This is a genomic window from Gemella sp. 27098_8_155 (assembly GCF_041433725.1).
GTDB classification, from domain to species: Bacteria; Bacillota; Bacilli; order Staphylococcales; family Gemellaceae; genus Gemella; species Gemella haemolysans_D.
Genome location: NZ_JAPWCA010000015.1, coordinates 1 through 47,333 on the forward strand (window position 1 = coordinate 1; position 47,333 = coordinate 47,333).

45 protein-coding genes and 1 tRNA gene are annotated in these 47,333 nt (G+C 30.4%); 17 read left to right on the plus strand and 29 right to left on the minus strand.

Annotation, left to right across the window (positions count from 1 at the left end; all coding sequences use genetic code 11):
* The first annotated feature begins 85 nt into the window (after positions 1-85).
* Positions 86-760, plus strand: a complete 675-nt coding sequence (locus tag O5Y44_RS06750) for a CHAP domain-containing protein (protein WP_271987407.1) — start codon at positions 86-88, stop codon at positions 758-760.
* Positions 761-919: 159 nt separating this feature from the next.
* Here O5Y44_RS06750 and O5Y44_RS06755 read toward each other — a convergent pair whose 3' ends face one another.
* On the minus strand, positions 920-2,095 hold the full coding sequence (locus tag O5Y44_RS06755; RefSeq protein ID WP_271987406.1) for a LysM peptidoglycan-binding domain-containing protein: 1,176 nt from the start codon (positions 2,093-2,095) through the stop codon (positions 920-922).
* Between the two features lie 339 nt (positions 2,096-2,434).
* On the opposite strand from O5Y44_RS06755, the gene O5Y44_RS06760 reads away from it, so the two are divergent.
* Together O5Y44_RS06760 and O5Y44_RS06765 are read left to right on the plus strand one after the other, a co-directional pair.
* A complete protein-coding gene (locus tag O5Y44_RS06760) occupies positions 2,435-3,163 on the plus strand; it encodes a cytochrome c biogenesis CcdA family protein (RefSeq protein ID WP_271987405.1) in 729 nt (242 codons plus the stop codon).
* A 29-nt stretch (positions 3,164-3,192) separates the two neighbouring features.
* A complete protein-coding gene (locus tag O5Y44_RS06765; RefSeq protein ID WP_271965466.1) occupies positions 3,193-3,771 on the plus strand; it encodes a TlpA family protein disulfide reductase in 579 nt (192 codons plus the stop codon).
* A gap of 113 nt (positions 3,772-3,884) precedes the next feature.
* On the opposite strand, the gene O5Y44_RS06770 is transcribed toward O5Y44_RS06765, so the two are convergent.
* The 4 genes from O5Y44_RS06770 to manA form a co-directional block, all read right to left on the minus strand.
* Complete coding sequence (locus O5Y44_RS06770; protein ID WP_271987404.1) at positions 3,885-4,697, minus strand: acetylxylan esterase; 813 nt, start codon at positions 4,695-4,697, stop codon at positions 3,885-3,887.
* A gap of 181 nt (positions 4,698-4,878) precedes the next feature.
* A complete protein-coding gene (locus tag O5Y44_RS06775; RefSeq protein WP_271987403.1) occupies positions 4,879-6,432 on the minus strand; it encodes a sodium:solute symporter family protein in 1,554 nt (517 codons plus the stop codon).
* 125 nt (positions 6,433-6,557) lie between these two features.
* The gene (locus O5Y44_RS06780) at positions 6,558-7,436 is read right to left on the minus strand and encodes an N-acetylneuraminate lyase (RefSeq protein ID WP_003147455.1); all 879 of its coding nucleotides are present in this window, start codon (positions 7,434-7,436) and stop codon (positions 6,558-6,560) included.
* A gap of 464 nt (positions 7,437-7,900) precedes the next feature.
* Positions 7,901-8,848 (minus strand): mannose-6-phosphate isomerase, class I, encoded by a 948-nt coding sequence (gene manA, locus O5Y44_RS06785; RefSeq protein ID WP_271987401.1) that lies wholly within the window; start codon positions 8,846-8,848, stop codon positions 7,901-7,903.
* A gap of 197 nt (positions 8,849-9,045) precedes the next feature.
* Between manA and O5Y44_RS06790 the strand changes: the two genes are divergently transcribed.
* From O5Y44_RS06790 to O5Y44_RS06800, 3 genes are all read left to right on the plus strand, one after another.
* Positions 9,046-9,909, plus strand: a complete 864-nt coding sequence (locus O5Y44_RS06790) for an ROK family protein (protein ID WP_271965461.1) — start codon at positions 9,046-9,048, stop codon at positions 9,907-9,909.
* A 229-nt stretch (positions 9,910-10,138) separates the two neighbouring features.
* Positions 10,139-10,843 carry a GntR family transcriptional regulator gene (locus O5Y44_RS06795; RefSeq protein ID WP_271965460.1) on the plus strand — a complete coding sequence of 235 codons (705 nt, stop codon included), beginning with the start codon at positions 10,139-10,141 and terminating at the stop codon, positions 10,841-10,843.
* A gap of 19 nt (positions 10,844-10,862) precedes the next feature.
* On the plus strand, positions 10,863-11,561 hold the full coding sequence (locus O5Y44_RS06800; protein WP_371465793.1) for an N-acetylmannosamine-6-phosphate 2-epimerase: 699 nt from the start codon (positions 10,863-10,865) through the stop codon (positions 11,559-11,561).
* A gap of 47 nt (positions 11,562-11,608) precedes the next feature.
* Here the strand turns inward: O5Y44_RS06800 and O5Y44_RS06805 are convergent, their stop codons facing one another.
* Positions 11,609-11,899 carry a PspC domain-containing protein gene (locus O5Y44_RS06805; protein WP_271965458.1) on the minus strand — a complete coding sequence of 97 codons (291 nt, stop codon included), beginning with the start codon at positions 11,897-11,899 and terminating at the stop codon, positions 11,609-11,611.
* A gap of 444 nt (positions 11,900-12,343) precedes the next feature.
* Here O5Y44_RS06805 and O5Y44_RS06810 point away from each other — a divergent pair, with 444 nt between their 5' ends.
* The 3 genes from O5Y44_RS06810 to O5Y44_RS06820 are packed head-to-tail and all read left to right on the plus strand — an operon-like array spanning position 12,344 to position 14,803.
* Positions 12,344-13,060: an ABC transporter ATP-binding protein gene (locus tag O5Y44_RS06810; protein WP_371465797.1), complete on the plus strand. Its 717-nt coding sequence runs from the start codon at positions 12,344-12,346 to the stop codon at positions 13,058-13,060.
* A 1-nt stretch (position 13,061) separates the two neighbouring features.
* On the plus strand, positions 13,062-14,144 hold the full coding sequence (locus tag O5Y44_RS06815) for an ABC transporter permease (protein ID WP_371465799.1): 1,083 nt from the start codon (positions 13,062-13,064) through the stop codon (positions 14,142-14,144).
* Positions 14,145-14,164: 20 nt separating this feature from the next.
* Entirely contained in the window at positions 14,165-14,803 is a 639-nt protein-coding gene (locus tag O5Y44_RS06820; protein ID WP_371465801.1) for a TetR/AcrR family transcriptional regulator, read from the plus strand.
* 39 nt (positions 14,804-14,842) lie between these two features.
* Here the strand turns inward: O5Y44_RS06820 and O5Y44_RS06825 are convergent, their stop codons facing one another.
* The 5 genes from O5Y44_RS06825 to O5Y44_RS06845 all read right to left on the minus strand — a co-directional run bounded on the left by O5Y44_RS06825 (position 14,843) and on the right by O5Y44_RS06845 (position 21,032).
* Complete coding sequence (locus O5Y44_RS06825) at positions 14,843-16,453, minus strand: ABC transporter ATP-binding protein (protein ID WP_371465803.1); 1,611 nt, start codon at positions 16,451-16,453, stop codon at positions 14,843-14,845.
* Positions 16,453-18,174 carry an ABC transporter ATP-binding protein/permease gene (locus O5Y44_RS06830; protein ID WP_371465805.1) on the minus strand — a complete coding sequence of 574 codons (1,722 nt, stop codon included), beginning with the start codon at positions 18,172-18,174 and terminating at the stop codon, positions 16,453-16,455. Before O5Y44_RS06830 ends, O5Y44_RS06825 begins: the two co-directional genes overlap by 1 nt.
* 433 nt (positions 18,175-18,607) lie before the next feature.
* Positions 18,608-19,024 carry a type II toxin-antitoxin system HicB family antitoxin gene (locus tag O5Y44_RS06835; RefSeq protein WP_271965450.1) on the minus strand — a complete coding sequence of 139 codons (417 nt, stop codon included), beginning with the start codon at positions 19,022-19,024 and terminating at the stop codon, positions 18,608-18,610.
* A gap of 36 nt (positions 19,025-19,060) precedes the next feature.
* Positions 19,061-19,252: a type II toxin-antitoxin system HicA family toxin gene (locus tag O5Y44_RS06840; protein ID WP_304096555.1), complete on the minus strand. Its 192-nt coding sequence runs from the start codon at positions 19,250-19,252 to the stop codon at positions 19,061-19,063.
* A gap of 208 nt (positions 19,253-19,460) precedes the next feature.
* On the minus strand, positions 19,461-21,032 hold the full coding sequence (locus O5Y44_RS06845; protein ID WP_271965448.1) for an ATP-binding cassette domain-containing protein: 1,572 nt from the start codon (positions 21,030-21,032) through the stop codon (positions 19,461-19,463).
* A 231-nt stretch (positions 21,033-21,263) separates the two neighbouring features.
* On the opposite strand from O5Y44_RS06845, the gene O5Y44_RS06850 reads away from it, so the two are divergent.
* Complete coding sequence (locus O5Y44_RS06850) at positions 21,264-22,139, plus strand: helix-turn-helix domain-containing protein (protein WP_271965447.1); 876 nt, start codon at positions 21,264-21,266, stop codon at positions 22,137-22,139.
* Positions 22,140-22,206: 67 nt separating this feature from the next.
* On the opposite strand, the gene O5Y44_RS06855 is transcribed toward O5Y44_RS06850, so the two are convergent.
* The 7 genes from O5Y44_RS06855 to O5Y44_RS06885 all read right to left on the minus strand — a co-directional run bounded on the left by O5Y44_RS06855 (position 22,207) and on the right by O5Y44_RS06885 (position 31,445).
* Positions 22,207-24,219 carry an ABC transporter permease gene (locus tag O5Y44_RS06855; RefSeq protein ID WP_271965446.1) on the minus strand — a complete coding sequence of 671 codons (2,013 nt, stop codon included), beginning with the start codon at positions 24,217-24,219 and terminating at the stop codon, positions 22,207-22,209.
* 1 nt (position 24,220) lies between these two features.
* On the minus strand, positions 24,221-24,973 hold the full coding sequence (locus O5Y44_RS06860; RefSeq protein WP_003147441.1) for an ABC transporter ATP-binding protein: 753 nt from the start codon (positions 24,971-24,973) through the stop codon (positions 24,221-24,223).
* A 216-nt stretch (positions 24,974-25,189) separates the two neighbouring features.
* Positions 25,190-26,797 (minus strand): ATP-binding cassette domain-containing protein, encoded by a 1,608-nt coding sequence (locus tag O5Y44_RS06865; RefSeq protein WP_271965445.1) that lies wholly within the window; start codon positions 26,795-26,797, stop codon positions 25,190-25,192.
* 360 nt (positions 26,798-27,157) lie between these two features.
* Complete coding sequence (locus tag O5Y44_RS06870) at positions 27,158-28,144, minus strand: sensor histidine kinase (RefSeq protein ID WP_271965443.1); 987 nt, start codon at positions 28,142-28,144, stop codon at positions 27,158-27,160.
* Positions 28,144-28,812 carry a response regulator transcription factor gene (locus O5Y44_RS06875; RefSeq protein ID WP_204641284.1) on the minus strand — a complete coding sequence of 223 codons (669 nt, stop codon included), beginning with the start codon at positions 28,810-28,812 and terminating at the stop codon, positions 28,144-28,146. Before O5Y44_RS06875 ends, O5Y44_RS06870 begins: the two co-directional genes overlap by 1 nt.
* 342 nt (positions 28,813-29,154) lie before the next feature.
* A complete protein-coding gene (locus tag O5Y44_RS06880) occupies positions 29,155-30,432 on the minus strand; it encodes an O-acetylhomoserine aminocarboxypropyltransferase/cysteine synthase family protein (RefSeq protein ID WP_271965442.1) in 1,278 nt (425 codons plus the stop codon).
* A gap of 746 nt (positions 30,433-31,178) precedes the next feature.
* The gene (locus O5Y44_RS06885; RefSeq protein WP_271965441.1) at positions 31,179-31,445 is read right to left on the minus strand and encodes a PbsX family transcriptional regulator; all 267 of its coding nucleotides are present in this window, start codon (positions 31,443-31,445) and stop codon (positions 31,179-31,181) included.
* A gap of 206 nt (positions 31,446-31,651) precedes the next feature.
* Between O5Y44_RS06885 and O5Y44_RS06890 the strand changes: the two genes are divergently transcribed.
* Complete coding sequence (locus O5Y44_RS06890) at positions 31,652-31,933, plus strand: GNAT family N-acetyltransferase (protein ID WP_271965439.1); 282 nt, start codon at positions 31,652-31,654, stop codon at positions 31,931-31,933.
* Between the two features lie 140 nt (positions 31,934-32,073).
* Here the strand turns inward: O5Y44_RS06890 and O5Y44_RS06895 are convergent, their stop codons facing one another.
* From O5Y44_RS06895 to rpmH, 11 genes are all read right to left on the minus strand, one after another.
* Positions 32,074-32,706 (minus strand): DUF421 domain-containing protein, encoded by a 633-nt coding sequence (locus tag O5Y44_RS06895; RefSeq protein ID WP_271965438.1) that lies wholly within the window; start codon positions 32,704-32,706, stop codon positions 32,074-32,076.
* Positions 32,706-33,167 carry a DUF3290 family protein gene (locus O5Y44_RS06900; RefSeq protein WP_271965437.1) on the minus strand — a complete coding sequence of 154 codons (462 nt, stop codon included), beginning with the start codon at positions 33,165-33,167 and terminating at the stop codon, positions 32,706-32,708. Before O5Y44_RS06900 ends, O5Y44_RS06895 begins: the two co-directional genes overlap by 1 nt.
* A 28-nt stretch (positions 33,168-33,195) precedes the next feature.
* Positions 33,196-33,399 (minus strand): hypothetical protein, encoded by a 204-nt coding sequence (locus tag O5Y44_RS06905; protein ID WP_316447384.1) that lies wholly within the window; start codon positions 33,397-33,399, stop codon positions 33,196-33,198.
* A gap of 12 nt (positions 33,400-33,411) precedes the next feature.
* On the minus strand, positions 33,412-33,708 hold the full coding sequence (locus O5Y44_RS06910; protein WP_271965436.1) for a hypothetical protein: 297 nt from the start codon (positions 33,706-33,708) through the stop codon (positions 33,412-33,414).
* 8 nt (positions 33,709-33,716) lie between these two features.
* On the minus strand, positions 33,717-34,199 hold the full coding sequence (locus tag O5Y44_RS06915) for a hypothetical protein (RefSeq protein WP_271965435.1): 483 nt from the start codon (positions 34,197-34,199) through the stop codon (positions 33,717-33,719).
* A 347-nt stretch (positions 34,200-34,546) separates the two neighbouring features.
* On the minus strand, positions 34,547-35,311 hold the full coding sequence (locus O5Y44_RS06920) for an exodeoxyribonuclease III (protein WP_271965434.1): 765 nt from the start codon (positions 35,309-35,311) through the stop codon (positions 34,547-34,549).
* 39 nt (positions 35,312-35,350) lie between these two features.
* Positions 35,351-36,733: a tRNA uridine-5-carboxymethylaminomethyl(34) synthesis GTPase MnmE gene (gene mnmE / locus O5Y44_RS06925; protein WP_271965433.1), complete on the minus strand. Its 1,383-nt coding sequence runs from the start codon at positions 36,731-36,733 to the stop codon at positions 35,351-35,353.
* A 323-nt stretch (positions 36,734-37,056) separates the two neighbouring features.
* On the minus strand, positions 37,057-37,425 hold the full coding sequence (locus O5Y44_RS06930) for a response regulator (RefSeq protein WP_271965432.1): 369 nt from the start codon (positions 37,423-37,425) through the stop codon (positions 37,057-37,059).
* A gap of 8 nt (positions 37,426-37,433) precedes the next feature.
* A complete protein-coding gene (gene jag, locus O5Y44_RS06935; protein WP_271965430.1) occupies positions 37,434-38,303 on the minus strand; it encodes an RNA-binding cell elongation regulator Jag/EloR in 870 nt (289 codons plus the stop codon).
* 2 nt (positions 38,304-38,305) lie between these two features.
* Positions 38,306-38,650, minus strand: a complete 345-nt coding sequence (gene rnpA / locus O5Y44_RS06940) for a ribonuclease P protein component (protein WP_271965429.1) — start codon at positions 38,648-38,650, stop codon at positions 38,306-38,308.
* Positions 38,651-38,775: 125 nt separating this feature from the next.
* Positions 38,776-38,910: a 50S ribosomal protein L34 gene (gene rpmH, locus O5Y44_RS06945; RefSeq protein ID WP_003144116.1), complete on the minus strand. Its 135-nt coding sequence runs from the start codon at positions 38,908-38,910 to the stop codon at positions 38,776-38,778.
* Positions 38,911-39,575: 665 nt separating this feature from the next.
* Between rpmH and dnaA the strand changes: the two genes are divergently transcribed.
* The 6 genes from dnaA to O5Y44_RS06975 all read left to right on the plus strand — a co-directional run bounded on the left by dnaA (position 39,576) and on the right by O5Y44_RS06975 (position 47,200).
* On the plus strand, positions 39,576-41,060 hold the full coding sequence (dnaA, locus tag O5Y44_RS06950; RefSeq protein WP_271965428.1) for a chromosomal replication initiator protein DnaA: 1,485 nt from the start codon (positions 39,576-39,578) through the stop codon (positions 41,058-41,060).
* Positions 41,061-41,217: 157 nt separating this feature from the next.
* Entirely contained in the window at positions 41,218-42,357 is a 1,140-nt protein-coding gene (dnaN, locus tag O5Y44_RS06955) for a DNA polymerase III subunit beta (protein ID WP_271965427.1), read from the plus strand.
* A gap of 408 nt (positions 42,358-42,765) precedes the next feature.
* Positions 42,766-43,956, plus strand: coding sequence for a CynX/NimT family MFS transporter (locus tag O5Y44_RS06960; RefSeq protein WP_371465811.1), 1,191 nt, complete (start codon positions 42,766-42,768; stop codon positions 43,954-43,956).
* Between the two features lie 570 nt (positions 43,957-44,526).
* Positions 44,527-45,480, plus strand: a complete 954-nt coding sequence (locus tag O5Y44_RS06965) for an L-lactate dehydrogenase (protein WP_271965425.1) — start codon at positions 44,527-44,529, stop codon at positions 45,478-45,480.
* 257 nt (positions 45,481-45,737) lie between these two features.
* Positions 45,738-46,778 (plus strand): LacI family DNA-binding transcriptional regulator, encoded by a 1,041-nt coding sequence (locus O5Y44_RS06970; protein ID WP_271965423.1) that lies wholly within the window; start codon positions 45,738-45,740, stop codon positions 46,776-46,778.
* Positions 46,779-47,126: 348 nt separating this feature from the next.
* Positions 47,127-47,200, plus strand: a tRNA-Gly gene (locus tag O5Y44_RS06975).
* Positions 47,201-47,333: the final 133 nt, after the last annotated feature.

The window sequence follows — 47,333 nt, forward strand, 5'->3', positions numbered from 1 at the left end:
ATTTAAATGAACTTACTCGTATTATCGAAACAAAATTAAATCTAGATATTAATAACAAATAACACAAACAAGGGGAGTAAATATTATGACAAGTCAACAAACAATGGTAAATTGGGCTAAAGATAATGTATATAAATGGATTGACATGGATGGCATGTACGGAGCACAATGCGTCGATCTTACTATGGCCTACGTAAAAAACTTTGCAAACTTTCAAATATACGGCAACGCTATAGATTATCTAACTAACACTATACCTCCTAGTTGGAAAAGATATTATAAAGGGGATGCAGAAATAGCTCCTGGAGACATAGCAATCTGGCATTGGGGAGATTGGGATAAATATGGACATGTAGGAATAGTCATTGAGGTAAATGGTAGTACTATTACCTCTGTAGAACAAAATGTTGATGGTACTCCAGAACGTGGAGGTATCGCTCGTATCATGAGCCGTGATGATACTTATCTAGTTGGATTCATAAGACCTAGCTACGATTCTAGTGAAGAATGGACTAGAATCCCTGAAAATGGTTATTTCACCGTAGAAGTTCCTTCAATAAATGTTAGGGTTAAACCAAGTAAACTAGGGAAAATTGTTAATACATATTATAAGGGAGAACGAGTATACTATGATAGCTATGTAATAAAAGAAGGTTTTGTTTGGATTAGCTACATATCCTACTCAAAAGAGCGTCATTACTTAGCTACAGGAACTCATGATGGATCTAAAAGAACTAGTACCTGGGGAACTTTTGAATAATTATTTTTAAATTTATTTCTTACTTACAGATTTGAATAATTTAATCGGACTGATACTATCCATCGGTCCGATTTCTTAATGCATATATTTGAATAATCAGACTGTATAAAATAAAAAAGCGACTGGAAAATTCCAATCACTTTTCATTATATTTTCTAATTATTTAACGCGGATGTATACTGCTCCACCAGCTACGTTTGCAGAGTTAAGTACCGTTTGATTACCTAACCATCCACCGTGAACTGCTTGACCGTTACCAGCATAAACTGCGATGTGAGCCATTCCTAATCCACCATTTGCATAATAGATTAAATCTCCAGGTTGAGCTTGTGATGCTGGAACTACAGTCCCTAAACTCATGTATCCTATTGGCCAGTCGTGGAAGTTAATTCCTACTGCTTTAAGAGCGTTTGTTACTAGCATTGTACAGTCTTGATATCTACCTAATTGAGCTAATGCTGCTTGGTAAATTGCTGCTCCTTTGTTTGAAGAAGCCGCTTGAGTAGTTGCCGCTGCTGCTGGTGCTGCTGGTTTTGCTGCTACACTTGGTGCTGCTGTTGCTACTGTTGTTTCTTTCTTAACTTCTGCTTTTGGCGCTGCTGCTGGAGTTTCTTTCTTAACTTCTGCTTTTGGCGCTGCTGCTGGAGTTTCTTTTTTAACTTCTGCTTTTGGTGCCGCTGCTGGAGTTTCTTTTTTAACCTCTGCTTTTGGCGCTGCTGCTGGAGTTTCTTTTTTAACTTCTGTTTTTGGCGCTGCTGCTGGAGTTTCTTTTTTAACTTCTGCTTTTGGTGTAGCTACTGCTGTTACTGCTGGTTTAGCAGGTACAGTTTGAACTGGGTCTACTTTAGCTACTGTTTTTTCTGTAGTGTTTTCTACTACAGTTGCTTTAGCCACAGTGTTTTCAGCTTTAGCTACTGTTACTTCAGCTTTAGCTGCTGCGTTTTCACTTACTTTTAATACTGTTCCAACATAAATTAAGTTAGGATTGTCAATGTTGTTTAATTTAACAAGTTGATCTACTGAAACACCAAATCTATTAGAGATTTTTCCTAAAGTATCTCCTAATACTACTGTGTAGTAACCTTCTTCTTTAGCTTGAGCTACTTGAGCTACTGTTGTGTTGTAAGTTAATTTATCCCCAGGGAAAATTAATGAACTTGTTAAGTTGTTATCTTGCATAAGTTGATCAACAGTTGTTCCGTTGTTGATTGCGATATCCCAAAGAGTATCACCTTTTTTTACTGTATATGTATCTGCATCAGCGATTTGTGATAAACCAACACCTACTGTTGATACGATTGCCGTAGCGGCTACTAATTTTTGTAATTTACTCATCTATTCTAATCTCCTTAAAATTAAGTTCGAGTCAAGCGACTCATTTTCTACTAAGTTCTATTTAAATTTCTATTTTCTAATGTTTATGTCTAATTTCTAACGTCTAGATTTTCTTTCGAATCACTTCGATTGCTTTATAACTTCGACGTAATACCATTATATGTTGAATGTATCGTTTTTTCAATACTTGTAACAGTTTTGTAACAATAACGATAACTCTCTGTTACATTATATTATTATCGTAATATTAATTCTTTTATGAAGCAATTTAATTGCATTTGAAACGTTTTTATAATATAGTAAATCTGTAATTTTAAATTTTATTTTTAGGGAGGTTATATGACAGATTTTAATACAGCTAGTTCGGGCTTAAAGATGGGCCTTGTCTTTTTAGAAGGACTTTTATCTTTTCTTTCTCCTTGCGTAATACCTATATTGCCAATCTATATCGGTATTCTTGCCGGAAAAAAAGAAATGAATGAACACGGAGAACTAGTCTTTAATAAACGTAACACTATTACAAATACACTATCATTCGTTCTTGGTATTTGTTCAACTTTCTTCATCCTAGCTTTTGCAACTAGTTTTATCAGTATTTTCTTAAACGAAAACATTAAAACTTTACAAATTATTAGTGGTGTCTTAATTATTTTTATGGGACTATTACAACTAGGTGTCTTCAAAATAGGATTTTTAAAACAAGAATTTTCAATAAAAAATAAAGTTAAGAGAAAAGGAAATAAAACTACTCCTATTCTTGCTTTTCTAATGGGATTCACCTTTAGCTTTTCTTGGACTCCATGTATTGGACCAATCTTAGCTAGTGTTTTCTTATATGCATCTAGTCACACTGGAATAATGAGTGTTCTTCTAATTCTTGCTTATTGCTTAGGATTTATCTTACCATTCATCCTTGTAGCATTCTTCGCTTCAAAATTATTAGAACTATTCAAAAAACATACAAACATTCTAAAATACACACAAGTTATCTCAGGAATTATCCTTATTTTAATAGGTATTCTAATTCTAAGTGGATCATTTATCACTTTAACTAGATACTTTTCTTAAACTTGTAATTTGAATTGGAGGAAATTAATATGAAAAAATTGACAATACTTAGCGCAACTCTTCTTAGTAGTGCTCTTATTTTAAGTGCATGCTCAAGCTCTTCTGAAAAGAAAGAAGAGACAAATAAACAAACTTCTACATCTTCATCTAGTGAAACTAAAGCTACTCAAGCTTTTGATTTTACAGCAATGGATAAAGATGGAAAAACTGTAAAACTTAGTGATTTTAAAGGTAAAAAAGTCTATATTAACATGTGGGCAAGCTGGTGTGGACCTTGTATGAGAGAAATCCCAGAATTAGAAAAAGTTTATCAAAAATATAAAGATAATAAAGATATCGTCTTTCTATCAATGACTTCTCCTAATGATGCAGAATTTAAAAACCAAAGTCCTCAGGATAAAAGTAAAGATGTAATTCTTAAAAAAGCAAAAGAACTTGGTGCAACTTATCCTGTTCTTTTCGATGTTAACGACCGCTTCATCATAAACTACGCAATTCGTTCATTCCCTACTCACATTTTAATCAATAGTGATGGTACATTTGAAACTAGAATTGCTGGGGGCGTTACTGAAGAATCACTAACTAAAGAAATAGAAAAACTTAAATAATATAAATATCCGAATCTATTACGTTACAAACTATCTCAAGCCTAACCCTTGCGATTGTGTAACTATTAGATTCGGATTTTATTTTATATGTAGATCCATTATTAATTCATATCCTAGTTTATCATCCACCCTTCAATTAGTTTCTCATGAATATTTAAATCTTCATACTCAAAAACTGTAACTTTCTTTCGTTTAAATAAACTAGCTAACTTTTTATGAATAACAATATTTCGCTCATCATCTAAACTCGAATAACCAAAATAAATCTCCGCTTCAACATCCTCTGCATAATTTAACACATCAATTTTTTCTAACATCTCTAATAAGTAGTCCTCTTTTTCAGGATAATTACGATTATATTCTCGAATACCATCATAAACTCCTACATCAAGATTATTATCAAAAATAAATTTGAAATCTGTATTTTGCACATTAGAAATAAATAAATTTTGGACTTTTTTACCAACGGCAGCTGTGACAATACCGATAGCAGCCCCCTGACCTTTAGCAACAATCGTCACTTGCAAATCCGGAAACTCCCTCTTAAAAACATTCACTAAATCTATCCCATCTTGATAAGCATAATTATAATATAAATCATCCTCACTATTATTATTTAAAAATGGGAAATATATTGAAGCTGATTGCTTATTTTCACTTCTTCCTCTATCTCCCCTCACATGAAGCGAGCCACAACTATAACCTAAAACACAATATTTCATAAGATTTACCTCGCTACTCGGCACTTCCTCATAATCTGGAATTTCTAATATTATCCCTTTATTATTAGCTTTTTTCATAACAAGTTCGGTATGAATTTTTGAATTATCTATGGCATCAAATTCAATCGACAATAATTGCATCTCTGCATAATCTTTTAAAATACTAACCTTATAATTTAATTCTCGTTCTCTCTCTAATTTCATTCTCTCACCTTCCTGGCCCTATATTTCAATACAATTATACCTCAATAAAGTTTAGAAAAACAATATCCTAACTCACTATCTCAAGATTCCAATAAACCATCATAAAAAGAATAATCCTCGACTTTTATATCGAGGATTGTTCTTCGTAAGTTTGTTATATTATATTTAAGGTCTTTACTTATTATTTTGCTTCTTTTACGTATTCTTGATCTTTAGTATGAATAGTAAGTCCAGTGATATTTTTTGTAGATTTAAAGAAGAAACTACAGATATATCCGAATACTAATGCACTTAAGAATGAGAATCCTGAGAAGATAAATGGACTTTGTTTAGCATAAGTTGTATAGTCTTGGATATACCAACATACAACACCTGCTACTAATAATCCTAATAGTGCTCCTGCTCCGTTTGCACGTTTAGTAAAGATACCAAGTGCGAATGTACCAGCTAAAGGCACTCCTAGAAGTCCGATATATTTAAGGAATAAATCCCAAGTTTCTTTTTGGTTAGTGTTAACAAAGTATAATGCTGCAATTGTTCCAAGTACACCTGCTACAATAATGATAACACGAGCTAATAGAACGTCTTGTTTAGCATCTTTACTTAGTCCGAAGAAACGTTGTTTAATATCAACTGTGATACAAGCAGAAATTGAGTTTAAACTTGATGCGATAGTTGATTGAGCAGCTGCTAAGATAGCTGCGATAACTAATCCAGCGATACCAGCTGGTAATGCTGTTAAGATGAAGTAAGGTACTAAAGCTGTTGTGTTAGCTGCTTTACCTACTACTTCAGCGTTCATGAAGTCTGGTAATTTAGTTACAGCGTGGCTACCTTTGTAGAAGCTGTAAAGAACTGTTCCCATTCCATAGAAAATTGGAATAGAGATGAATGCTAATAATCCATTAGTCCAAAGTGATTTATTAGTTTCTTTAACTGATTCAGTAGTACTATAACGTTGAACTACGTCTTGAGAAGCTGTATATTGTTGTAAACTGTTAAATACTGATCCAATGAAGATGATTGGAATAGTAGATGCAGTTAATGACCAATTAAATTTCTCAGCAGTTACAATTTTACCATTTGCTAAAGCATCTTGAGTAATTTGTCCAAATCCACCTACGTGGTATGCTCCTAAGATGATTACTAAAACAGCTCCTCCAAGTAAAATGATACCTTGGATAACGTCTGTCCAGATAACTCCTTCTACCCCTCCTAAGAATGAGTAAACTACACAAAGTAATCCGATAACCGCACACACTAAGAATGGGTTAAGTGTCGATACTGATGTAATAGCAACTGTTGGTAAGTAAATAACGATAGCTACACGTCCAATATGGAATAGTGAGAATAACACACTTCCTACTACACGCACACTAGGATTAAAACGTTCTTCTAAATATTCATAGGCTGTCGTTACATTTAATTTTCTAAAGAATGGAACATAGTAGTGAATTAATATCGGAATAATCGCGATAATTGAAAAATTCCCTGCTGCATATGTCCAGTCACCGTTAAATGCTTTTTCCGGTGTCGCCATAAATGTAATGGCTGATAATGTTGTTGCATAAATTGAGAATCCTACTGCCCAAGATGGAATATTACCACCAGCTTTAAAGAATTCGTCCGTGCTTTCACCTGCTTTTTTAGTGAAATATACCCCTATACCTAGCATAGCTATTAGATAAACTGCTAAAACTATACTATTCAGTGTACCAAATCCTATTTTGTCCATGGTACTCTCCTCCTAATTTTTATTTACTTCTTATTTTGGGAGCGACCCAAAAAATCGTAATTTCAGAGAAATCGATTTTTCAAGTCAGTCCCTTATCCCTAATATACCCCTTATTTTTTTAAAAATTATAGGTTATAATCTTTAACTAATTTTTCAACTTCAGCTAATTTAGCTGGATCAAATGATTTCATAGGTTTTTTACAAGTTCCTGCATCGATTCCTTTAACTTTAAGAATTTCTTTAAGTGTTTGGTATAATCCTAATTCAAGAACTTTTTCAATTACGTCGTTTGCTTCATGTTGAAGTTCATAAGCTTCTGCAACTTTACCTTCTTTAGCAAGTCTGAAGATTTCTTGGCTTCTTTGTCCGTTAACATTGTATGTAGAACCAATAGCTCCATCTACTCCAGTAATAGCAGCTTGAACTAACATTTCATCAAATCCAGACCAAATAAGTTTGTTAGGGAAACGTTTTCTGAATCTTTCTAATTGATAGAAGTCTGCTGCAGTGTATTTAACACCGATAACTTTTTCATCTTCTAGTAATTCAGCAAATTGATCTAAACTAATTTTAACCCCTGTTAAGAATGGAATGTAGTAAAGAATCATGCTGTTATCTGTTGCATCGATGATTGTTTTATAGTAGTGTTTAATTTCGTTGAATGATAGAGGGTAGTAGAATGGAGTAACTGCTGATAATGAGTCATATCCTAATTCTGTAGCATATTTAGCTAATTCTACCGCTTCATTTAAATCTAAAGATCCAACTTGAGCTATAAGTTTAACTCTGTCACCAACTACTTCTTTTACAAATTTAAAAATTTGTTTCTTTTGAGCAGTGTTTAATAAGAAGTTCTCCCCACTACTTCCGTTAACATATAGACCATCAATTTTACTTACATTGATGTTATGTTCGATAACTTGTCTTAGCCCCTCTTCTTTAACCTCACCATTTTCGTCAAATGGAATAAGTAAAGCTGAATAAAGTCCTTTTAAATCTTTCATTGTTATAACCTCCGTTATTTGTTTTTATTATTTTAATTTTTGCATTTATTTAACACATTAAATTTTAACACACTTATATTGTAAAACGTTTTCTATCGTTTGTCAATAGAAAAAATTAAAATTATAATATTTTTTGAAACCCTTTTACCTATTAACCTTTAGGCTGTATACAATATAATTCAATCATTGTTACTGTTGAGTTGTTTTATACATTATTTATCTAGTATTTGTCTAGTCTTCCACCATCTATTTAATACATTAAACTTTTAAATACAAAAAAGGAGCTACTCAAAAATCATAATTTCAAAGAAATCGATTTATCGAGTCACTCCCGCTAAGTTTATTAGATATTAAAACTTTCTTTAAATATCAGTAAATTCCTGCGTCTATGCGCTCTTATATAATTTTTTTTAGGACTTTTGGATCAGTCACTTTAATTTAAGATTCATATTCTTTAGAACATTCTATCTATCATAGCTTCCGATTAGGAACATATTTCCTTCTAATGTATATGAAGAACAAGCTGTTGTTAGAATAAAGCTATCTCCTATTTTTACATCATAGCTAGTTCCATCAATTACTACTCTACCTTTACCTTCAAGAACTGTGAATAAATTCCCCGTAGTAGTTTTTTCTAGAGTAACCTGACCTTTAACATCTATCTTATAAACAGAAAAATACTTCTCATCTGCTAAATATGTTATAGTAGCTCCTTCTAATTTCTCTTCTTTAGGATTTGTCGTAGCTTTTTCGAAAGGAACTTTGGTTACATCTTTTGTTTTTTCTATATGCAGTTCACGAGCATTTCCCTCTTTATCAACACGATCATAATCGTAAACTCTATATGTTGTATCAGAGTTCTGTTGCACTTCATAAATTAAAATTCCTTCTCCAATCGCATGAAGAGTCCCCGCTGGAATATAGAAGAAATCCCCTGCTTTTACACTTTCCTCAATAAATAATTCATTCCATTGTTCCGTATCTATCTTACTATCAAACTCTTCTTTTGTTTTAGCAGTATGTCCATATACTAATTTCGCACCTTCTTTAGCATCTAACACATACCAACATTCAGTCTTACCTAGCTCTCCATTCTCATTTACTCGCGCATAGTCATCTTCAGGATGCACTTGAACCGACAAATTATCACTAGCATCTAAGATCTTAATCAATAATGGAAACTTATCATAAATTTTTTCTGTAAATAACGTAGGCTTTTTCTCGTAAGCCTCTTTTAGTGTCAATCCTGCTAGCTGTCCATTTATTATTTTTGAACTTCCATTATCATGAGCTGCAATCACCCATGCTTCTCCAATATTTCCTTGTGGAATAGAAAAATTAAAACTTTCTAAATTGCGTCCTCCCCATATTCTTTCACAAAATACAGGCTCTAAAAATATAATTTTATCCATTTTCTTCTCCTTATATTATATAACTACGATTTAATTATACACCAAGTAGACTACTTTATATAGCAGATGCCTTATATTTTTTTCAATAACTTATTTTCAAAAAACCGTTTTTATGGTAATATATCGTTGTAAAGAAATTTAAAAAAATTAACAAAAATCAAAGATTGATATGTCTTTATTTAGAAAGTAGGTATAATATGTATTTAGGAATTGATATTGGTGGGACAAGTATAAAATTTGCTGTGTTTGATGACAACTACAAAATCATTCACTACGAAACTTGCAAAACACCTGACAACGTAACTGTAAAAATTACTGATGAGATGTTCAGAATAGCAAGCAAAATCCGTGAAACTTACAACTTCTCTGCAGCAGGAATTTCTGCAGCAGGAGTTATCGATAATGTACACATGGAAGTAATCCGTGCCGCTCCAACTATTAAAAACTACCTTGGAACTAACTTCAAACGTGACTTTGGAGATAGACTAGGTATTCCAGTATATGCTGACAACGACGTTAACTGTGCTTTACTTGGTGAACAATGGCTTGGTGGAGCTAAAGGGCTAGATGAAGTATTCTGTATGGCTTTAGGAACTGGAATCGGTGGTGCTTACTACTTAAACAGCCTTCCTTTCGGGTCTAACTTCGGTGTAGGGGAAATCGGACAATCTGTTTATGATTTCGATACTAAAACTACATACGAACAACGTGCTTCTACTATCGCATTAGATAGAAAAATTAAAGCTGAGATGTACGAAGGCCTAAGCGTTATCGAATTCTTCGATCTTTGTAAACGCGAAGATACTAGCGCATTAAAAGTGCTAGACGAATGGTTATTTGAACTTGCTCGTGGTATTGTTAACTTACTATGTATCTTAGATCCAAAATACATCGTAATCGGTGGTGCCGTATCTGCTCAAGGTGATTACTTATTAAACAAACTTGAAGCTAAAGTACGTGAACTACACCCAATCGAAAATAACCAAACTAAATTCCTAGCAGCTGAATTAGGAAACGATGCAGCTCTATACGGAGCTATCAGCCCATTTGTAGAAAAATAAAATATTAAAACTTATCCCCTCTTTACCTAAAAAGTAAGGAGGGGCTTTGTTTCTTTCATCAATATCTCCCTAGTTCTAATACTCCAACTTATGCAACCGTTTAAATTTTTTCTAATATTATTAAGATTTTTCTTTACAAAGTTCACGATAAGTGATAATATAAATTTAAGTTAACACATTAAATTTTAATAAGTCTATTTTTATATTAATTGATCAAGGAGGAGTCAACTTGAAAAAATACGAAAAGATTATAAATGACATCATTTTAAAAATACAAACTGGTATTTTTAAAGAAGGTGAACAACTCTATACAGAAAAAGAAATAAAAGAAATATATAATGTTAGTAGTACTACTGCCGTGCGTGTACTAAATGAACTAGAGTCTGCCGGGTATATTTTTAGAGTTCAAGGTAAAGGAAGTTTCGTAAATAAAACATTAGTTAACAAAAAAGTTTTAGTTACAGAAAACAACAACTTCCACAAGCACTTTAAAGAATCAGTATCTGAACACTCTGAAGTTATCGAAGCTGAGATTATTCAAGATAAAGAACTTTGTTCTAAATTAAAATTAAAAAATCAAAAACTTCTAAAAGTAGCTCGTATAAAATATATCGGTAATATCGCATGGGCTCACCAAACTAACTATATTCCAATAAAATATTTACCTGACGTTAATATTAATGATATAGATAGTTTCAAAGAGCTGGCTACTATGATTAGAAAAAAATATCGTATAGATATTCACCAAGAAAAATCTAAAAAAATTATGAATGTTATAGTTGATACTCCTGAAGAAATTGCCAAATTTATCGCAAAAGACGGTGAACCATGTTTTGAATTTGATAGGTACACTTACTTCGGTGATGGTAAAATTTTCGAATATGTAAAAATATATATAAATTATAAATACTACAGCTTAACCATTAAAGATTAAGCTCTGATTGGAGTTAACTATGGATAAAAAAGAAAAAATCTTAAACCAAATAAAAGGTGGAATCATCGTTTCTTGTCAAGCATTACCTGGAGAACCACTTTATATTGAAGAAGGTGGAATCATGAAACTTATGGCACTAGCTGCTAAAGAAGCTGGAGCCGTTGGTATCCGTGCACAAGGTGTTACTGATATAGTTCAAATTAAGGAAACAGTAGACTTACCTGTTATCGGAATTATCAAACAAAGTTACGAAGGAATGTCTCAATTCATCACAGCAACTATGAAAGAAGTAGACGCCCTTGTAGAAACAGGTTGTGAAATCATTGCCCTAGACTGTACTTTACGCCCTCGTTTTGATGGAACAACAATTAATGATTTTGTTGCAGAAATCAAAGCTAAATATCCTGACATTATTTTAATGGCAGATATCGCTACTTTCGAAGAAGGTGTAAATGCAGAAAAAATAGGTATTGATTTCGTAGGAACTACCTTAAGTGGTTACACAGAAAATACAAAAGATAGACCAAATGAAGTAGACTTAGATCTTATCAAAAAATTATCTGAAACTATTTCTGTTCCAATCATAGCTGAAGGACGCATCCACTACCCTGAGAATGCTAAAGCAGCATATAATGCAGGAGCTTTTAGTGTAGTAGTAGGTGGAGCTATTACTCGTCCAAAAGAAATAGCAGCTAGATTTATCGATGCAGTGAAATAAACAAAAAGTTCTAATTGACAGTTGATCAATTAGAACTTTTCTTTATATTACTTTTCCCAAGCACGTCCATCGATGTAGCTTGATTTTCTATAATTTTCTTTCATCGGTTTTGCCGGCATTATTATCGATAACAGTATATATATCAATATCGGGCTACCGAATGAGAAAATACTCGCTAATAAGAATAGTACTCGTAAAAAACTAGCACTTATTCCAAATCTTTTACTTAAACCACTGCATACCCCAGAGACTAAAGCTCCTTCGTATGATTTATAAATTTTTTTATCTTCTAAAAAATTAAGAAATTTATTCCAAATTTTATTTAATCCATCTATCATAATAAATTCCTCCTGACTTTATTGTTGATATTTTATTATTCTGACTTTATAAATATTATATCACATTCCTATGATATATATTAACTATTGTACTCAGGTCACTTTAAACTAAGTTTATATTACTAAGAAAATATCTCAAAAGTAATATTAACAGCGAAATATTTATCTAATTGTTTCCCATCCCCCTTTTTCAAATTTTTCAAATTTCCTTCTTGACAAGTGAGTAGTTACTTACTATAATATTAACTACAAAGTGAGTGTTTACTCACTAGAGATTTGAAATCTATTTACAATGGGATATTTCTTAACACCTACCTTGAACTATGCTTTAATAATCGCAGTCCTAAAACATCAGGTGAAGTAATATCTCCCAAATAATCTTATCTATATTTTTTTTAATCACAGAGTGAGTGTTTACTCACTTCGGAAAGGAAGATAATTCTTATGAAAAAACTAATACAAATTACTTCATTATCAAAAAGATTCGGCGATCAAACAGTCCTTGATAACATTGATTTCAACCTAGAAAAAGGTGAAATTGTCGGTCTTATCGGTCCTTCAGGAGCTGGAAAATCAACATTAATAAAAACAATGCTTGGTATGGAAAAAGCGGATAAAGGTGAAGCCCTTGTTCTAGATAACAAAATGCCAAAAAGAGAAATTCTTTCTAATATTGGATATATGGCACAAAGCGATGCCCTTTATGAGATGCTTACCGGCTACGAAAATTTAGAGTTCTTTGGAAGAATGAAAGGTGTTCCTTCAAAACAACTAAAAGAAGAAATAGCTTATGTATCAAAAATAGTCGACCTAACCGATCACTTGAAAAAATCAGTATCGAATTATTCAGGAGGTATGAAACGAAGACTTTCACTCGCTATTGCGCTAATCGGTAGCCCCAAGTTACTTATACTCGATGAACCTACAGTCGGTATAGACCCTAGCCTTCGTCGTAACATTTGGAAAGAATTGTTCAAGCAGAGGGATAACGGTGTTGGAATCCTTGTGACGACTCACGTAATGGACGAAGCAGAACTTACCGATAAAGTAGGACTTCTTCTTCGTGGAGATATTATAGACTTCGACACACCAAAAAATCTAAAAGAAAAAAATAATGTTACTACTATCGAAGAAGTATTCTTAAAAGTGGAGGAAAAATAACATGAGAATTTTAACTATTTCAAAAAGAGTATTTAAAGAATTTTTTAGAGATAAAAGAACTTTAGCTATGATGTTCGTCGCTCCAATTTTTATAATGTGGTTGATCAGCATAGTCTTTTCAGCAAACACAAATTCTGAAATTACTATTGCTTCTGTAAACACTCCTCAAAGTGTGGTTTCCGTAATGAAAGATATTGACAACGTTCATCTAGAAGAATATCAATCAAAAGAAGCTGCTGAAGAGAAATTAAAAAATAACGAGATAGATACTGTAATTTCTTACGATAACAATACCTACACGGTGACTCATGCTAACATAGACACTACAAAAACTATACAAGCCCAACAAATTTTAAAAAATTCTATAAAAACATCAGAAGTAAAAAATTTAATAGACGTTGTAAAAAAAGTAAATCCTAAATTAGGTGAAAATAAACAAGAACCTGAAATTAAGGAATATTATAACTATAGTAATGCAGATTCAACATTTTTCAATAAAGTTGCACCTACTTTAATTGCTTATATCATATTCTTCTACGTGTTTCTAATTTCTGGTATGGCGCTATTAAAGGAACGTACTAGCGCCACTCTAGACAGACTTTTAGCAACTCCAGTAAAAAGAAGTGAAATCGTACTAGGCTATGTATTATCTTATAGCTCATTAGCCATAATTCAAACTATTATCGTCACTTTATCATCTGTATATTTACTAAATATTGAAGTTGCTGGAAATCCATTTTATGTTATAATAATTAATGTATTATTAGCAATGGTTGCCTTAACACTAGGTTTACTAATCTCGACGGTTGCAAAATCAGAATTTCAAATGATGCAGTTCATTCCAGTAATAGTTATTCCACAAATGTTCTTTTCAGGAATTGTATCTGTTGAAAGTATGGGAAAAATAGCTGTCTATATTAGTAAAATCTTACCTGTTACCTACGCTAGTGACGGTTTAAGCAAAATAATTTTAGAAGGTAAAAATCTTCTTTCGATTAAAAATGATATAGTTGTTCTACTTGCACTTTGCATCCTTCTAATAATTCTTAATATTCTGGGCTTAAAACGATATAGAAAAGTTTAAAAAAACAATAGGAGACTCTTATGACTGAAAATATCTTAAAATCTTACTTTAGCATATCTCATGACGAAACCTTCCCACCTGGTAAGAAAAAAACAATAGAAGCTGCGATTAAATTATTCGCAAAACAAGGATACCACGGGACATCTACGCTTCAAATTGCTAAAGAAGCAGGCGTTAGTCAAGCAACAGTATTCAAATACTTTAAAACTAAAGAAGATTTATTGCATTCAATAATAGTCCCTGTTATTCCTAAATTATTTTTAAATTTTCTAAAAAGAACTCAAAATACTAAATCTCTTGAAGAATTAATCAGTTATGCTGTAGAAGATCGCATGGTTTTCCTAAAAGAAAATAAGGATATTGTAAAAATAATCTACTCAGAAATATTAACAAATGAAAATTTTAAAGCACAACTTATTGACTCTTTAAAAATAACATTTGAAAAAATAGATTTCAAAGCTATATTACAAACATATAAAGAAAATAATCCTGAAGTTAACGAAAACTTATCGACAGCCGAGATAATACGTTCATTCTCAGGACCTATCACTACGTACTCAGTCCAAAGATTTATTCTTTTTGAGAATATTCCATGCCCTACCGAGGAGCATGATCTACAATTTACTAAACAACAAATCTATAGAAATTTAACAAAATAGCAAAAAGGAACTTGGAAATTTCCAAGTTCCTTTTTCTTTCTATTCACCTAATCTAATTACCTTATCACATATTGATAATGTTGATTTATTGTGTGAAATTATTATTGTTATCTTGTCTTTTTTACTTTCTTCTAAAGCTTTTAGCACTTCGATTTCACTGAAGATATCGATATTTGCTGTTGCTTCGTCAAGAATCAGAAGTTTACTATCATTGTAGAATGAACGTGCTACTGATAAACGTTGTTTTTGCCCTGAACTTATGTTCGAACTTCTCTCACCAACGATCTCATTTTCACGACGTTTCAAGTTATCCACAAAACCTCTTAGATTTGTTTTTCTTAATGATGCATCCAACTCTTCTTTATCTAAATCTTTTTCGAAGAATGTGATATTATCTTTAATTTTTGCATTGAATAAGTAACTATCTTGTAAAATTATCGAGCTATTTTCTCTAAAGTAACGATTATCTATGTCTCTAAGCTCAACGCCATCAATAGTAATATTACCTTCCATATTTTCATCTGAGATGAATTTCATAATAAGTTTCGCTATTGTAGATTTACCGCATCCACTAGGTCCACTTAATCCGATAATTTCGCCTTTTTTCACTTCGAAGCTTAGATTATCCACTACAGTATTATCAGCGTATCGATATGTTAAATTATCAACTTTAAGTTCATTAAAATCAACAACTACACCACTATTTTTCGCTTCTTCTGGCGTATTCATAAGCTCTAAAAATCTCTTTCCACTAGCCATCGTCTGACTTAATGTTGAAGCAAGATTCCCCATGTATAAAATAGGAATAAACGATACGATAAACATTGCAACTAATGAAACAGTTACGAACTGACTATCAAGTGAGGATGCCACGTAGATAAATGCCAACACCCCGATATTGTAAGTTACAACATTTAGAGTATTTAAATCTACTAAGAATTTGTTTTTAAGATATGAACTTCTTGTCAGTTCTTCAGTTTCCAAATCGATATTACGTTTTGCTTCATCAATTTTTCCATATTGTAATGTTTCAAAAATTCCATAAGCTTCTTCTGATGAATTGTTGTTTACTTGAGTCAGTTTACGACGATAATTTTCACCAACATCTTGCCCCACATTTCTAAAACTTAACGGATATACAAGTCCAATTACGATATAAATTATTAACGCTACTAATGCTAGTTTCACGCTAAAGAATAGTAAGAAGATACTAACTACTAAACTTTGCACGATATAAATCATGAATGGTGTTATCGTGTGCGCGTAGAAAACTTCTAATAATTCAATATCAGTCGTAATCATCGTCATATAATCACCTGAAGTGTTTTTTGTAAAACTATCGACAGATATACGTTTGAATTTCTCTAAAACTTTAACACGTAAGGCATGTAGTACTTTGAACGCTACATAGTGATTTAAAAGTTGCTCAGTATAACTAAATAGCCCTTTTAATACAGCTAAAGCGAAAATCACGATAAATAAAATCGCAGCTATTGTCGTTATTTTCGTTAAAAAGAATAACGAGATGAAGTAGGTAAATACAACAAGCGTTAGGTGCCCTAAGCTCCCGAATAGAGTCGCTCTAAGTAATGGACGTTTAAACTCTTGAGCAATAGCTAAAAGTTGTTTTAATTCTCTTAATGATGTCATTACTCTACCTCCTTAGCTAAAAATTTTGATTTCAGTTGTTGTTGATCTGTGAATAATTTTCTGTACAGAGAATTTTCTTCAATCAGTTCATCATGTGTTCCTTCTTCGATAATTTTCTTATCTTTTAGAACATAGATATTATCTGAATTTGTTATCGTCTCTAAATCATGAGAAATAACGATGATAATTTTTCCTTCTTTTATTGAATCGAAGGCATTAAGCACGATTTCTTTACTGTAATCATCAATATTCGATACAGCTTCATCAAGTATATACAAGTAAGAATCTTTTAGTATTGCTTTTGCTGCAAGTAGTCTTTGTTTCTGACCACCTGAAAGGTTCGCAGCCCCTATCGCAAGTTCATAATCTAGACCACCGTGTTCTTCCACGAAATCTCTAAGGTTAACTTTTTCTAATGCGTTGTACATTTCTTCTTCAGTTATATTTTTACGAACACTTAAATGCTCTCTTACAGTACCTTTAACTAGATAACTATCATTAGTAATAAGTGTCGTAATTTTAGCCATCTCTCTAGTTGGAATACTATCGATATTGAAGTTGTCGTATTTTATACTTCCGCTATAGTTAGAATTTAAACCTAAGATTAGTTTGATAATAGTAGACTTACCACTTCCACTTTCTCCTACTAATGCTGTTTTCGTACCAGGCTTAAATATCATATTAATATTTTCTAAAGTCGTCTCCTCTCCATAAGAGAAGCTAACGTTGTTCAGAACAATATTTTTCCCTGCTTCCACCTCAATAGTTTCATCTTTTTCTTGTTCCGGATGATCAAGAAGTTTATAGATATTATCTAACTCAACATTCCCTTTCATCGAAATATGGAATAAGCCACCTAAAGCGCGCAACGGTTTGAAGCATTCTAAAGAAGCTACGATTACAAAAACAATAAGTTTCTGATCTTTCACCGCAAAAATAGCAATAATCGATAAAACAAAAATAGAAATATAAGTAATAGCGTCCATCACATTAATAGAATTAAGTTGGTGACGAAGTAACGCCATCGTTGATTTTCTATATTTTGTACTACGAGTATCAACATCACTCGCTACGTTATCTTCTTTACCATAAATTTTTGCCGTTGTGAAACCTGATAATCTATCATAGAATACCTCTGATAAACTTAAGAAATCGCTGAAATTCTTTTTATTAGCTTTTTTCGATTTCTTAATAATAATCATAATAGACACAGGAATAAGCGGATATAATAATAACATCGCTATAAATAGTAAGATGTGAATCTTCCCATAAATCACAAACGAGCTAAGTACTATAAATAATGTCGCAAACATCTGCGGTACAAACTTATTGAAATAAAACTCAATATTTACAATCGATGAAGAATTCATCACAAGAAGACTACCAGTATTTACCGCTTCTGTGTAATTTAGTGAAAGTTTTTCTACTTTGTTGTAAATCTCTTTCCTTAATGTATTTCTAACCTGTTTAGAAATTTTGTGACTGAAGTAATTATCCCCTGTTGTAGCTGCGTAATAAACTACTAAACCTACTACCGTTTTTAGAATAAATCCTAATACAGCACCGCTTCTACTCTCTTCACCCAGTGAATAAAATAGAAAATCTACGAAATTGTAGATAAAAAATAGCGAGCACCAAAAGGCAACAAGTTTAAGAATCGCTACGAGATATACTTCTTTTTTGATATTAAAGAGAGCCATCGCTCTACCATCTATCTTCATAATATCTCCTTATTTAATTTCAAATTTAGATTCATTTACATAAAATGAGTAAAAATATAATATCGGATTTAGGTTATTTTTTATAAAAATCCTACATTCACTCTTTTTATGAAAAAGGCTCTAGCTACCTTTATTGATATTTATTATCAATTACTATTATACTATATAGCTAAATTAAAAGATAGCTTTTAAGTTTATTGTTACGAAAATGTTCAAAAATACAAAGAATGTTCGGGAAACGAGGTTTCAGGTTCATTCCTAGATACTTATAATTTTCACCTTATTGTTCTTTGTAAGAGGACAAACGTTGGAAAGTCTTTTTCTGGGTTGTCTTTCTTGAATGGACACTTCCCTGGTGCTTTTATCGTTGTGTGTCCATTAGAAAAAGACAACAACTCAGCTTTATTATTTTTCTGAATTGCTGTCTTTATATTTACATACTAAATTCTTCTTTTAACGCTTCTTGTAATAATTGGCTTACGTTTATATTATTTCTTTTTGCTAACTCATTTAAATAACTTGGTATCGATACATTTCTTCTTACTGTTTTTACTTCTGATTTTCTTGCATATTCTAGCATATCAACACCAACTAAACTTACAAAACTAGCCTCTTTTATTGAGAACTCATCCTCTTCAATTTCTAAATCTTTTATATCTCTTGCTATCGGAAACTCTTTTCCATCAATATAATACTCATACAACCAAGCACCTAAATAATCACTAGCCATAAAAAATGCATCTTTTAAATTTTCTCCTTCAGTAGCACCAAAATCTAAATCAGGAAAAACCACTGTATATCCGTCATTCTCTATATTTTTATAAAATACAGCAGGATAGACTACATTCATAATAATACCTCCTATTATTAAAATAAGGAGCGGGAACTATTTCAATCCCGCCTGTTTCAAAATCCTATGTTCTAGACCTTTTCCTAAAGCACGATTATGAAACGGAACTTGTGTTACCCTACCAGTCTTGGGATTCCTAAACTTTCTATGCGAACCATCACCACTTTTTACATAAATGAAGCCATTCGCTTCTAAAAGCTTAATCATCTCTTTAGATGTCATTGGCATTGTATTGTCCTCCTTATCTTTATTATACACATTTATACACATTAATTCAAGAGGAAGGTGCTGCCCTATTTTTGTTCTTACATTTTCTATATTTATAAGAATAAAAATCCATAGCTACACAATAAAAAAGAAGGTTCAGGGAAGACTCAACAAAATCTTGTTTCTTAAGAAATCACGATTTTTGAGTCACTCCCACCCTCTTTTTCATCTAGCTACCTAATATTATTACTTTATCTGCTAAGTTTTCGATTTTTTCACTATTTCTATGAGTTATCATAATGACTGTAGATTCTTTATCTTTTAATATTATTTCCTCAATATCATCTGCCAACTTACTATCTAAATTAGCTGTACCTTCATCAATTATGAATACATCTTTTTTATGATATAAACTTCTCGCTAATCCTAATCTCTGCAGCTGTCCACCTGATAAAGCTAAGTTTTTATTGTCTAGTATTGTATTTTCTTTTTCTTCTAAATTATCAATAACATCAACTAACTTACAATTTTCCAGAACTTCTCTAAACAACTTGTCGTTATATTCTTTGTTTAAAATAATATTATCCTTGATCGATAAATTTAACAATTGCACTTTTTGATTCATCGTAGAAATTGCCGATTTAATATCAAATTGTTTTAATTCTCTATTATCCCATTCTACACTTCCTTCATAGTTCTTCAAATCACCATTTAAAATATTTATCAATGTTGATTTTCCACTACCACTTTTTCCTTTTATTAAATACTTCTTGTTTTTCTCAAAAGTTAAATTAGGAAATTCTACCGTTTTATCTGGATAGTTATATTTAACATTAGAAACTACAATCGCCTTATCTAATTTTTCTACTCTCGGTAAACTTTTCTCTTCTTTAAGTTCTGGGTACTTATTCAGTAACTCATTTGCAGAAGCGAAATTCGGATATAGTTCGATTACTTTTGTCAATCCTCCAAAGAATTCCCCTGTATAACCTGATATCGCAAATATCATCGCAAATTCAATATACCCTTTATATGCGAAATATCCCGCTATGAAAATCAATGCGATTTGGTTACCTGCATTTAATGTCACATTCAATCCTTGTAAAGTCATAATAGATTTTTTTCTATTAACTTTAGCATTTTTTATATTTTTTGAACCTACATTTACAATTCTATCTAATAAATTCAACGCAGAAAAGTTGTTTAGCATTTCTGAACTAGCCAGCGCATTCTCTAAATCCTTATTGAAATCTTCTGTAGCTTTTGAAATGTCTTTTGTCGTTGTTTTTATCGCCTTGTTGAAATACTTAGGTAGAACCATCATTAATAAAGACAATGCAAGTGAGATAATAAATAACGTAATATTCACCTTAAGTAATACAATTGTTGAGATAACAACTAAAGATATACTGTAAATCGCAAATAAACAATTAGCCGCATATTGCTCAAACTGCTGGATATCAGTAGTATTTAAAGCTATACATTCTGCTCCATTATTATGTTTTTCGTTATAGACTAACTTTTTCTTGAAATCCGCAATTGCTGTTTTTCTAAGCCTTGTAGAAAAATTTTGAATCAATTTTTCAACGTATATCGCTCTGAAATAACCCAACGTATTTAAAACAACATATATCAACATAACTGCAATAGTCGCCGACACCATAAATCTTAAATTTTTATCTACCGTCGCTTGGATAATCAAACTAAATCCATAAGACGTCGCAACCTGTGTTGCTGCGCATAATACTGTAATAATAAATACTAGTATGCTATATTTTTGTTTAAATAATAACTTAAACATGATCTTCACCCCTAATACTATAGTTTAAAGCCTTTTTTTCATTCTGACTCTAAAAGTATATTTATTATATAAATTTTATCAGAGATAACAAAGATAGTCAACACTATATTTATATATTTTTAACACTATTGTGTTTTAATTATACTTATATATTTCTAGTTTATTGATTTACAAGTAGATTTATAGTATTATTATAGTAATATTTGATTAATTCTTAGGAGCGGATAAACTTTGAAACTTAAATTAGCTGACTTAATAAAAACCAAACGAAAATCACTAAATATGTCTCAAAAAAAATTAGCTGAAGGTATTTGTACTCAAACTATTATCAGTAGGTTAGAAAAAGGAGAAGTCACTCCTTCTATAGATATATTTTTCAAAATCATAAAAAAATTAAATATTCCAACTAGTGAAATAGAAGCATTATTTGATATCGATACTAAAGAATATCAACCTTCTAACTTCAAAGTTAATGAACTTATGGAATTACTTTATAAACGAGATTATAAGACACTAGATTTTGTTTTATCTTCCATTGATAAAAACACTCTTGATTCAGAAAATATTTTATATTTTGAATGGTTTCAAGCTATCACAACATATCATATAAATAATCAGCTGGAGCTTGCGATTAAAAATCTAAAGACATTGATAGCAAAAGTAGAAGTTGGTTGTATTTTATATTGTGATATATGTAATACTTTGGGGAATTTTTATTCAGAAAAAGAATTATTTGAAGATGCTCTTCTTTGGTATAAAAAAGTTTTACCATATATAAAAATTATTCAAAATACAAGTTCTGAACAACCATTCTATTATTCTATTGCGCGTATCTATGGAATCTTAACTAAATTTAACGATGCAACGTATTGGAACTCTATCGCTATTACTAAAGCTCTAGAAAATAAATCTTTTTATCTTCTAGGAGATAATTATTATTTACAAGCACGATTATTTGAAGAGCAAAAACTTATTGAAGATGCTATTAACTCTTGTAACAAAGCTATTAGTATATTCTCATTAGAAAATAATGAAACTATGAGATCTTTAACATTATCTTATCTTTCATATCTAAAAGAGAAAAATAGTAAAGAACCTCAACAATAATTCTCTTATTTTGGTGATATGTCTTAAAACAAAAAACTCCAGATTTTTCCTCTGGAGTTTTTTTCGTCTATTCTTTTATAATTCTATAGTAAATTTTTGATGTTATTGCATAAACTATTAGATAGAAGATTGCGAATACTACGATTGTCACAGCAAGCGCCTGTAAGAATATGCTATTATCTGTTATTAAGAATAATCTTAAAATTTTCTCGATAAATGGATATGCTACTATAGTGTGTAATGTCGCTATAATTAGCGGTGAGAAGAAGATTAACAGTACTTGTGATCTTATTGATTGTTTAATCTGTTTATCTGTAATACCTACTTTTCTCATGATTTCAAAGTTTCCTTTATCTTCATATCCTTCTGAGATTTGTTTGTAGTACATGATTACCACTTGGCTTATTACGAAGATAAAGCTTATGAACACCCCGATGAATAGGAATGATGCGAATACTCCTCTGAATGTAAGTTTATTTTCTTCTTTACCTTCTATTTCTATACCACTTTGTTTTTCTAGTTTTTTAAAGCTTTCGATTACCTTAGCTTCTTTAGTTGTATCTTTGATATTGAAGGCAACGTAGTTTTGAAGTGTAGGAGTACCTGTTTGTATACTAATCCCTCTTTTTTCTAACTCTTTACTACTTAACTCTGTTAGTTTTGTAGCTAATTTAGTTATTTCTTTCTCATCTTTAACAACAGCATAATATGTATCCATAATATTTGCGGTATCCGAACCTATTGTTCCCGGAAACTCAGATAATTTTTCTTTAATTTTATAATCACTACCATTTAGAGAAATACTATTATGATTGTAGTTTCCTTTTTTGTCGATATGTAATAAAATTTCATTACTTTCTAATGTTTTATTTTTATTAGCGAACTTATTATAATCTTTTAATTGTAAAACAACTATCATTTTAACATTACTTAAGTCTACACCTACATTTGATTCAAAATTAAATTTATCTTCAACTAATCTTCCTACCATAGGTAATGAATTATATGATACTAGATCTTGTACTTCAGTTCCCGCTTCTTTAGCTGATAATTTTGCATTATTTTCGATTTCTTTTAGTTTTTCATTAGTAGAATTATAGCCTGCGACCATTAATTGTCTTGGGAATCTTTCATTATAAGATTTTTCCATACCTGCATATAATGCCGATGTTGATCCCATAGTTACAAGAACCATAGTAGATAATATACAGATATTCGCTAATCCTACTGCGTTTCTCTTCATTCTGTATAATAAACCAGAAACGCTGATGAAGTTTTTAGGTTTATAGTAGAAGTTTTTATTATTTTTCATAATTTTTAGTACTGTGATACTAACTGCCATAAATACTAGATACGTACCTATAATTACCGCAACTACAGCATAAAAGAATACTAATAATGCTTTTACAGGATTTTGTACCGTTTGTGCTGTGTAATATCCATAACCGATTAATGCTAACCCGATTATCGCTAGAATCCATCTAGATTTCGGTTCTTTTTCACCTTTATTCTCATCTTTTAATAAGGCTACAATTCTAAGTCTAGCAATTTTTATAACAGTATAAAGTAATAATAAGAAGAATATTCCTCCGAATAATAATACTGAGAATACTACAGCTATCGGCGTAATACTAAAGCCGAAAGTAACCGTTGCTGAGAATAATTTTAATAGTACTAACAGCATAAGTTTATCAAAAATTATTCCTAATCCAATTCCTAACACTATTGTAGTTACAGCGATAAATATTGTTTCTAACACTAGAATTTTCGCTATTTGTTTTTTCGTCATACCTAAAACAGAATACAATCCAAATTCTTTTACCCTACGTTTTACTAAAAAACTATAAGTGTAAAATAAGAATATTGTAGAAAAAATCGCTATTACAATTATTCCCAAACTTAATACCTGTTTTGTCGCATCAATTCCATTAGGAAGTTTGTTTAAATTATCCCCAAAAGCTAGAGATGAAAGTATGTAAAACGACATTATTGTAAAAATTGTTGATAACACATAAGGTACTATAAATCTTTTGTTTTTTACAAGGTTGTTTAAAGCAAATTTGCTATAAAAGAAGCTCATCTTACTCACCTGCCTGCATTAAAGTTAACGTATCATTAATTTTTTGGAACATCTCACTCGTAGTCGCATTTCCTTTTCTAAGTTCATGGAAGACTACCCCGTCTTTAATAAATAATACACGTTTAGCACGAGCTGCTGTTTTCACAGAGTGCGTAACCATAATTATTGTTTGTCCTGCATTATTAAGTTTTTCAAAAACTTCTAACAGTTGATCTGTTGATTTTGAATCTAGCGCTCCTGTCGGTTCATCCGCCAAAATCAGAGCCGGGTTCGTAATAATCGCACGAGCTACCGCTACCCTTTGACGTTGACCACCAGATACTTCATATGGAAACTTGTTGATTAATTTATCAATTCCTAAAGGTTTAGTTACTTTCTCTAATCTTTTTTCCATATCTTTATATTTTTTATTAGCCAGTACTAACGGTAATAAGATATTATCTTTTATAGAAAAATTATCAAGTAGATTGAAATCTTGGAAGACAAATCCTAGATTGTCACGTCGGAAATTCGCTAAGTCTTTATCTTTCAACTTGCTTAAATCTAAATTGTTTAAATTCACATTTCCTGATGTTGCCTTATCGAATGTTGCGATAATATTTAGTAAAGTAGTCTTACCGCTTCCACTCTCACCCATAATCGCTACATATTCACCATTATCTACTGCGAAATTTACATTTTTTAATGCTTCTGTACTTTGAGTACTTAATCTTGTCGTATAAACTTTTCTTACATTGTTGACTTCTAATAACATTTTTATCACTCCTGAATTCTTTTTATCTTATCTTCCTAGTTCGAACTTTTCTACAACTTCCTCGTTGTTTATATTTATATTCTACCTTACTTTTCTTACAGATTCTATCGATTTTCCTTACAAAAAAGCTCCCAACCTTACACTTTTGTAAGATTGGGATATTTATTACTTTTTATTTGATTTCAAAGGAGTGGTTCTACTTTATTTCCTGGGAAATTATAATCGTAATACATCTGTGAATCTTTGTTCTGAGTTGCTATCTAGTCTGTGCGTTATTAGAATTACCGTTAATTCTGGGTTAGTTAATAGAAGTTCTTCTATTTTCTCTGCATTATCCTTATCTAAATTAGAAGTTATCTCATCTAACAACACTACTTTTTTCTCCCTAATAATTCCACGAGCTAAGGCTATTCTTTGTTTTTGACCACCTGATAAATTCTTACCACCTTCTACAAGTTCAGTATCTAAGCCGTCCTCAAGACTTGTCAGAAACTCTCCTAGTCCTACACTTTCCAACACATCTTTAACTTTTTCATCAGCATAATCATCACCTAGCGTTATATTAAATCTTAGACTTTCTGTGAAAATATACGGTTCTTGCGGAATATATAGCATCTTATCATACAGGCTATGCTTATTAAGAACATCTAGTTCTTCTCCGTTAAATTTAATTGCACCTTCGTAATTTTCTATTCTTCCAGTCAATAATTTTAACAATGTAGATTTTCCACTACCACTTTCTCCGACAATAGCGTATTTACCATATTTATTAAATGCATACGTGATGTTTTTTAATACACTTTTCTCTTCATATTTATAAGAAACATCCTCTAATACTATAGTTTCAATTTCTTCATTTAATGATTTTTTGCTAGTATCTTGGTCATTAATTACCTTAGCCTCCTCTTTGAATTTCTCGAATTTCTCAAAGATCGGCACTACGATATTTAACTCTACCGTAATATTCATAATATTTCCTACTGAATTAAAAATCGTAGATGTTAGTGACTCTACGGTTAAAATAGAACCAAAGCCTACAATATTTTTTAGAGCCAGTATTCCTGTTAGTAATACTACACCAACTTGCCCTACTAAATTTCCTAAACCACCTAGAACTCCGGCTAATCCGACACTTTTTCTTAGAGACACAGATTCTTTTAATACTTCATTAGAAGAGTTTACTACGATTTTTTTCAGAATTCCTAGTTTATTGAAAGATAATAAACTATCGAATCCCTGTAAGTAATTTGTATTTTTACTTATTAAGTTTTCTAACGAGCCTGAGTATCTCTGAGCTTTATTCTGAATAGATTTTTGAGCAAGAGCTGGTAAAACTAATGTAAGAACACTCATTACTATAGAGAAAACGATAATCGACCAGTGGAATGCAAGCAGTCCGACTATAGCTAAAAGCGTCTCTATTATCGCTGTAATACTTTGATAAAAATTACCAAATCCTTTTTCCTCGACAATCATCAAATCATTACTAAGCCATGATATGTAATCTCCGCTATTTTTCTTATTAAAATTAGCATAGTTATTTTTAGAAATTGCATCAACGACATCATATCGAATGTCGGTTATCATTTTTTGTACTACATAGTTTTCATATGGAATTTTTATATAAAGAGAAACTAAATATAATAAAAACACTATACCTGCATAGGCTATATTATAGAAAAAGCCATCGGTATTCGACTTAATTAATTCGTTAAATCCATCCCCTATAAAATACGCAGCGACAACCTTACATGCTCCTCCAAAAATAATTAGTAAAAGCAACAAACTATTTTCTAAATATCTTTTCTTTAAATACTGCTTCATCTTTTCCCTCCTTATACCTTACTAATATTCTATCAAATATACCTAATTTAAACAAGATAGTTTTCAGATAATTTACTTTATTTGTTAGAAAATATTTTTTTCTTTATTATAATATATATATCAAGTGGCTTTTTAGATATCTAATAAACCACTGAAGAAAGTAACTCAACAAGATCGTGTTTCTTCTAACTCATGATTTTTGAGTCACTCGCATATATCGAGTAGCTTCTGTCGAGGTTACAACTAACTTACTTTAGGAGTTTATCAATTTATATCTAGTCTCACTTGTGAAATTAAAAAATCCGCTTAAAAGTTAAATTCATAATATAACTCTCAAGAGGATTCCTTATTTATTTTCATCTAATCCCTTAAAGTATCTTCTTTCGGGAATGTGATTTCTATCCTAGTTCCTTCTCCTACTTTTGAAGAAATTTCAATATGATGACCTAGTTTATCTAGAGTTTTTTTACATAAGTACAAACCTAACCCACTAGATTTTTTTTCGTATCTTCCATTAAAACCTGTAAAACCTTTTTCGAAAATTCGAGGTAAGTCTTCTTCTTTAATACCCATACCGTTATCTTCTATAACCAGTTTATTTTCACAGGTTTTTATTTTAATTTCTCCACCAGCGCTAGAGTACTTCACACTATTACCTAGTATTTGTTCGAAGGCAAAACTCAACCATTTTTTATCACTAATTACCATTGTTTCATGTGAAACATAATTTAATTTTATCTTTTTATTAATGAAGATAGTTGCATATTTTTTTACACTATCTTTCACCACTTCATCGAGATTAATCTTAGTAATAACGTAATCTGATGATATGCTATCTAATCTTATATACGTCAGAACCATCTCAACATAACGTTCTATTTTAAACAATTCTTGCTGTAAGATTTTTCGATCTACTTCTTCATTATCTAATAAGAAATTCATCGCAGCAATCGGCGTTTTTATCTGATGAACCCACATACTATAGTAATCAACCATGTCTGTGTTTTTTTGTCGATTCTCCTGAGTTAATTTCTCTAACTCTTCATATAATTTCTCTATAATTTTATGATAATAGTCAATCCTAATATCCAAACTCTTCGGTAAATCTTCAAGATCATTTAGAATATTTTTCTCTAGGAATTTTAATTTTTTATAACTTTCTCTATAATTAACAAAATCTGAAAAGCTAGCTACAAGCGCTGCTAAAAAACAAAAACTTCCCGTATATATTAGAGCTTCTAGTGGCAAATTATATAAATAAAACATAATGAAAAATATAGCAATAAAAACTACGAATAAAATATAAACTTTTGTGTTTTTCTTTAAATAACTTTTTAATATTTCCATTAGACTATATATCCTTTACCTTTTTTAGTAGTAATAAATTCATCTATTCCTATACTTTTTAACTTAGAACGCAGTCTGTTTATATTCACCGACAAAGTATTTTCATCTATAAAGTTATCATTTTGCCATAAGGCGGTAATTATTTCTTCTCTTGTTACTATTTTTTCTCTATTTTCTAATAATACTGTAAGAATTTTACTTTCATTTTTTGTTAGTTCAACGAGATTATCTTGATATTTCACCTCATCACGGCTCATATCAAAAATTACATCCTTATACACTACAAGATTCGAAGATCCACTAAAATTATAAACGCGGCGGAGTAGAGCTTCTATTTTTGCCTTTAGGACAACTAACTTAAATGGTTTTTCTATAAAATCATCTGCACCGATATTCATAGCCATAACAATATTCATATCATCATTCGCAGATGAAATAAAAATTATCGGCACTTTCGACAACTTCCTAATCTCCTCACAGAAATAATAACCATCAAAGTAGGGGAGATTAATATCCATTAATACTAAATCCGGTGATTGTTCCACAAATTCCTTAACTACATTTTGAAAATCTACGACTTCATGCGTAGCGTATTGCCATTTTTGTAGATATCCAGCTATTGAATTTGAAATTATTTCGTCATCTTCTACTATCATTACTTTATACATGTTTTCACCCCTTAGTTACTATTATTACTAAAATTATATCACAAACATCCTTCTTAATATATATTCTATTAAAAAATATATCTTTCTCTATATTTCTTGAAAAATAAAAAGCAGAGATTGTCTAGGAAGGAGTTTAAATGAAATTTCCACGCTGCCTCGCTTCTATTTCGTGCTCCCAAACAACCTCTACTCAAAAAGAGAAAATTGTGGATTAAGATGTTATTTTAAATATATAGTATTAAAATAAATGGCTGTCAAGGGTGTTTAGTAATCTGTCTTAATCCACAAATTTTAATAAAATATTAATTATTTTAAATTATTGTTTCTCGTGAAACTTTTCTCTTAGATATTTTCTAATGCTAAACGTAAGTCTTCGATTAAGTCATCTGCATTTTCTAGACCGATTGATAGTCTGATTTGCGCAGGAGTAATTCCTGTGTATTGTAATTCTTCTGGACTTAATTGACCGTGTGTAGTTGAAGCAGGGTGAATTGCTAAACTTTTCGCATCTGCTACATTCGCTAAGTTAGAGAATATTTCTAAACTATCAATTACTTTACGTGCAGCTTCTTCTCCACCAACTACATCGAATGAGAAGATTGATCCACTACCTTTTGGTAAGTATTTCTTAGCTAATTCATAGTATTTATTTCCTTCTAATCCAGGATAGTTGATCGATTCTACTTTAGGGTGTTTTTCTAAGAAGTCTATTACTTTTTTAGTGTTTTCTACATGGCGTTCTACTCTTAGAGATAATGTTTCTAATCCTTGTAATAATAAGAATGCATTGAATGGTGATAATGCTGCTCCTGTATCACGTAATAATTGTGTTCTTACATTTGTAATAAATGCTGCAGCACCAACATCTCTTGTGTAACTTAAGTTGTGGTAACTTGGATCTTCATCTACTAATTGAGGGAATTTTCCGCTACCTTCCCAGTCGAATTTACCACTGTCTACGATAACTCCACCGATTGATGTACCGTGTCCTCCGATAAATTTAGTCGCAGAATGAACGATAATATCTACACCATGACTAAATGCATTGATTAAATATGGACTAGCAAATGTGTTATCAACTACTAATGGAATTTTGTGTTTATGAGCAATTTCAGCCCATTTTTCTAAATCAGCTACGTTTGCTAATGGATTTCCTAAAGTTTCTACAAATAGTGCTTTAGTTTTATCTGTAATAGCTTGTTCAATTTCTTCAAAGTTATCTGGATCTACAAAAGTTGCATCTACTCCATAACGAGGTAATGTAAGTTTTAACAGGTTATAAGTTCCTCCGTACACATTTTTAGAAGATACGATGTGATCTCCAGCATGAGCTAATGTTAAGAATACGTATGTAATTGCAGCCATTCCTGAAGCAACAGCTAATGCTCCAACACCACCTTCTAAAGCGTTAATTCTTTCTTCGAAAACAGCTGTAGTAGGGTTTGTAATACGAGTATAAATATTCCCAGCTTTTCTTAATGCAAATGAATCTGCAGCATCTTGAGTATCATCAAATACAAAAGATGTTGTTTGATAAATTGGTACAGCTCTTGCTTTTGTGTCTCCAACTGTTTGTCCTGCGTGTAATTGTAATGTTTCAAAACTAAATTTTCTTGTCATAATATTTTTTTCCTCTTTTCTACGTTTTGATAAGTTCTGTGTTTTAGATAATAAAAAAACACCTCTACTACATATTTACATATGTAATAGAGGCGATCATCTTATTTCGCGTTACCACTCTAGTTTATACTAATCTTGCGATTAGTACCTTATTCAGTACATGTTTATACTGTGTCCTATATCGTACAACCTACGTGCTTACCTATTAGATAAACAAAACTCTAAGACCATTTTCAATTAATCATCACCTTGTTATTTCACACCATCCAATAACTCTCTGTTGTAGCTACATATTAATTTACTTATCTTTTCAACGTTTATGTATTAAATTAAACTAATTGTACACCCGTTTTCAATATTTGTCAATAACTTTTTTAAAAAAATTAAAACGTTTTATTTTCCTTCTATAAAATGTTAAACAAAAAATCTTATAGAAATATTTTAATTTATTTATTATTCAAAAAATAAAAATCTAGTGAAACTATTTATTTCAATTTAAGAAATTATCACTTCTTATTTTTTTGCGTGGAATTTTAAAAACAGGAAAAAGTCTACTAAAAAAATAAAGAAAAAAGGGTGGAAAAATCAAAAATAAAAAAATATCAAAATAACAATATAAAACGAAGAAAAGTAGGGGAATATAGAATAGAATAAAGTGAAATAATAACTGTGCGAGTAATAAAAAAAAGGAGAAAAGAGTAGAGAAACGTTGTTTTAACCGAATAGTTAAATATATTATTCCTACTTTAATACTTTCCTTCATTTCCTTTAATTTCTCCCCAGTCCAGTTCCTTGTGACGAATACCATTATCCTCCCAATTATCCTCCCAATTAGAGAATGTATTTAGTTGTTTTACTTCTGGAGCTAACACTATTGATTCTCCTTGTATAGAAATTAAGAACTTCTGATTATTTTCTAAAACCAACAAATCTATAATATTATCGGGTATTCTTGCTATAAAAGAATCTCCATAGTGTTCCAATTTTGTATTTCCTTTTACTTCTTTAATCATAAATAACACATCCTTTTCTCTAAAATACTATTTAATGAGTTTCTTGTAAAATACATACATTTTATCCCTTCTTCATAAACCTCTTCTCCTTTTTTTTACATTCTCTGCCTCTCCATTGATTCATTTACACATCTTTTCCTCTTTTTTTATGATATAATAACAGTAATAACACTCATATTATTATATGATTTTTCTAGGAGGTTTATATGGAATTTACTAAAACAAATAATGGTTTCGTTAAATATGATGAAAATGGTAGGGTTATTGCTGAAATTACTTATTCTAATACTAGCAATCCTAATGTAGTTGTTGCAGATCATACTTTTGTTGATTCATCTCTTCGAGGTCAAGGGGTAGCTGGGAAGTTATTAGACGCTCTTGTTAAAGATATGCAAGAACAAAATAAAAAAATTATCGCAACTTGCTCTTATGTCGTTAAAAAATTCCAAGAAGATTCTTCTTTCGATTTTATTAATGCTGAAAAATAGTTTTTTAAAAGCAGAAAATTGATTTTTTCAATTTCCTGCTTTTACTTTTTGTTATATTAATCGATATTATTATTTTCTTATTTAATTAATTTGTTATTGTCTTGTTAAAATTTTTAATTTCATTTAAAAAACAAATTATATTAGTATTCAATTATATGTAATTGTCCTTTGTCATACTCTGCTAAGAATATTTTAGATGTGTCTTCATATCCTAATTCCAATAAAGTTTCTTTTAACCATTCTTCTGTTTTATCCATCGATTCTAATGTACCATGTTGGATCGTTCCATCAGTAATTACCGGATATTTAGGATTTTCCTCACCTTGTTGTATTATAATTAGTTGTCCATTTTGTTCTAAAACCGCTCTTTTTACTTTTTGAATACTATAAACACCTTGTGTTCTTAATTTAAAAGCTATGTCTTGTGCTGTTAAACCAGCTTTTCTTGTTGCTTCTACATCTATTTTTCCTTTTTTTATTATTGTTGTAGGTTCTCCGTCTAGCATTTTTTTTAAGTATGAGTTATTTGTTTTTAACCACTTCAGACCTAATACCAAAATTATCCATATTAATAATATATTGAAGTATTGTAAAATAGAAATTGATGGACTATATATTACCCCTCCTAATATTCCCCCGAGTACATAGTTTTGAACTTGATCACTCGCTGAAGTTGGTGCTAAATTTCCTTTTCCTGATATATTAATTACTATTACAAGCGATAATAAACCTAAAGCTAGTTTTATTGCTATATCTATATATGAAAGTTGCATTATCTTTTCACCTCCACTTTTTCAACAATTGGTTCTACCAATTCTATTTTCTCTAGTAAATAATCACCCTTTTTTCCGTTACTTATTACTCTATAGTAGTTATCATCTATTTTTAAAAATGAATTTTCTATAGAGGCTTCACTATTTATATAGATATGTTTTTTGTCAATATTTAATTTTTCTGAAACTCCCTCAATAAATTCAATAGAGCTTTTATACTGATTAGCTGATATACTATTACTTTGATAATCACTTACTTGTATCCCGATTAATAAAAAGATACCTAATATCATTATGATAGCTAATTCTCTATACTTGCTATCTTGTCTATTTTTATAATACTTAAATAGTGATACTATTATTATTAATAGTAAGAATCCTCCTGTTACATATGTTATAGTATTACTCTGATCTATTTTATTCAATAAATATTCATAAGAATAAAATTTCAAACCTATCACTCCTTTTGTTTTACGTGAAACATTTATATTATTCTATTTTTAACTCATACGCTATTCTTTCTTTATCATCTAAAATATTTTTTATAGATAATTTTATTATACCTCTTTTTTCGAATCCGAGGTTACTTAAAAATTTTTTCATTATTTTGTTGTCAAAATGCGTATCTATTCTCAAAAATTTTATATTTTGAGATTTAGCAAAAAAATGGATAGCCTCCATAAATTCACGCATAATCCCTTGATTTCAAAATTGTTTTGCTGTAGCTAATCGATGAATAGCTAAATAACTAGAATTTTCCGACCAAAAAGTAGGGTAGTTTTCATAATCTTCATCGAAAGTAGTAAGCATAGCTGTAGCAACTAGCTTACCTGATTTTTCGTATATATATGATATCCCTTCATTGATATCATTAATAATCATATCTCGACTAGGGGAACCATGTTGACACTGATTTACACCTTGTTCTTTTAAAAACTCTCTACCTTCTTCTATTATCATCATTACAAATTCTAATTCATCTTTTTTTGTTTTTCTTAACATATTTTCACCTATGTTATTCTAATTAGTTTTTCTTGGTATCTATGCTCTTTATCGCGTAGGAGAGTCCTTATTACCTGCATAGTTTTTTCCATAGCATCTATAGCGGAGAATTCCCATATCATTGTCGCTTCCATAAGTAGCTCGAAGGCATCTTTAAATCCACCAGGTCTATCAGCACCTCTAGGATCACCTATGAATAACGCATTATTTAAAGATACTTCATCTATTATTACATTTTCAGGTGTATGCCCTACTAATTTATGAAGAATATCTGAAAAATATGGGTCTATTATATCTTTTTCCGCTAAATAATCAATATATTCTTCTTCTGTTTCAAAAATTGGTAACTGTATATCTCTTTCTACTAAATAATTTCGTCCGTATGTTTCTCTCACAATATCTATTTTCCCTAATTCATCGAATTTTATATAATCAATAGTATATTGTGAATCGCAATCATATACGTCTTCTATATAGAATTTTGGTCCCATAAATTACCTCTTTTCTAAAAATTAATAAGGGATGTAACTTAAAATTATAATTTATTCTTATTAAGTCGCCTCCGTTCATTTTTATTTAATATGGGAGTGACTCAAAAATCGTGATTTCTTAAGAAACAAGATTTTGTCGAGTCACTTCCCGCAGTGGTTTATAAGCTATCAAAAAGCTTTTATAAAACGAATTTAGATATCAATAAGCCATTGCATATATGAATTATAATATACACTTTTTAAAATTTAGGACTTTTTGGTCAATATCTATTTCAGCATCATTCTTAACTTTAAAGCCTAATAATTAAAAATATACGTCATGGTTTATCCATAACGCATATTATATTTTACAACAAATTGTCTTTTAATACAAGCTCAACAGGACAGTGATCACTACCAAATATTTCGTGATGGATTGCAGCACTTTCTAAGTATTCTTCTAAGTCACGACTTACCAAGAAATAATCAATTCTCCATCCTGCATTGTTTTTACGTGCATTAAAGCGATAACTCCACCAAGAGTATGCACCTGTTAAATCAGGATTATAATATCTAAATGTATCGATAAATCCTGCATCTAATAACTTCGTGAATTTTTCTCTTTCTTCTGGGGTGAATCCTGCATTTTTTGTGTTTGTTTTTGGATTTTTTAAATCTATTTCTGTGTGAGCAACATTTAAATCTCCACAAACAACTACACCTTTAGTTTTATTTAATTCTAATAAGTAATTTTTAAAGTCTTCTTCCCAACTCATACGGTATTCTAATCTCTTAAGTTCACTACCTGAGTTCGGCGTATATACAGTGATAAAGAAGAATTTATCGTATTCTAGTGTAATTACACGACCTTCTGTATCGTGTTCTTCTATTCCTATTCCGTATGTTACATTTAATGGCTCGTGTTTAGTATATATCGCAGTTCCTGAGTATCCTTTACGCTCAGCATAGTTGAAATAACTATAATAACCATCAAATTGTAAATCTAATTGGCCTGCTTGCATCTTCGTTTCTTGTAAACAAAAGAAATCCGCATCTAGTTGGTAAAAATCTTCTTCAAAATTTTTACCAACGATCGCTCTAAGACCATTGACGTTAAAACTTATACATTTCATTTCGTTCTCCTTTTTGTTTCATGTTTCATGTGAAACATTTTATTTTCCTAGACAGAATCTGCTGAATAATTCATTTATCAGCTCATCACCAGAGTTTTCTCCGATGACTTCTCCTAATAGATTGAATGTATTTGTATAATCTATTAATACCATGTCTACTTCTAATCCTAATTCAGCAGCACCTATAGCATCATTTAAACTAGCTAAAGCGCGTTGAATAAGGTTGATTTGACGTGTATTTGATAAATATGTTGCATCTTTTGGACGAGCAGCTCCACCGAAGAATAAGTCTCTTATATTTTTCTCTAGTTCGTCTATTCCTTTATATGTTGTCATAGATGTTTTTATAATAGGGTGGTTGTACGCTAATTTTTCAACTTCTGCAATATCGATTTTTGTCTCTAAATCTAATTTATTTAATATTACAATAGTTGTTTTCCCTTCTGTTAGTTTCAATAACTCTTTATCGTCTTCTGTTAGTTCTTCACTACTATTTAATAAGAATAATACTAAATCTGCTTTTTCTAAAGCTTCTTTACTTCGTTTAACACCTATTTGTTCTACGATATCATCTGTTTCACGAATTCCAGCTGTATCGATTAATTTAATAGGTACTCCTTTAATATTCACGTACTCTTCTAGTACGTCACGAGTTGTTCCTGCGATATCAGTTACGATAGCTTTATTTTCTTGCAGTAGGTTATTTAACAGTGAACTCTTACCTACATTAGGTCGCCCAATAATCGCTGTATTTATTCCTTCTTTAATTATTTTCCCTTGTTTTGATGTTTCTAATAGACTTTCTAAACTATTTCTAATACTTGTTGATTTTTCAAGAATAGTTTTTGTCGTTTCTATTTCTAGGTCATCGTATTCAGGGTAGTCGATATTTACCTCAACAACTGTTAGTATATCTAAAATTTCAGCTCGTAGACGTTTAATAAGCGTCGATAAACGTCCTTGCATTTGGTTGTTAGCTATTTGACTAGCCTCATCTGTTTTACTCTTAATAAAGTCGATTACAGCTTCTGCTTGCGTTAAATCGATACGACCATTTAAGAAGGCACGTTTTGTAAATTCACCTGGTTCAGCCATTCTAGCCCCATGTTCTAAGCAAAGTGCAAGTACTTTTTGAATCGTTACAATACCACCGTGACAATTGATTTCTATAACGTCTTCTGTAGTATATGTACGAGGACCTACCATTTTCACAAGCATAATTTCTTCGATTTTTTCATTAGTAGCTGGATCAACTACATTTCCATAATTTATAGTGTGACTAGCTAGACTCTCTACAGTTTTTCCTTTTGGTAGTCTAACTATTTTTTCAGCAATGCTAAATGCTTCGTCACCACTAAGTCTAACAATACCTATAGCTCCTTCTCCTAGAGCTGTCGATATAGCGCAAATTGTTTCACTCATTGTTCAAACTCCTTTTAAATTTTTATATTAATAAAAAATTCATATCCTATTTATTATACACTATTCCTTTGAATTTTTCTCTATATACGACCGAGTTACATTTTAGACTCAATTTTTACATAACTGATTAAGGATTTAATCTAAAAGTTCTAAATTTTAACAGAACTTATTGATTCTGTGGTTTATTGATATCTAGATTCACTTTAAACAACTTTTTAGATATCTAATAACCTTTATGAAGATAGCTTAATAAAATAGATTTCTCCGCAATCACAGTTTTTAAGTCACTATCAAAAAATAAGTAGCTTGGATAAATCTCCAAACTACTCATTCATAAGTTCAATTTCTGAAATAGCGAATTCTAAGTCATCTAAATCATATTCTTTCGGTAGTACTCCACAAGCACCGTTTGCGAAGGCTTGTCTTTTATACACAGGTACGTGTCCAACACTACTGCAGATAAGCACCTTAGCTCCAGGAAATTTCGTACAAATTTCTTTAGTTGCTTCTAATCCATCCATTATCGGCATACAAATATCCATTGTTACAAAATCTGGTTTTATTCTTCTATACATGCGCACAGCTTGTTCTCCATTTTCTGCAAAATAATACTCATATCCTGCACGACTAACAACTTCTGCTCCACGGTTTCTATAATAAGAACTATCATCAACTATTAATACTGTCTTCATTAAACCTCCTATTTAGCTGTAATAACTAAATATCTATGTGGCTCTTCACCACGTGATTCTGTTTCAACGTTTTTAATACCTGTTAGAGCATTATGAATAATTTTTCTTTCGATGCTTGTCATAGGTTCTAATTCAACTGGTTTCCCGATTTTTTTAGATTTCTTAGCTAAGTTTAATGCTAGGTCTTCTAATGTTTTTTTACGGTTTTCTCTGTAGTCATCACAGTCAACTTCAATTCTGAAGTAATGTGAGCTGAATTTTTTAGCAAAGTTATTAACTAAAAACTGCAAACTATTTAAAGTTACACCACGTTTTCCGATAATTAGACTAGTGTTTTCTTCTGTTTTAATATTTAAAGTGAAATGACGATTCCCATCTTCTCTAAAATCAACAGTAGCATCCGGATATCCCATCGCAATAACGATATTTTGTAAGTAGCTTACGATACGGTCTTGATTTTTTACGATATAATCTTCTCTTTTAGCTTTTTTAACTGTCTCTTCAGCTGTTTCTGTTGCTTCAGTTTCAACAACAGTCTCTTCTTCAACTATTTCTATTTTTTCATCATGAGCTTCTTGTTCAGTTATTTCTTCAACTTTAACTTCTTTAATTTCTTCTGTAGTTTTTTCAACTTTTACAACTTGTTCTTCTTTTTTCTCTACTTCAATAACTTTAACAACAGCTTCTTCTTTATTATATTCTTCATCTAATGGAATTAATTTTACCTTTGCTTCTTTTTTGAATAATCCGAAGATACCTGTGCTACCACCTTCGATTACTTCAATTTTCACTGCATCTTCTGATAAAGCTAGGTCTTTTAATCCCTTTTTAATAGCCTCATCTACAGTAGCTCCAATATAATAATATTCTTTTTCCATTCTTAACTCCTCTTCGCTTTCATAAGTTTTGATCTTTTTAAAACATGATCGATGCTGCTACCAAATTCTAAAAACGGCATTTCTTTAGCACCAGGTCTTGCAATCACTATTATATCATAGTTTTTTACATATTCTTTTCTTGTTTTAAAAGTTTCTCGTATATATCTTTTTATTTTATTACGTTCGAAGGCCTTTCCTAATTTTTTACTAACAGAAATTCCTAAACGCATATGGTCTAAATTATTTTTTTGATAATAAATAACAAACTGTCTATTCGCAAAAGATTGTTTTTTTCTTATTATATTATCGAAATCTTGACTTCTTTTTACTCTATATTCTTTTTTCATTTTAAAACCTTTCTTAACACTAATATTTTAACAGTTTATTTACTTTTTTACAACTATCTTTCATATTTTTTAGGACTGACTAATAAAAAAAGGGTACCACTTTCGTGATACCCTCAGTGCAAACATTAAGCTGAAAGAACTTTTCTTCCTTTAGCTCTACGTCTTGCTAATACATTTCTTCCGTTTTTAGTGCTCATTCTAGCTCTAAATCCGTGTACTTTTGAATGTTTTCTTTTATTTGGTTGATACGTACGTTTCATTTTGTCCTCCTCGAGTTTTCTTTTCTTTAACTTAGATAGATGTAATAACTGAATTAGTTTAACATATCTAAAATAATTTATCAAGCAAAAACCTCATTTTTTCAAAAAAAATATTTTCTTAAAGAAAAATATTCTAAATGGCAGTCATTTTATCACTATTTATGAGTAATATTTCTTTTAACATATTAATATAGATTCACAATAAAACACATAAAATTAATATAATTGTTAATAAATCCTTAAAATCTATAAAAAAATATTTAAGTATATTCCTGTTATACTTATTCACAGTTTATTAATAGTTATTCACAATTTTTTGTTAAAAACTTATATTCATGAAATAAACAAATTATATATTTCACGAGTTTTTAACAGATTTTAAAAGTTATTCACAAATTAACAAGAAAAAGTTATTCACAGGTGTGAATTGTGTGTGAAAAACTCTTAATCTATATTTCTATCAGTATTAATCTTTGTTAATAACTTATCAGAAACTCTTTACTCTTTATTTATTTTTATTTAATTTTAACATATTCACAGCTTTTTCTTAGTTTTTTATTAACATAGTTAAAAACTTCTGTTAACAACTTGTTAATAACTTTCATTTTATTTTATTAACAGTTTATGCTATAATTATTTATATATTTTTTTAAGGAGGTATTTCATTGAGTAATTCTAATTTCTTATGGGAAATAATTCTTCGTGAACTAAAAAGCACTGTAGACCCTCATGTATTTGATACCTGGTTTTCTAGTGCTTCTATCGATAACGTCGATTTTATGAAGAAATCTATTGTTATTACTAGTAAAGAAGCCCTTATTTCTCAATTTATTCAAAGTGCTTATGATCAAAAATTAAAAGAAATACTAAAGAAAAATACTGGATTTGATTTCAATATAGAATATACTTCCCTTGATAACGATCTTCCTCTAATTACGCCTCATATTGATGATGAAAAACCAGCAGCAGAAAACTTAATTAGACAGAATTTCCTTCAAGGTGACAAACCTTCTGGAGCTCAACATTTTTATCAAAAACAAACTTTCCCTCTAGAAGATTATAAAAAACCTGAACCTAATAAAAATATTATAGCGAGCAAAAAAAACCCTACGCTGAATAAAAACTATACATTTGAAAACTTTGTAGTAGGGGAAGGGAATGCTTTTACTCATAATATAGCTTGGAACGTAGCTGTTTCTCCTGGTGGAATATACAACCCTCTATTTATATACGGAGGTGTTGGACTAGGGAAAACTCACTTACTTCATGCTATTGGTAATGAAATGGAAGCTAATTTCCCTGATTTTAAAATAGAGTGTATATCTTCTGAAAAATTCTTAAATGAGTTTCTTGCTTCTATTAAACCAATGAAAGACAAGAACAATTATACTAATGCGGATGAAGACTTTAGAAGAAAATACCGTGATGTAGATGCTCTTTTAATCGATGATATTCAATTTTTATCAGGTAAAACAGAAACACAAAACGCATTTTTCCATACATTTAATGAACTACAAATGAATCAAAAACAAATCGTTCTTATAAGTGATCGCTCTCCATCTCAACTTAATGATTTGGAAGATAGATTGGTTACTAGATTCAGTCAGGGGATAACTGCAGATATTACACCACCTGACTTCGAAACTCGTATGGCGATTATTAAATTTAAATGCGAACAGTTCGATATTAAACTAGATGAAGAAACACTTACTTATATTTCTAGTAACGTATCTTCTAATATAAGAGAGCTTGAAGGAGTTCTTAAGCGTATTAAATTTACGGCAACATCTAAACATGAACAACCTTCACTTAGTATTGCCGAGGAAATATTAAAAAGTGCTAAAACTTCACCTAGAAAAAATATCTCACCTGAGAACATTATTAATGTGTGTGCTGATTTCTATAAAATCAAGGTTGATGATATTCTTTCATCTTCTCGTAAAAAGGAAGTCGTTCAGGTTAGAAATATAGCTATTTATCTATGCAGGGAACTTACAACTTTATCATTCCCTTCAATAGGAGATTGCTTCAATAAAGATCATACTTCTATTCTTTATTCATTTAATAAAATTGCAAAACTTAGCAAAGATGAAAATCCTGAAATTTTTGAAGATATAGAAGTAATAAAAGAACGTTTAGGAAAAATTTAAAAGCCTGTTAAATTCTACTATAGATATTCAAAACTTTTTTAACAAGTTATTAACAAGTGAAAATTCAATATTTTTGAGCTATCTTTAGTTTTCCACAGTTTTTACAGGCCTTATTATTATTATTTTATTAAATATATATTATATATAAGGAGAAAAAATGAAATTTACTATAACTAAATCAAATTTTCTTGATGGCTTAAATCACGTATCAAGAGTAATAGCACCTAATTCTCTTTTTGAAATTTTAAAAGGTATTAAAATAGAATTAGAAAAAGATCAACTTATATTAAAAGCGAGTGATTCTTTAGTATCTGTTGAATATTCAATAAATAGTTATGAAGATGATAAAGAAATTATAACTATTGAAGAAGAAGGTCAAGTAGTTTTACCATCTCGTAATTTTATAGAAATTATTAGAAAAGCACCTACTGATTTAATAGAAATAGAAACAATAGAAAATAATATATTAGTTAAATCAGGAAAAAGTGAATTTAACGTAAAAGGATATGATGCAAATGATTATCCAGAATTCCCAGTTATTTCTAAAGAAAATAGTCTTAAATTAGAAGCTAATGTTTTTAATGATATTATTAAAGAAACAGTATTCTGTACAGCTCCTAATGATCAAAGACCTATTTTAGAAGGGGTAAACTTCTCATTAAGTAACAAAATTTTAACAGCTACAGCTACTGACTCATATCGTCTAAGTAGAAGACAAGTTACACTTAATGATGAAGATAGTAATAAAGAGTTTAATTTAATTATTCCTAGAAAAGCTTTAACTTATTTCCAAAGAATGATAGAAAATGGAAAAGATCAAGTAGAAATCTTCTATGAAAATAACAGAATAGTTCTTTATTACCAAAATGTAGTTTATACAGTATTATTAATTAGCGGAAACTATCCTAATACTAATAAACTTATTCCTACTGTTTTTGAATGTACATTTGTAGCAAACAGTAGAGAATTCTTTAATGCTGTAGATAGGGTTGCATTAATGAGTAGAGAAGATAAAGATGATATTATTAAATTAGTAGTTACTGATAATCTATTAGAAGTTTCTTCTCAATCTAAAGATTTAGGAAGTGCTGTAGAAGAATTAAAAGTTTCATCTACATTAGAAGATGATAAATTTGAAATTTCTGTATCTGGTAAATATTTAAAAGATGCGGTATCTGCTGTTGCTGCTGAAGAAATTATCGTTAAGTTTTCTGGGGAACTAACAGCATTTATCATTCAGCCAAGTGACTACCACAGAGAAATTATCGAATTGATTTTACCTGTAAGAACTTACTAATAAAGTATAAAAATTAAATTTAAACATAAAAATGTAGTTATTTATTAGATATTCAACGAGTTTTTTAGCAACTTGGTGGGTATCTAATAAACTGTGTAGGGGAGATTTTACATAATAAGGAAAAAGTACTGACACAAAAGTGCTAAATTTTAAAAAAAGTTTATATGAGAACTCATAAACAGAATGGGGCTGACCCAAAAGCCTTAAAATTTAACAAAGTTCATATGGGAACACATAGACGTAGTGGTTTATTGATATCTAAATTCGCTTTGTAAAAGCTCTTTAGATATCTAATAAACTGTGCGGGGAGATTCGATAAAATTGATTTCTTAGAAATATTGATTTTTAAATTACTCCCTAACTCTTATTGTAAAATCACTCCTTTTTCTATGTTAACAAGGAGGAACAATGACAAAAAAATCGAATAGTATATTAATTATACTCGGTGTTATCTTTTTAAGTCTTATATTAAGAACCCCTATAACATCAGTTGGGGCAATATTAGGGCCATTAAAATCTATATTAGATATAAATAATACAGTGGCAGGATTTATTACAACAATCCCATTAATAGCTTTTGCAATTTTTAGTCCTATGGTAGCAAAACTTTCAAACAAAGCTGGATTAGAAAAAACATTATTATTAGCTGTTATAACAATAAGTATCGGATTAGCGTTAAGATTCTACATTAATACATATGTATTCTTTCTTACAACATTTATAATTGGAGTAGGAATAACTGTAGGTAACGTGTTATTACCGGGATTGGTAAAAAAATATTATCCAGAAAAACTAGGTCTTATGACAGGATTTTATGCAGTAGTTATGAATGTAGGAGCTGCAGTTGCAGCTGGTGTTAGCTACCCAATCTTAAGTACAAATATCGGTGGAGAAAAATTTTCAACAGGTCTTGCTGTTAATATTTGGTTAGTTATAGCTGTAATTAATATTTTTGTATACACAGCAATGTCGAAAAATAGCAGTGTAAGTGAAGTGAAAGATAGTCATGAGAAAGTACATGGATATTTTAAATATTCGAAAATGTGGACTATTATGCTAAGTATGGGGCTGCAATCAGCACTATTTTATTGTAGTGTTTCTTGGTTTTCAGAAATAATGATTAGTAAAGGTTTCACACCAGAAACTGCAGGATTATTATTATCTATAAGCCAGTTTGCACAATTTCCATCAACATTTATCGTTCCGATTTTAGCGGATAAACTACATAATAAACTAATTATTCCAGTAGTTATTACTATAGGATACTTAGCATCATTAGTAGGAATGCTATATACGAGCGGAAATTTCGCAATAATGTTAATCTTTATTATTATCTTCGCCTTAGCTGGGGGAGGATCATTCTCTTACGTAATGTATCTATTTTCTGCTAAATCAAGAAATGAAAGAGAAGCGGCTGATATTTCAGGATTAGCTCAATCAGGAGGATATTTATTAGCTGCAGTATTTCCACCATTACTAGGATACATTAGAGATATTTCAGATTGGAATAAAGGATTATATGTATTAATTTTAACTGCTGCGGTATTATTAGTAACACTAGTACACTGTAGTTCAAAAGGAAATATAATAGAAAAATAACTTAAGAAAGAGGTTCAAGAATAATTTGAGCCTCTTTTCTCTATGAAAATGAACAGATAAATGTAGAATATAAGAAGAAAAGTATAAAACTGTAATATTACAGTAGGAGGGATAATAATAAATAACTAATACACTTAAATGAAACATAAATACAGAAAAATAAATATGAATAGTACAAGTAGAAAAATAAAGAAAATAAATAAAATTTTTTTAAAAAATTTAACCTTAAAAAATGTACTAATTATAATAAAATTAGAAAATTATCTTGTACTAAAAGTATATGCATAAATAAAGACAACAAAAGGAAAACGCTTTATTTTCAAAAGGTAAAACACTATAAAAATTTCAAAAAATATATGAAAATTTGTTTAGATTAATAACAAGATAGCATAAATAAAGGCAATAAAAACACTTTCTTTTTTTCCAATAGTGTGATATAATTCTAAGGGAAATGAGATATGCGTACTTTAATAAGAGTTGTTATAGTATTTTATCCCATAAAAATAAAATAGTAAAAATAATTACTTAAAAAATATCTAAAACTATATATATATTAATGGAGGTTTTCTTATGAAAGCGAAAAATAGAAAAGTTGTTTTAATAGGAGCAGGAATGGTAGGGATGAGCTTTGCTTATCAATTATATTCAAGCGGACTTTGTGAAGAACTAGGATTAATCGACTTCTTCGCTGAAAAAGCTGAAGGTGAAGCAATGGACCTTAACCACGGTGGAGCTTTAGTACCACCTATTAAAGTAACTTCAGGTGGATATGAACAATGTGCTGATGCAGACGTTATCGTAATCGCTGGAGGTCTTCCACAAAAACCAGGTGAAACTCGTCTTGACCTAGTTGACAAAAACATTAAAGTTGTTAAAGATATGTCAGACCAAATCGTTGCTTCTGGATTCGATGGAGTTATCGTTATTGCATCTAACCCAGTAGACGTATTAACTAACGCTTTACAAAAATTCACTGGATTCCCAAGAAACAGAATCGTTGGATCTGGTACAACTCTTGACTCTTCAAGATTCCGTTACATCTTAGGAGACAAATTAGGATTAGCACCAAGCAGTGTTCGTGGATATATCATTGGGGAACACGGAGACACTCAACTTGCTGCATGGAGTAACGTAAATGTTTACGGAAAACAATTCGACAGATTCTTAGAAACTTCTAAATACACTAAAGAAGACTTCGCTGATGTAGAAGAAAAAGTTATGCGTGCTGCATACGAAGTAATTAACCGTAAACGTGCTACTTATTACGCAATCGGACTTGCATTATTCACAATCGTTAAAGCTATCTTACGTGACGAAAACGTTGAGCTTGCAGTAAGTGGATACTGTGATGGACACTACGGAATCGACGGATTATATATCGGAACTCCAGCTATCGTTGGACGCGAAGGTGTTCGTGAAGTAGTAGAATTAGACTTAACTGAAGAAGAAACAGCTAAAATGCAACACTCTGCTAAAGTATTAAAAGAAACTTTAGAAAAAGCATACGCATCTTTAGAAGCATAATTTAAAGAAAATTATAGGAGAGTTAAATTCTAATCTTAAATTTTTAAGGAGAATTTAACTCTTCTTTTTTATATTATTTCAATAAAATGAATATTAATATTAAAGGGAAGTAAACGTTTTTTGAAAATAAAAAAATATAGAAAAAATTATTTTCAAATACTAGACTTATAGAAAAAAATTTGGTACAATATATACGGATGAAAAGGTTTTTAAAGTTATCAAAAAAATTTAAAGTAAAAAAGTAGAGGAGAAAAACTATGACAATAACGATATATGACGTAGCAAAAGAAGCAAAAGTATCGATGGCGACAGTTTCTAGGGTTGTTAATAATAATCCAAACGTAAAAGAAGATACAAGACTACGTGTACAAGAGGTTATCAAAAAATTAAGATATACACCTAACGCTGTTGCCAGAGGACTTGCTAGTAAAAAAACAACAACTATTGGTATAGTATTACCAGATATAGCAGACTTATCTTCAGCGGAAATAGTTAGTGGTATTGAATCAGTAGCTAATATGTATAAATATAACATTATTTTAGCAAACTCATGTGATGATAATGAAATTGAAAAAAATATCTTCGCCTCATTTGTAAGTAAACAAGTAGATGGAATTATTTACTTAGGTCATTCACTATCAGATAGTTCAAAAAATTACTTGCAAGATATTCAAATACCAGTAGTATTAGCAGGAAACCTAGGAACAGATTCTGATTTCTATGCAGTAAATATTGATTATGAAAAAGCGGCATATGATGTAACGAAAGAATTTTTAGCAAAAGGATCTAAAAATATTTCATTAGTAATAGATAAATATGAAAGCCAAAAAACTCAAAGACTGATAAAAGGATATAAAAATGCTCTTGCTTCAGAAAAAGTAGAATTCAAACCACAAAACATAATTGATGGATATAGAACATATAAAGAAAGTAATAAACTGTATAAAGCATTAAGTAATATCGATTCAGAAGTAGTAATTACTATGTTTGATGAAGTAGCACTAGCTATAATGCAACAAGCACTAGATTTAGGAGTTAGTATTCCAGGTGATTTACAAATCCTTTCATTAGAAAACACAAAACTAATAAACATGACAAGACCGAAAATTTCTTCAGTATTCCAACCAATCTTTGATATCGGTGCAGTATCAATGCGTGTACTAACAAAAATAATTGATATTGAAAAAGCAAAACGTAAGGGTGAAGAAATAGATGAGGTAGAATTAGAAGAATTTAATGTAAAAGAAAATGAAATGAATCTACCTTATAGAATAGTTCATAGACAAACTACAAAATAAATAAAAAAATATATCTTATAGAAGAAAAAGTTTAGAAAGAGAAAAAATGAAATTTTCTAAACTTTTTTTTCATTTTCTATTGACATAATATAAAACTGATGATAGAATAATAAAAGTCTTCTGATAGAGAAGCCGAACAATAAAACATTTCAAAATATTAAATGTTAAGAATTTTCAAAAAAACTCTTGACAAAAAACAAAAGAAATGATATTATTAATAAGTCTTAAAACGACAAGAAGTTCTCAAAAAACTTTTTAAAAAAATAAAAAAAAGTTCTTGACAAAAACTTCTAAAAATGATAAAATAATTTAAGTGTTGAACAAACATTTAAAAAGAAATTAAATAATGCGGGTGTAGTTTAGTGGTAAAACCTCAGTCTTCCAAACTGATGTTGTGAGTTCGATTCTCATCACCCGCTCCATTATTTTGAACATTGAAAACTAAACGAATTAAGTCAACGTTAATTCCAAAAAAGGACAGTTTTAAAAAGAAACTATAAAACTTTTTAATGAGCTAATCAAGCTAACAAATTTATTTGGAGAGTTTGATCCTGG

What these genes read in the sequence shown, in the direction of transcription:
- O5Y44_RS06750 (WP_271987407.1), top strand. Translation starts at nt 86, where the DNA reads ATGACAAGTCAACAAACAATGGTAAATTGGGCTAAAGATAATGTATAT.
- O5Y44_RS06755 (WP_271987406.1), bottom strand. Translation starts at nt 2,095, where the DNA reads ATGAGTAAATTACAAAAATTAGTAGCCGCTACGGCAATCGTATCAACA.
- O5Y44_RS06760 (WP_271987405.1), top strand. Translation starts at nt 2,435, where the DNA reads ATGACAGATTTTAATACAGCTAGTTCGGGCTTAAAGATGGGCCTTGTC.
- O5Y44_RS06765 (WP_271965466.1), top strand. Translation starts at nt 3,193, where the DNA reads ATGAAAAAATTGACAATACTTAGCGCAACTCTTCTTAGTAGTGCTCTT.
- O5Y44_RS06770 (WP_271987404.1), bottom strand. Translation starts at nt 4,697, where the DNA reads ATGAAATTAGAGAGAGAACGAGAATTAAATTATAAGGTTAGTATTTTA.
- O5Y44_RS06775 (WP_271987403.1), bottom strand. Translation starts at nt 6,432, where the DNA reads ATGGACAAAATAGGATTTGGTACACTGAATAGTATAGTTTTAGCAGTT.
- O5Y44_RS06780 (WP_003147455.1), bottom strand. Translation starts at nt 7,436, where the DNA reads ATGAAAGATTTAAAAGGACTTTATTCAGCTTTACTTATTCCATTTGAC.
- manA (WP_271987401.1), bottom strand. Translation starts at nt 8,848, where the DNA reads ATGGATAAAATTATATTTTTAGAGCCTGTATTTTGTGAAAGAATATGG.
- O5Y44_RS06790 (WP_271965461.1), top strand. Translation starts at nt 9,046, where the DNA reads ATGTATTTAGGAATTGATATTGGTGGGACAAGTATAAAATTTGCTGTG.
- O5Y44_RS06800 (WP_371465793.1), top strand. Translation starts at nt 10,863, where the DNA reads ATGGATAAAAAAGAAAAAATCTTAAACCAAATAAAAGGTGGAATCATC.
- O5Y44_RS06805 (WP_271965458.1), bottom strand. Translation starts at nt 11,899, where the DNA reads ATGATAGATGGATTAAATAAAATTTGGAATAAATTTCTTAATTTTTTA.
- O5Y44_RS06810 (WP_371465797.1), top strand. Translation starts at nt 12,344, where the DNA reads ATGAAAAAACTAATACAAATTACTTCATTATCAAAAAGATTCGGCGAT.
- O5Y44_RS06815 (WP_371465799.1), top strand. Translation starts at nt 13,062, where the DNA reads ATGAGAATTTTAACTATTTCAAAAAGAGTATTTAAAGAATTTTTTAGA.
- O5Y44_RS06820 (WP_371465801.1), top strand. Translation starts at nt 14,165, where the DNA reads ATGACTGAAAATATCTTAAAATCTTACTTTAGCATATCTCATGACGAA.
- O5Y44_RS06825 (WP_371465803.1), bottom strand. Translation starts at nt 16,453, where the DNA reads ATGACATCATTAAGAGAATTAAAACAACTTTTAGCTATTGCTCAAGAG.
- O5Y44_RS06830 (WP_371465805.1), bottom strand. Translation starts at nt 18,174, where the DNA reads ATGAAGATAGATGGTAGAGCGATGGCTCTCTTTAATATCAAAAAAGAA.
- O5Y44_RS06835 (WP_271965450.1), bottom strand. Translation starts at nt 19,024, where the DNA reads ATGAATGTAGTCTATCCTGCTGTATTTTATAAAAATATAGAGAATGAC.
- O5Y44_RS06840 (WP_304096555.1), bottom strand. Translation starts at nt 19,252, where the DNA reads ATGCCAATGACATCTAAAGAGATGATTAAGCTTTTAGAAGCGAATGGC.
- O5Y44_RS06845 (WP_271965448.1), bottom strand. Translation starts at nt 21,032, where the DNA reads ATGTTTAAGTTATTATTTAAACAAAAATATAGCATACTAGTATTTATT.
- O5Y44_RS06855 (WP_271965446.1), bottom strand. Translation starts at nt 24,219, where the DNA reads ATGAGCTTCTTTTATAGCAAATTTGCTTTAAACAACCTTGTAAAAAAC.
- O5Y44_RS06860 (WP_003147441.1), bottom strand. Translation starts at nt 24,973, where the DNA reads ATGTTATTAGAAGTCAACAATGTAAGAAAAGTTTATACGACAAGATTA.
- O5Y44_RS06865 (WP_271965445.1), bottom strand. Translation starts at nt 26,797, where the DNA reads ATGAAGCAGTATTTAAAGAAAAGATATTTAGAAAATAGTTTGTTGCTT.
- O5Y44_RS06870 (WP_271965443.1), bottom strand. Translation starts at nt 28,144, where the DNA reads ATGGAAATATTAAAAAGTTATTTAAAGAAAAACACAAAAGTTTATATT.
- O5Y44_RS06875 (WP_204641284.1), bottom strand. Translation starts at nt 28,812, where the DNA reads ATGTATAAAGTAATGATAGTAGAAGATGACGAAATAATTTCAAATTCA.
- O5Y44_RS06880 (WP_271965442.1), bottom strand. Translation starts at nt 30,432, where the DNA reads ATGACAAGAAAATTTAGTTTTGAAACATTACAATTACACGCAGGACAA.
- O5Y44_RS06885 (WP_271965441.1), bottom strand. Translation starts at nt 31,445, where the DNA reads ATGATTAAAGAAGTAAAAGGAAATACAAAATTGGAACACTATGGAGAT.
- O5Y44_RS06890 (WP_271965439.1), top strand. Translation starts at nt 31,652, where the DNA reads ATGGAATTTACTAAAACAAATAATGGTTTCGTTAAATATGATGAAAAT.
- O5Y44_RS06895 (WP_271965438.1), bottom strand. Translation starts at nt 32,706, where the DNA reads ATGCAACTTTCATATATAGATATAGCAATAAAACTAGCTTTAGGTTTA.
- O5Y44_RS06905 (WP_316447384.1), bottom strand. Translation starts at nt 33,399, where the DNA reads ATGCGTGAATTTATGGAGGCTATCCATTTTTTTGCTAAATCTCAAAAT.
- O5Y44_RS06910 (WP_271965436.1), bottom strand. Translation starts at nt 33,708, where the DNA reads ATGTTAAGAAAAACAAAAAAAGATGAATTAGAATTTGTAATGATGATA.
- O5Y44_RS06915 (WP_271965435.1), bottom strand. Translation starts at nt 34,199, where the DNA reads ATGGGACCAAAATTCTATATAGAAGACGTATATGATTGCGATTCACAA.
- O5Y44_RS06920 (WP_271965434.1), bottom strand. Translation starts at nt 35,311, where the DNA reads ATGAAATGTATAAGTTTTAACGTCAATGGTCTTAGAGCGATCGTTGGT.
- mnmE (WP_271965433.1), bottom strand. Translation starts at nt 36,733, where the DNA reads ATGAGTGAAACAATTTGCGCTATATCGACAGCTCTAGGAGAAGGAGCT.
- O5Y44_RS06930 (WP_271965432.1), bottom strand. Translation starts at nt 37,425, where the DNA reads ATGAAGACAGTATTAATAGTTGATGATAGTTCTTATTATAGAAACCGT.
- jag (WP_271965430.1), bottom strand. Translation starts at nt 38,303, where the DNA reads ATGGAAAAAGAATATTATTATATTGGAGCTACTGTAGATGAGGCTATT.
- rnpA (WP_271965429.1), bottom strand. Translation starts at nt 38,650, where the DNA reads ATGAAAAAAGAATATAGAGTAAAAAGAAGTCAAGATTTCGATAATATA.
- rpmH (WP_003144116.1), bottom strand. Translation starts at nt 38,910, where the DNA reads ATGAAACGTACGTATCAACCAAATAAAAGAAAACATTCAAAAGTACAC.
- dnaN (WP_271965427.1), top strand. Translation starts at nt 41,218, where the DNA reads ATGAAATTTACTATAACTAAATCAAATTTTCTTGATGGCTTAAATCAC.
- O5Y44_RS06960 (WP_371465811.1), top strand. Translation starts at nt 42,766, where the DNA reads ATGACAAAAAAATCGAATAGTATATTAATTATACTCGGTGTTATCTTT.
- O5Y44_RS06965 (WP_271965425.1), top strand. Translation starts at nt 44,527, where the DNA reads ATGAAAGCGAAAAATAGAAAAGTTGTTTTAATAGGAGCAGGAATGGTA.
- O5Y44_RS06970 (WP_271965423.1), top strand. Translation starts at nt 45,738, where the DNA reads ATGACAATAACGATATATGACGTAGCAAAAGAAGCAAAAGTATCGATG.